Annotated in this window: 54 protein-coding genes (1 of these 54 running past the window's edge); 24 read left to right on the top strand and 30 right to left on the bottom strand. The window is 36.6% G+C overall.

Features of this window, described 5'->3' with window-relative positions; genetic code table 11:
• The 4 genes from OMO38_RS16595 to OMO38_RS16580 all read right to left on the bottom strand — a co-directional run.
• Positions 1–402 carry the beginning of an HlyD family secretion protein gene (locus OMO38_RS16595; RefSeq protein WP_264751305.1) on the bottom strand. Its footprint begins 702 nt before the window's first position, so the window shows 402 of its 1104 coding nt (coding positions 1–402); it begins with the start codon at positions 400–402; the stop codon falls past the left edge of the window.
• Between the two features lie 19 nt (positions 403–421).
• Positions 422–1735, bottom strand: coding sequence for a TolC family protein (locus OMO38_RS16590; protein ID WP_264751304.1), 1314 nt, complete (start codon positions 1733–1735; stop codon positions 422–424).
• Positions 1719–2345, bottom strand: coding sequence for a TetR/AcrR family transcriptional regulator (locus tag OMO38_RS16585; protein ID WP_264751303.1), 627 nt, complete (start codon positions 2343–2345; stop codon positions 1719–1721). The genes OMO38_RS16590 and OMO38_RS16585 overlap by 17 nt, the downstream gene beginning before the upstream one ends.
• Positions 2346–2615: 270 nt before the next feature.
• The gene (locus OMO38_RS16580; protein ID WP_264751302.1) at positions 2616–3734 is read right to left on the bottom strand and encodes a DNA polymerase III subunit; all 1119 of its coding nucleotides are present in this window, start codon (positions 3732–3734) and stop codon (positions 2616–2618) included.
• 220 nt (positions 3735–3954) lie between these two features.
• Here OMO38_RS16580 and OMO38_RS16575 point away from each other — a divergent pair, with 220 nt between their 5' ends.
• Genes OMO38_RS16575 through OMO38_RS16565 form a run of 3 tightly spaced genes read left to right on the top strand, consistent with a single transcriptional unit; the run spans position 3955 to position 6903 of the window.
• Entirely contained in the window at positions 3955–5247 is a 1293-nt protein-coding gene (locus tag OMO38_RS16575) for a hypothetical protein (RefSeq protein WP_264751301.1), read from the top strand.
• Position 5248: 1 nt separating this feature from the next.
• Positions 5249–5845 carry an LPS export ABC transporter periplasmic protein LptC gene (lptC, locus tag OMO38_RS16570; protein ID WP_264751300.1) on the top strand — a complete coding sequence of 199 codons (597 nt, stop codon included), beginning with the start codon at positions 5249–5251 and terminating at the stop codon, positions 5843–5845.
• 11 nt (positions 5846–5856) lie between these two features.
• Positions 5857–6903 (top strand): anhydro-N-acetylmuramic acid kinase, encoded by a 1047-nt coding sequence (locus tag OMO38_RS16565; RefSeq protein ID WP_264751299.1) that lies wholly within the window; start codon positions 5857–5859, stop codon positions 6901–6903.
• 29 nt (positions 6904–6932) lie between these two features.
• On the opposite strand, the gene OMO38_RS16560 is transcribed toward OMO38_RS16565, so the two are convergent.
• On the bottom strand, positions 6933–7322 hold the full coding sequence (locus OMO38_RS16560) for an SRPBCC family protein (protein WP_264751298.1): 390 nt from the start codon (positions 7320–7322) through the stop codon (positions 6933–6935).
• A 30-nt stretch (positions 7323–7352) separates the two neighbouring features.
• Between OMO38_RS16560 and OMO38_RS16555 the strand changes: the two genes are divergently transcribed.
• Positions 7353–7964, top strand: a complete 612-nt coding sequence (locus OMO38_RS16555; RefSeq protein ID WP_264751297.1) for an NUDIX hydrolase — start codon at positions 7353–7355, stop codon at positions 7962–7964.
• Here OMO38_RS16555 and OMO38_RS16550 read toward each other — a convergent pair.
• Entirely contained in the window at positions 7957–9228 is a 1272-nt protein-coding gene (locus OMO38_RS16550; protein ID WP_264751296.1) for a UDP-N-acetylmuramoyl-tripeptide--D-alanyl-D-alanine ligase, read from the bottom strand. The two genes, OMO38_RS16555 and OMO38_RS16550, sit on opposite strands and share 8 nt — an antisense overlap.
• Before the next feature lie 136 nt (positions 9229–9364).
• Positions 9365–10966 carry a gliding motility lipoprotein GldJ gene (gene gldJ / locus OMO38_RS16545; protein WP_264751295.1) on the bottom strand — a complete coding sequence of 534 codons (1602 nt, stop codon included), beginning with the start codon at positions 10964–10966 and terminating at the stop codon, positions 9365–9367.
• 164 nt (positions 10967–11130) lie between these two features.
• Between gldJ and porU the strand changes: the two genes are divergently transcribed.
• The 3 genes from porU (at position 11131) to OMO38_RS16530 (ending at position 18664) form a co-directional block, all read left to right on the top strand.
• Positions 11131–15015, top strand: a complete 3885-nt coding sequence (porU, locus tag OMO38_RS16540; RefSeq protein WP_264751294.1) for a type IX secretion system sortase PorU — start codon at positions 11131–11133, stop codon at positions 15013–15015.
• 56 nt (positions 15016–15071) lie between these two features.
• Positions 15072–16235, top strand: coding sequence for a type IX secretion system outer membrane channel protein PorV (porV, locus tag OMO38_RS16535; protein ID WP_264751293.1), 1164 nt, complete (start codon positions 15072–15074; stop codon positions 16233–16235).
• Positions 16236–16402: 167 nt separating this feature from the next.
• Entirely contained in the window at positions 16403–18664 is a 2262-nt protein-coding gene (locus tag OMO38_RS16530; RefSeq protein WP_264751292.1) for an FUSC family protein, read from the top strand.
• On the opposite strand, the gene OMO38_RS16525 is transcribed toward OMO38_RS16530, so the two are convergent.
• From OMO38_RS16525 to OMO38_RS16510, 4 genes are all read right to left on the bottom strand, one after another.
• Positions 18645–19259, bottom strand: a complete 615-nt coding sequence (locus tag OMO38_RS16525; protein ID WP_264751291.1) for a 4'-phosphopantetheinyl transferase family protein — start codon at positions 19257–19259, stop codon at positions 18645–18647. The two genes, OMO38_RS16530 and OMO38_RS16525, sit on opposite strands and share 20 nt — an antisense overlap.
• 182 nt (positions 19260–19441) lie before the next feature.
• Positions 19442–20494, bottom strand: a complete 1053-nt coding sequence (locus OMO38_RS16520; RefSeq protein ID WP_264751290.1) for an agmatine deiminase family protein — start codon at positions 20492–20494, stop codon at positions 19442–19444.
• The gene (locus OMO38_RS16515; RefSeq protein ID WP_264751289.1) at positions 20494–21369 is read right to left on the bottom strand and encodes a carbon-nitrogen hydrolase; all 876 of its coding nucleotides are present in this window, start codon (positions 21367–21369) and stop codon (positions 20494–20496) included. Before OMO38_RS16515 ends, OMO38_RS16520 begins: the two co-directional genes overlap by 1 nt.
• Before the next feature lie 238 nt (positions 21370–21607).
• The gene (locus tag OMO38_RS16510) at positions 21608–22138 is read right to left on the bottom strand and encodes a HugZ family pyridoxamine 5'-phosphate oxidase (protein WP_264751288.1); all 531 of its coding nucleotides are present in this window, start codon (positions 22136–22138) and stop codon (positions 21608–21610) included.
• A 162-nt stretch (positions 22139–22300) separates the two neighbouring features.
• Between OMO38_RS16510 and ahcY the strand changes: the two genes are divergently transcribed.
• The 5 genes from ahcY to OMO38_RS16485 all read left to right on the top strand — a co-directional run bounded on the left by ahcY (position 22301) and on the right by OMO38_RS16485 (position 27633).
• Positions 22301–23617 (top strand): adenosylhomocysteinase, encoded by a 1317-nt coding sequence (ahcY, locus tag OMO38_RS16505; RefSeq protein ID WP_264751287.1) that lies wholly within the window; start codon positions 22301–22303, stop codon positions 23615–23617.
• A 23-nt stretch (positions 23618–23640) separates the two neighbouring features.
• The gene (locus OMO38_RS16500; protein ID WP_264751286.1) at positions 23641–23766 is read left to right on the top strand and encodes a hypothetical protein; all 126 of its coding nucleotides are present in this window, start codon (positions 23641–23643) and stop codon (positions 23764–23766) included.
• A gap of 82 nt (positions 23767–23848) precedes the next feature.
• Positions 23849–24241: an inner membrane protein YiaA gene (yiaA, locus tag OMO38_RS16495; protein ID WP_264751285.1), complete on the top strand. Its 393-nt coding sequence runs from the start codon at positions 23849–23851 to the stop codon at positions 24239–24241.
• Between the two features lie 241 nt (positions 24242–24482).
• Positions 24483–26036: a BspA family leucine-rich repeat surface protein gene (locus OMO38_RS16490; protein ID WP_264751284.1), complete on the top strand. Its 1554-nt coding sequence runs from the start codon at positions 24483–24485 to the stop codon at positions 26034–26036.
• Positions 26037–26088: 52 nt separating this feature from the next.
• Complete coding sequence (locus tag OMO38_RS16485; RefSeq protein WP_264751283.1) at positions 26089–27633, top strand: BspA family leucine-rich repeat surface protein; 1545 nt, start codon at positions 26089–26091, stop codon at positions 27631–27633.
• Between the two features lie 53 nt (positions 27634–27686).
• Here OMO38_RS16485 and purE read toward each other — a convergent pair whose 3' ends face one another.
• The gene (gene purE / locus OMO38_RS16480) at positions 27687–28190 is read right to left on the bottom strand and encodes a 5-(carboxyamino)imidazole ribonucleotide mutase (protein WP_264751282.1); all 504 of its coding nucleotides are present in this window, start codon (positions 28188–28190) and stop codon (positions 27687–27689) included.
• A 223-nt stretch (positions 28191–28413) separates the two neighbouring features.
• Between purE and OMO38_RS16475 the strand changes: the two genes are divergently transcribed.
• From OMO38_RS16475 to OMO38_RS16450, 6 genes are all read left to right on the top strand, one after another.
• The gene (locus OMO38_RS16475) at positions 28414–29322 is read left to right on the top strand and encodes a DMT family transporter (protein WP_264751281.1); all 909 of its coding nucleotides are present in this window, start codon (positions 28414–28416) and stop codon (positions 29320–29322) included.
• 109 nt (positions 29323–29431) lie between these two features.
• Positions 29432–30001 carry a hypothetical protein gene (locus OMO38_RS16470; RefSeq protein WP_264751280.1) on the top strand — a complete coding sequence of 190 codons (570 nt, stop codon included), beginning with the start codon at positions 29432–29434 and terminating at the stop codon, positions 29999–30001.
• Between the two features lie 6 nt (positions 30002–30007).
• Positions 30008–32128 (top strand): cation:proton antiporter, encoded by a 2121-nt coding sequence (locus OMO38_RS16465; protein WP_264751279.1) that lies wholly within the window; start codon positions 30008–30010, stop codon positions 32126–32128.
• A 5-nt stretch (positions 32129–32133) separates the two neighbouring features.
• Positions 32134–32424 carry a hypothetical protein gene (locus OMO38_RS16460; RefSeq protein WP_264751278.1) on the top strand — a complete coding sequence of 97 codons (291 nt, stop codon included), beginning with the start codon at positions 32134–32136 and terminating at the stop codon, positions 32422–32424.
• 120 nt (positions 32425–32544) lie between these two features.
• Positions 32545–32946 (top strand): hypothetical protein, encoded by a 402-nt coding sequence (locus OMO38_RS16455; protein ID WP_264751277.1) that lies wholly within the window; start codon positions 32545–32547, stop codon positions 32944–32946.
• 27 nt (positions 32947–32973) lie between these two features.
• Positions 32974–33330: a hypothetical protein gene (locus OMO38_RS16450; RefSeq protein ID WP_264751276.1), complete on the top strand. Its 357-nt coding sequence runs from the start codon at positions 32974–32976 to the stop codon at positions 33328–33330.
• Positions 33331–33386: 56 nt separating this feature from the next.
• Here the strand turns inward: OMO38_RS16450 and OMO38_RS16445 are convergent, their stop codons facing one another.
• Together OMO38_RS16445 and OMO38_RS16440 are read right to left on the bottom strand one after the other, a co-directional pair.
• Positions 33387–34496 (bottom strand): 5-(carboxyamino)imidazole ribonucleotide synthase, encoded by a 1110-nt coding sequence (locus tag OMO38_RS16445; protein WP_264751275.1) that lies wholly within the window; start codon positions 34494–34496, stop codon positions 33387–33389.
• Between the two features lie 93 nt (positions 34497–34589).
• Positions 34590–35141 carry a DUF1543 domain-containing protein gene (locus tag OMO38_RS16440; protein WP_264751274.1) on the bottom strand — a complete coding sequence of 184 codons (552 nt, stop codon included), beginning with the start codon at positions 35139–35141 and terminating at the stop codon, positions 34590–34592.
• A gap of 225 nt (positions 35142–35366) precedes the next feature.
• On the opposite strand from OMO38_RS16440, the gene OMO38_RS16435 reads away from it, so the two are divergent.
• From OMO38_RS16435 to OMO38_RS16425, 3 genes are all read left to right on the top strand, one after another.
• Positions 35367–36104, top strand: a complete 738-nt coding sequence (locus OMO38_RS16435; protein WP_264751273.1) for a hypothetical protein — start codon at positions 35367–35369, stop codon at positions 36102–36104.
• A gap of 170 nt (positions 36105–36274) precedes the next feature.
• Positions 36275–37105 carry a sulfite exporter TauE/SafE family protein gene (locus tag OMO38_RS16430; RefSeq protein WP_056031008.1) on the top strand — a complete coding sequence of 277 codons (831 nt, stop codon included), beginning with the start codon at positions 36275–36277 and terminating at the stop codon, positions 37103–37105.
• A complete protein-coding gene (locus OMO38_RS16425; protein ID WP_056078532.1) occupies positions 37102–37485 on the top strand; it encodes a DUF1634 domain-containing protein in 384 nt (127 codons plus the stop codon). The genes OMO38_RS16430 and OMO38_RS16425 overlap by 4 nt, the downstream gene beginning before the upstream one ends.
• A 139-nt stretch (positions 37486–37624) precedes the next feature.
• Here the strand turns inward: OMO38_RS16425 and gloA2 are convergent, their stop codons facing one another.
• Both gloA2 and OMO38_RS16415 read right to left on the bottom strand, forming a co-directional pair.
• Positions 37625–38002 carry an SMU1112c/YaeR family gloxylase I-like metalloprotein gene (gloA2, locus tag OMO38_RS16420; RefSeq protein WP_264751272.1) on the bottom strand — a complete coding sequence of 126 codons (378 nt, stop codon included), beginning with the start codon at positions 38000–38002 and terminating at the stop codon, positions 37625–37627.
• A gap of 6 nt (positions 38003–38008) precedes the next feature.
• A complete protein-coding gene (locus OMO38_RS16415) occupies positions 38009–38446 on the bottom strand; it encodes a nuclear transport factor 2 family protein (RefSeq protein ID WP_264751271.1) in 438 nt (145 codons plus the stop codon).
• A gap of 129 nt (positions 38447–38575) precedes the next feature.
• Here OMO38_RS16415 and OMO38_RS16410 point away from each other — a divergent pair, with 129 nt between their 5' ends.
• Positions 38576–39658 carry an endonuclease/exonuclease/phosphatase family protein gene (locus tag OMO38_RS16410; RefSeq protein WP_264751270.1) on the top strand — a complete coding sequence of 361 codons (1083 nt, stop codon included), beginning with the start codon at positions 38576–38578 and terminating at the stop codon, positions 39656–39658.
• 286 nt (positions 39659–39944) lie between these two features.
• On the opposite strand, the gene OMO38_RS16405 is transcribed toward OMO38_RS16410, so the two are convergent.
• The 12 genes from OMO38_RS16405 to OMO38_RS16350 all read right to left on the bottom strand — a co-directional run bounded on the left by OMO38_RS16405 (position 39945) and on the right by OMO38_RS16350 (position 55641).
• A complete protein-coding gene (locus OMO38_RS16405) occupies positions 39945–41003 on the bottom strand; it encodes a diphosphomevalonate decarboxylase (RefSeq protein ID WP_264751269.1) in 1059 nt (352 codons plus the stop codon).
• 162 nt (positions 41004–41165) lie between these two features.
• Complete coding sequence (locus tag OMO38_RS16400) at positions 41166–42926, bottom strand: AMP-dependent synthetase/ligase (protein WP_264751268.1); 1761 nt, start codon at positions 42924–42926, stop codon at positions 41166–41168.
• Positions 42926–43942: an NAD-dependent epimerase/dehydratase family protein gene (locus OMO38_RS16395; protein WP_264751267.1), complete on the bottom strand. Its 1017-nt coding sequence runs from the start codon at positions 43940–43942 to the stop codon at positions 42926–42928. The genes OMO38_RS16400 and OMO38_RS16395 overlap by 1 nt, the downstream gene beginning before the upstream one ends.
• 71 nt (positions 43943–44013) lie before the next feature.
• A complete protein-coding gene (locus tag OMO38_RS16390; protein WP_406567332.1) occupies positions 44014–45048 on the bottom strand; it encodes a phytase in 1035 nt (344 codons plus the stop codon).
• Between the two features lie 4 nt (positions 45049–45052).
• Positions 45053–47878 carry a TonB-dependent receptor gene (locus tag OMO38_RS16385; RefSeq protein ID WP_264751266.1) on the bottom strand — a complete coding sequence of 942 codons (2826 nt, stop codon included), beginning with the start codon at positions 47876–47878 and terminating at the stop codon, positions 45053–45055.
• Between the two features lie 279 nt (positions 47879–48157).
• Entirely contained in the window at positions 48158–50314 is a 2157-nt protein-coding gene (locus OMO38_RS16380) for a peptidase domain-containing ABC transporter (RefSeq protein ID WP_264751265.1), read from the bottom strand.
• 6 nt (positions 50315–50320) lie between these two features.
• Positions 50321–51328 (bottom strand): MvdC/MvdD family ATP grasp protein, encoded by a 1008-nt coding sequence (locus OMO38_RS16375; RefSeq protein WP_264751264.1) that lies wholly within the window; start codon positions 51326–51328, stop codon positions 50321–50323.
• On the bottom strand, positions 51318–52277 hold the full coding sequence (locus OMO38_RS16370) for an MvdC/MvdD family ATP grasp protein (protein ID WP_264751263.1): 960 nt from the start codon (positions 52275–52277) through the stop codon (positions 51318–51320). The genes OMO38_RS16375 and OMO38_RS16370 overlap by 11 nt, the downstream gene beginning before the upstream one ends.
• A gap of 84 nt (positions 52278–52361) precedes the next feature.
• Positions 52362–52556 carry a microviridin/marinostatin family tricyclic proteinase inhibitor gene (locus OMO38_RS16365; protein ID WP_264751262.1) on the bottom strand — a complete coding sequence of 65 codons (195 nt, stop codon included), beginning with the start codon at positions 52554–52556 and terminating at the stop codon, positions 52362–52364.
• Between the two features lie 116 nt (positions 52557–52672).
• Positions 52673–53458, bottom strand: coding sequence for an alpha/beta fold hydrolase (locus OMO38_RS16360; protein WP_264751261.1), 786 nt, complete (start codon positions 53456–53458; stop codon positions 52673–52675).
• 90 nt (positions 53459–53548) lie between these two features.
• Positions 53549–54268 (bottom strand): pyridoxine 5'-phosphate synthase, encoded by a 720-nt coding sequence (locus tag OMO38_RS16355; protein ID WP_264751260.1) that lies wholly within the window; start codon positions 54266–54268, stop codon positions 53549–53551.
• Positions 54269–54375: 107 nt separating this feature from the next.
• The gene (locus tag OMO38_RS16350) at positions 54376–55641 is read right to left on the bottom strand and encodes a mechanosensitive ion channel family protein (protein WP_264751259.1); all 1266 of its coding nucleotides are present in this window, start codon (positions 55639–55641) and stop codon (positions 54376–54378) included.
• A 130-nt stretch (positions 55642–55771) separates the two neighbouring features.
• Between OMO38_RS16350 and OMO38_RS16345 the strand changes: the two genes are divergently transcribed.
• On the top strand, positions 55772–56266 hold the full coding sequence (locus OMO38_RS16345; RefSeq protein ID WP_264751258.1) for a DUF456 domain-containing protein: 495 nt from the start codon (positions 55772–55774) through the stop codon (positions 56264–56266).
• A gap of 98 nt (positions 56267–56364) precedes the next feature.
• Entirely contained in the window at positions 56365–56760 is a 396-nt protein-coding gene (locus tag OMO38_RS16340) for a hypothetical protein (RefSeq protein WP_264751257.1), read from the top strand.
• Here OMO38_RS16340 and OMO38_RS16335 read toward each other — a convergent pair.
• Both OMO38_RS16335 and OMO38_RS16330 read right to left on the bottom strand, forming a co-directional pair.
• Entirely contained in the window at positions 56747–57388 is a 642-nt protein-coding gene (locus OMO38_RS16335) for a uracil-DNA glycosylase (protein WP_264751256.1), read from the bottom strand. The genes OMO38_RS16340 and OMO38_RS16335 overlap by 14 nt on opposite strands.
• A gap of 23 nt (positions 57389–57411) precedes the next feature.
• Positions 57412–57671: hypothetical protein (locus tag OMO38_RS16330; protein WP_264751255.1), on the bottom strand; the 260-nt coding region annotated here is incomplete at its 5' end.

Raw genomic sequence — 57671 nt, 5'->3', positions numbered from 1 at the left:
CGCTGTTGCTACTGCGGCTTGCGAACTGCTGATATTTTTTGAAGTAGCGTTGGTAGAAGACTGAGCAGAAGAAATATTGCTCTTCGCCGTTGACAAAGCTGCCTGAGCCTGTTCCAAAGCCATTCTCTGATCTTTATTGTCTAAGATCACCAAAGTATCACCCTTTTTTACAAACTGATTGTCTTTCACTTTTACTTCTGCCACGTAACCTGAAATTTTTGAAATTACAGGATTCATGTTTGATGCTATCTGAGCATCATCTGTCTCTTCGTGAACCTGTCCGTAAGAATAGGTTCTGTAACCGTAGATTCCACCTACGACGATGATTACTGCTAAAATGATGGGGAAAACTAAACTTTTTTTCTTTTTCGGTTCAGTTACTTGAGTATTGTTATTTTCCATTTTGGATATCGTTCTGTTTTTATTTGATTGTTAAAGTTCCTGTAGTCTGTAATAGTTTTCTGTATGCCAAGGCTGCATCAGCTTTTGCATTGATCACTCCGACGTTGGCTGCTATTTGCGCTGCATCAGCATCCAGAAGTTCGGTCATCGTTGCCAAACCGTTATCGTATTTATTTTTTGTAATTCTGTAATTTTCATTTGCCTGAACCGCAGCTTTTTCGAATACCGCAATTCTCTTTTTAGAATAATCTGAATTCTGATATTCTCTGTTGACTTCCAGTTTAATGTTGTCATTCATCATTTCATTGGTTGCCGACAGCTGCATTTCTCTCGCTTTAGACTGCTTCAATGCTGAATTTTCTTTCCAGAGATTTGATAAATTGTAAGAAACCCCTACTCCAACATTCACTGCGTTGTAAATCGTTAAAAATTTAGGAATATCCGCCGCCACATAACCACCAGTAAAGGCAATCGATGGAAGATTTTCTGCTTTTGCAGATTTCGTTCCCAGTTCTGCTGCTTTTCTCTGTTGGTCTAAAGCCTGCAGATCTTTACGGTTTTCTCTGGCTTCATTTAAATAAAAATCAACCGTCTTCACATCATCTGCTTCATTAATATACTGCTGATCAACTTCAATTTCGGTATTCTCAGGAAGTCCTAACAACAGATCCATATTGATATTGGCGATATTGTAATTGTTTTGTGCTTCCAAAAGTTGCAGTTCAATATTTGAAGTCTGAAGGTTTGCTTTTAAACGGTCGTTTCTTGCGATCACTCCGTTATTTTCAAGCTTCAGAAAAGTTTCGTCTCTTTTTTGAGATGCTGAAAGGTTTTCTTCTAAAACTTTAATAGACTGATTGGCTTTGAACAAATTATTGTAAGCCTGAGCCACGTTGTAAGCAATCGCAACTTTATCATTTTCAGTGCTTAATTTTGATGCTTCCACCAGATATTTTGCCGACTGAATACCATATTTAATTCTTCCGCCACTGTAAATCGGAACGGTAACATTGGCAGAACCGTAAGCTACCTGATGTACTTCAGGACTTCCTGCAGTTGAAACACCGGGAATTTTCAAATCAATCGTCGGTCTTACCGGAAGATAAAGATAGCTTGCTGAAACTGACAGATCCGGAAGCTGTCGGTTTTTAGCAGCCAGCAGATCGGCGGTTGCTTCTTCTATTTTGGCGGCATCTATTTTTAAACTTTTACTGTTCTGGATTCCCAACTGTACGGCTTCATCAAGGCTGAGCTGTTTTTTCTCCTGAGCGTGTGTGTACATCATTCCTGCGAAAAGGGACAGTACAAGAACTGAGTTATTTATTCTCTTCATAACCTAAAAGGTCTTTTAAAATATGTTTTATATGTTGTGTAAGTTCGTTGAAATAGGTTTCTTCAAAAACCATTTCGTCTTCCTCATTTTTAAGAAAATCTTTGTACATCTGTTTGGCATTGGAAGCGTAAAATAAGGTTCCGCTTACCGTAGAATGCAGCAGATAGATCGGTGGATTTTTAGTAAAAATTCCTTTTTCCAAACCGCTTTCCAGAATTTTTGAATACATTGTGATAAAACTCAGTTTGGTCTCTTTCAGAAATTCAACAATCTGCGGATTGTCACTGTACAGCTGCTCCCGCTGCATGATTCTGAAAAACATTCTGTGATTGCGCACTCTTCCTGCAAACTGATCAACAATCCTTTCAACTTTTTCCCATTCATTGATATCTGTACGCTCTAAAAGTTCTTTTGAAAAAAACTGTCCCTCCTTCATTCTGTATTCCACCAATTTCTCGTACAATTTTTCTTTTGAACCGAAATAATAAGAGATCATCGAAATATTGACGTTCGCAGCTTTGGAGATTTCTCTCGTCGAAGTTCCGGGAAAACCCTTTTCTGCAAAGAGTTTCTCGGCAGCAAACAATATATTTTCTTCTTTTGAAATCATAATATGGTGTTTTTTCGGGTGCAAATGTACATCGAATTTTAACAAAAATCAAACGTTTGATTGATTTTTAATTTAGATTTTAAATATCAGATAAATAGATTCTGATAATCGAAGAAGTAATCTGATATTTTGTGGAAGTAAATAAACTTCAGACAGATTGAGTTGATTTAAGTAAAATCTGCTCAATCTGCAAAATCTGCGAGAATAGTAATATTTTAGCGACACCACTGTAGATTAGATCAAAAAAAATTCAGACCGAAGTCTGAATTTCTATGAGCTTTTATGGATATATCTTGAGAGTTTAATTCCTAAATCTGTCCAGACAATTTTAGGATTTCCGTTCCGGGTTAAATGATGATCCGCGTCGTTGATTTCTTCCAGTATCGAAACGATATTGGCACCGGTGATGTATTTTGAAAAACCAGCCCAGTTAAATCCGTTCGCATCGATCTTTTTGTAAACGAGGTTTTCAGACTGATAATTTTGCAATAAAGCCAATCTGAAAATTTCTGAAGCATAGTTGAGAAAATTTTTCTGTTTTTCTCTGTTCCAGCTGGCAATTTCTCTAGCCCAAAGGATAATATTCTTTAAAAATTCAGGTTTCTTTTTCACCATAAACGCATCACGAACCCATTGCACAAAGAGCTTTTCAAACTCAGGATTTTTAATTTCCGAATGTAAAAGTTTGATGGCCTCATTTAAATTCCCCTGTGCTTCATGCGCTACGGTTTTAGACTGATCCTGCGAAGCAGATAATTTATTCTGTATATAATTGATCAAATCGTCGTCTGCAATTCTGGGAACTTCTACAATCTGTGTACGGGAAAGTATGGTTGGTAAAATATCGTCAGCGCTTTCTGCGGTCAAAAGAATAATCGTTTTTGCAGGGGGTTCTTCCAGAAACTTTAGGAATTTGTTGGAAGCTGCGATATTCATCTTGTCTGCACGCCAAACAATAAGAATTTTGGTTCCGCCTTCAAAACTTTTAAGAGCAAACTTCTGGTTTTGATCGTCAATTTCATCTGCGGAAATAAACAGCTGTTTGTTTTCTGATTCTAAAAAAGCCGTCCAGTCATCATAACTTGCGTAAGGCGATTCGAGAATCATTTCTCTGAACTGATCAAATTTATTTTTGCTTAATGAATTTTTGTTGTCGGTAAATACAGGAAAACAGAAATGCAGATCCAAGTGATTGAGATGTTCCACTTTTGAAGCTGCGTGCGCGTTTTCGCGGCTCAGTATTTCTTTTGCATATGCGAGAACCATTGGCATCGTTCCGTAACCTTCTTTTCCGATAAAAAGCTGGGCGTGGCTCACTCTGTTTTCGGCGATGCTGTCCTGAAGAAGTTTTTTAAGATTTTCCTGTCCGGCGATGTTTTCCCAATTCATGTTTCAAAGATAAAAGATTTTTACGGAAAAGGAAATTCGGTCAGTTATCAATTTAGCTTCGCAAGTGAATTGTGAATTTATAATGTGTGCAAAAAATTGATAGTAAAGCGAATTCACGATGACAATTCACACTAAAATCCCCTTAACAAACTTTAACCTCAGTAAATTTTTACAATTCATTAATATTTAAGATATTTGCGCATTATTTTAAAAATCTAGAATGAAAAAAATTTTTGTACTATCATTCATTTCGGTTGGGTATTTCCTTAACGCGCAGAGTTTGAGCAATTCACCTTATGCAACTTATGGAATTGGTGATGTAAAATATGATAATACGATTGAAACTACCTCAATGGGAGGTATTTCGACTGCCTTTATAAGTGATTTCACGAGTAATTTCAACTTCGGAAACCCTGCTAACAACAGCAACTTTGAACTAACAAGTATAAAACTTGAGGCTACAAACGAAAATAATTACTTCAAAACTGATTACAATAATACAAAGTCTACAAAACATTCTACGTATTTATCTAATATCTCACTCGCATTTCCTATCTCTTCGAAGATAAAAATGGGACTTTTGTATCAGCCTTACAGTTCTAAGAGCTATGATATTATCAATTCAGAAACAAGGAAAGATGAATTAACTGATCAAGAAACCATTTACGGAAACCGATTTACAGGAAGCGGAACCCTGAACACTGCACAGCTTGCACTTTCTTATAAAATAAATTCAGAATTTGCAGTGGGTGCACGCGCCAACCTTTATTTTGGAAATTTATACGATACCAACGAACTTACCACTTCAGCTGCTGAGCTGATTAACGGTTACGAGACGAAAAATAAAATCAAGAATTTAAATTTCACTTTAGGTACAAGTTACCAAAAACTGAATACAAGTACTGACCGTAAGCTTACTTTGGGTGCGACAGCTACTTTTGGTAACACCAGTGATATGTCTACTGAATATCTGAACAGCACCTATTACTACACTGAAGGTGATGTAAAAGCAGGACAGACTACCATCGAATCTAGAAGTACAAGTTCTAAAAACCTTCTGCCATTACAAGCATCTTTTGGAGCAGGATACGGAAGCGAAAATCAATGGTTCTTATCTGCACAGCTGGATTATAAAAAAGGAGAAACTATAAGTTATTTCGGGAATACTTTTGATTTCCAGGATTCTTACAGAGTTTCTGCGGGTGGTTGGTACCTTCCTAACTTTAACAACTTCAGAAATTATTTTTCTAGAGTAGTATACCGTTATGGTGCTTTCTATGAAAAAGGAAATCTACAGATTGCAGGAAATAACATCAACAAGTTTGGTATCTCTGCAGGAGTAATGCTTCCATTCAAAACCAGCAGTATCACAAGAATGAGTGGTCTTGAGATCGGTGTAGAACTAGGAAAGAGAGGAACGGTAAAAGACAACCTGATCAATCAGAACTTTATCAATCTGAGAGTAGGTTTCAACTTTGCTGACAAGTGGTTCAGAAAATCTCTTTACAACTAAAATGATATTAAATATCAACAGATCATATAAATATATAGCATACCTTTTTAGTTGTGCTATATTTTTTATATTCACATCCTGCGAAGAAGATTTGACCAAGCAAAACAAGAATGACAATAAAAATTTCCCTTCTCAGATAATCAATAATGCAAAAATAGTACAGAGAGATTCCGGTTTCGTATCACTCCGTGCGACAGCTCCAATCATCGAGCAATATCAATTGATTGACAGTCCTTACACCATTGCCAGAAGAGGAATGAAGATAGAATTTTTCGACAAGAAAAATCCTAAAAAACCGGGCAACATCACTGCAAAATATGCTAAGATTTACGAATATAAGCAGTTTTACGAAGCTAGAGGTAATGTGAAAATCTTAACGAGCGACGGACAGCGATTTGCAACACAAAGCGTTTTTTGGGATCAGAAAAACAAAAGAATTTTTACAAGGGACACCGTTTATGCGACGATGGAAGATGGTTCCACTCTCGTTCACGCCAATGGTATGACCGCCAAAGATGACTTCTCAGAATATACTTTCTACAACAATTCCGGTGATCTTGATATCAGCAAGACCAAAATTGCCGAGTCTAAAAAATAAATTTTAATATCATGGTTTTTCAGGCAATAGGATTGATGTCGGGAACAAGCTTAGATGGTTTGGACATCTGCCTTGCAAAGTTTGAAAAACAGAATTCCACCTGGAAATTTGAGATCATAAAGGCTGAAACCCTTTCCTATTCTGAACATTGGGAAAACCAACTCAGAAATTCTATTCATTTATCTGCCGAAGAACTTCTTGAACTTCACTCTGAATATGGTTTCTTTTTAGGAAAAGCTGTGAAAAATTTCATCAGCAAATACAATCTTCAGAATATTGATGTCATCGCATCGCATGGCCACACTGTATTTCATCAGCCTCAGAAAAAATTTACGCTGCAAATTGGTGATGGAAGAGCCATTAAATTTGAAACAGGATTGCCTGTCGTGTATGATTTCCGTTCTCAGGATGTCTTAATGGGTGGAAATGGAGCGCCTCTAGTTCCGATTGGGGATGAACTTTTGTTTTCAGAATATGATGCCTGTCTGAACCTTGGAGGATTTTCTAATATCTCATTAAAATTGGAGGACAGAAGAATTGCTTTTGATATTGCTCCGGTCAATATTGTTTTAAATAAATTGGCACTGAACTTTAATCAGAATTATGACGACAAGGGAGATCTGGCAAGAGAAGGAACAATTGACACTGAATTACTTAACAAACTCAATTCTCTGCAATTTTACAGTCAATCTCATCCTAAATCTTTAGGCGTTGAATGGTGTAATACGAATGTATTTTCTCTGATTGAAAATTTAGATTCTAAGGCTTTTTTAGCGACATTTACAGAACATGCTGCCGAACAGATCTCAAAAGTTTTCAACCAATATCAATTGAATAAAGTTCTGTTTACGGGTGGCGGAACATACAATTCTTTTCTTATCGAAAAAATTAAAGAAAAAACAAACTCAGAGATTATTATTCCCGAAAAACAAATCATTGACTTTAAAGAAGCTTTAATCTTTGCATTTATGGGAGTTCTGCGAATTAACAATGAAATCAATGTACTTTCATCGGCAACTGGAAGCTGCAATGATCACAGCTCTGGAGTAATTGCATAAAAAAACCTTCATTTCTGAAGGTTTTGATCTTATTTATAAGCCTCAATCTTATCTGTTAAGGTATTGATGAAATTCTGAAGTGGCTTCTCAACCATCATTTTGATGAAAGGATTGAATTTTCCTTCAAAAAGCATCTGAACTTCAGTTTGATTTTCATTCATCGCTTTTAAAGTTGCCAGCAATGTAAAGTCTAAACTCGAACTTGCAGATTTCAAAACTGCCTTTTCTTCGGTCACCTCGTCAATCTTTAAAGCGATTTCCGGCATACCCTGAAGTCCGAATTTGAACCCATCCTCTCTGCTTTCAAACTTCTGAAGACCGTCTGGCATAAAATCTTTATAATTATCTGATGTTTTTAGCAACTCAGATAACTCTTTAGATGATTTATTGACAACAATTTTTCGTCCTTCTAAATTCATTTTTTTATTTTTGTATTTAAATTCCTACAAATGTATAAAGTTTTTGTGAACGAAAAAAAATTATTACTCTCTAAGCAGTCTGAAGCTTTAGAAAAAACTCTGAAATATGACAGTTTCACAACTTTAGAGATAGCGCTTGATCTACTTCAGAATACTTCGGTAAAGGAACTGAATGTTTACGGAGAACAGATCGACGAAATTTGGGAAGAATTTAAAAAACTTTTCAGAATCATTGAAGCAGCGGGTGGTATTGTCAACAGGCCAAATGGAGATGTCCTTTTCATTAAAAGACTGGGGAAATGGGATCTGCCCAAAGGTAAAATGGAAAAAGGAGAATCAAGGGAAGAATCTGCTGTACGAGAAATTGAAGAAGAAACCAATTTACAAAATGTAGAACTCTTAGATTTCATCAATACAACCTATCACATATACACAGAAAGGAACGGGGATAAAGTTCTGAAGTACACGCACTGGTTTGAAATGAATTTCGACGGGGAAGACACCTCAAAACCACAGCTGGAAGAAGGTATTACAGAAGTTGCATGGAAAAATATCTCACAGATAGAAAGTGAAGTATTTCCAAATACTTTTAAAAATATTCAATTGATTATTAAAGAATTCTGGGATACCAAGATTAAATAAAATCGATCGCTTTTTCTAAAGAAATTCCACGTGAAGCCTTTAACAAAACATTTTCTGACTGAATTTTGTTTGAACGGAGGTATTCGATTAACTCGGCTGTATTTTCAAAAGATCTTGATGAATCATTAACTGCCTTAAAGTGTTTTCCCACGGTGATAATTTCGTTAAAACCTAAATCATGGGCGGTTTTCAGAATGTTCACATGCTCTGCTATACTTTCCTCACCGAGCTCAAGCATATCTCCTATAACGATGGTCTTTGTACCTTCGAAAGTAATGAAATTCTGCAGTGATGCATTCATTGAACTTGGGTTGGCATTGTACGTATCAAGAACGAGAGTTTTCTCATCTTTTTTCACGATCTGAGAGCGCATATTGGTGGGCGTATAACTTTCGATAGCTTCTTTAATCTGATCTTTTGAAACTCCAAAGTGAAGACCCAAAGCAGCAGCTGCACAGAGATTGGTGAAATTATAATCTCCCGTAAGCTGAGACAGTGCTTTTGTATCCTGATAATCCAATCCGACAAAATGTTCAATTGAAAAAATTTCGAAAAAATAATCGGAAGTCCGCTTACCAAAAGTTATTTTCGGCTGATAATCCTGAGTTTTTTCAACCTGAATCTGATCATTTTCGTTGACTATAACAGTTTGATTTTCACCTTTAAGGTAAGCATACAACTCAGATTTTCCCTTGATCACTCCTTCAAAACCCCCAAACCCTTCAAGGTGAGCTTTCCCGAAATTTGTAATGTAACCAAAATTAGGTTTAGCCAAAGAGCACAGCAGTTCAATCTCCTTCTGATGATTGGCTCCCATTTCAATCACAGCCATTTCATGCTCTGCTCTAACTGATAAGATTGTCAGTGGAACACCGATGTGATTGTTTAAATTTCCGTAAGTGTACTGCACATTAAATTTCTGCGACAGAACTGCATGTATAATTTCCTTCGTTGTAGTTTTACCGTTACTTCCTGTAAGACCTATAACTGGAATGTCAAGCTGATCTCTGTGATATACTGACAGATCCTGAAGAAACTGTAAAGTCGACGGAACATAGAAAATATTCTCATCTATGTTTTCAAAATTTTCATCTTCAACGATGACCGCTAATGCTCCGTCGTTAATTGCTTTATGAGCGAAGGTAGCAGCATTGAAATTATCTCCGGAGAACGCGAAAAAAATATCGTTTTTACTGATTTTTCTGCTGTCTATAGTTACCTTTTCAGCATTTAGATATATTGGATAAAACTGTTCTACCGTCATTTTCGGGGATATTCTTTATTAGATGTTTTTTGAAATCTCATTAAGCTTTAATACTAATATTTTTGAGAACTTCATTCCTCAAAAATAAAAAAACCTCCCGAAAATTCGGGAGGTTTTTTATAAGTATTTTGAAATATTATCTTCTTGTTCTAGCTTTGTCGCTAACTCTTGCATCCTGAGCTACACGGAAACCAATCCAACCGTAACCAGAAGCCTGGTTTTTGTATCTTCTCTGTCCCGGATCTAGCCAGTAAGCTGAATCTTGCCAAGAACCACCTTTGATCACTCTGATATCATTCGTCATCGCTGATGTTCTCTCTTTAGCATCTTTCTGCACGATTACTCTTCCGTTCCCGTCTACTACAAATCTTGTTGTAGGAGCATTATACATATTGTAAGAAGCTGAAGAATCACTTGCGTTTCTATAGTCTAGTGAAGACATTCTGTCACCATCTCTATAGTTTCTGTAATCGCCGATTGTTTCTCTTTCAAACTGACCTGGTAAGTTTTTGTAAACTAATCTTCCGTCAGCTAAAGTATCATATTTAATAGTACCTTCATCTACCATTTTGTAAGTTCCGTCACCGTTTCTTACGATAGCCTGAGGCATATTTCCTCTGTAATAATTGAAGTCTGTAAAGTCTTCGTCAATGATTGGTCTGTATACATCAGCCGTCCATTCTGCAACGTTTCCGAACATACCATATACACCGATATCATTTGAAGGGAATTGTCTAACATCTGAAGTCTGAGCAGCACCGTCATTTTTCCAACCTGCAGGACCAGAATAATCTCCTCTACCCTGCTTGAAGTTAGCTAAAATCATCCCTCTGTCTTTACCCTTAGTACCTCTAAGTTTATCGATCTGTGGTTTCTTCTCAGTATAATTATTGTACTCTCTGCTTTTCTCCATACCAAGAGCTGCGTATTCCCATTCTACTTCTGTAGGAAGTCTGAATTTGGTAACCATCGCTGAGCTAGGAGATCTGTTAGCAGCAAGTAATCTTTGATTGGTAGTTTTCATACCAGATTTCTGTGCCAATCTCTGTTCGTTGATGTATCCTTGCATTTCAGGATCATTCGATTTGAATTTATCCATGTTGAATGCAGTACCACCTTGGTTATTAGATTCGTTGATGTACAAATCTTTTGCAATAATACCTGCTTGCATTAACGCTTTTTCGTTCGCTCTGTCTGTCAACCATTCGCAGTATCTGTTGGCTTGCGTCCAAGACACACCTACTACTGGATAATAATCATAGTTCTGATCTCTGAAATAAGTTTCGTTAAGATCATTTCTAGATAATTTATTATCCCATAATAAAGTATCAGGTAATGCACCGTTGTAGATTTCCTTGAAACTTGGGTCACTTGGAGGGAATACATACTTCAACCATGTAAGGTATTCGCGGTATTCGTAGTTAGTAATTTCTGTTTCACCGATAAAGAATGAGCTTACCTGCATTCTGCGAGGAGAGTTATTCCAATCGTGCATAACATCATCTTTCACTAATCCCATGGTAAAAGTTCCACCTTCAACATATACCATTCCTGGCCAACCTTTCTGCTTTTGTTGCTTTCCTGCAAAAAACCAACCTTGTTTTTCGTTTGGTTTCCAACCTGTCTTGCTGACAAATTTTTTAGTACCGCCTCCTTTGCTGGTACTAGACCCTCCACAGCTGGTTAATGCAAGTGTAGAACTTAATGCTATTAATGAAAACAACTTTAGTTTTTTCATAGTCGATATAAATATTATTCAAAGTACAAAGAAAAAATAAATTATTCAATAAATCAAGTAAAGATTTGATTTTTTTTGAAACGTTAACAAATTAATTTTATTGTATGACGGTTTAATTCTAAAATTTTCATTTATTTTGTAATTTAGAAATTTCAAAAACTAACATGAGACTAAAAACGACTCTATTCTTTCTATTTGCTTTCATATCAGCTACTTGGGCTCAACGAATCTCCATAGAATGGAATGGATCAAAAATTGAAGACTTTGGCGATGTGAAAAAGAATTTACCCAACTTTAAAAATGAAGGGTTTTCTTACCACCAAAATAGTGTTTTTATTCTTCACAAACAAAAAGTTGGCGAAAGCCAGGTGAAAGTTTCCAATCTTATCTGGGAAACAGTATCTACCAAAGATCTATTCGACATCAGCAAAAACTTTCTACCAGATTACGATATTGCGGAGGTAAACTATTTCTACTTACAAGGCGAAAGATTTGCAAATGCTAATGTTGGTCTATTTAAAAATGTAAAAGGAAAAATTCTGAGACTTTCATCATTTGAAATAACACCCTCAAATTCACCGGTTAATTTTAGTGCACAGAAAGTTGGCACCACAGTGAACCCACTGTCGTCAGGAAATTTTTACAAAATTAAAGTTGATAAGTCCGGAATTTTTAAAATTACCACTCAGTTTCTTAAAGATAACGGCATTAATACTTCAAATATAAATCCTAAAAATTTCAGGATTTATGGAAATGGAGGAATAATGCTTCCCGAATTTAATCAGGATGTAAAATACAGCGCTTTACAGGAAAATTCAATTCAGGTTATAGGCGAAGAAGACAATGTGTGGAACGATGCAGATTATGCTATTTTCTATGCGCAGGGACCTAATGGGTATAATCTTTATAATACATCCAACGGTAACGGAATTAAAAGACGTGAAACGCGTACCGACCGTCCTGAAAACCTCAAAAACATTTACGAAGACTTTTCTTATTATTATATCAATTTTGATAAAGGTGCAGGAAAAAGAGTTCAAAATGTAGACCTCAATTTGCCTACCACTCCTTTGATAAGCCGATATGATGGCTACCAGGTTATCAATACTGACCAGAGAAACTTACTAAAAGTGGGAAGAATCTGGGTTGAAGATCAGCCAATCAACACAGAAAAAACTTTGACTTTCAATCTGAACTCTCCTATTCAAGGTTTAGATGTGATACGATATAAAACTCAGGTTATCGGGTACAGATCACAGGGCAACAGTATGAGTTTTGCCATTAATAATCAAAATCCTCTCACTGACACTTCATCATCTACCGATTTAGATTTTCGTTCATACAAATATGAAGGAACGATCAGCAGCTTAAGTGGCAATCAGATTAACATTAAATACAATCCTAATATCTCTATTAATCCCAACGGATCTTTTCACCTGGATTATGTAGAAGTACAGTATAAGGAAGATTTGAAATTTAATGGAAGCCAAATGAATTTCAGAGACTTTTCTCTGCAAAGCGGCACAAATACCAACTATGGTTTCAGTATTTCAACGACTGCCAACATGGAACAGGTTTGGGATGTTTCAGATATTACCAATGCCAACAGAAGAGTGAACAAAGCTGGGGGAACCGGAGTCTTCAGTTTCGGATACAATACGTCAAATCCTAATTTTAATAATGAATTTGTTGCTTTCCGGGCAGATGCTGCATTTACTCCGCAGTTTGTAGAGAAAATCAATAATCAGGATCTTTCTGCGCTTCAAAATGTAGACTACCTTATTATTGCACCACCGGAAATGATGGGTCAGGCACAGAGATTAGCCAATTATCATCAGACAAAGAATAATTACAATGTTCAGATTGTAGATCCTTCAAAGATCTATAATGAATTTGGAAGCGGTAGCAGAGATCTTACAGCAATCAGAGATTTTGTGACTAAACTGAATACTCCGCTAGGCAGTCTAAAATATGTCTTCATTTTAGGTGACGCTTCTTATGATTACAAAAACAGAATTCCTAACAACTCAAATATTGTTTCTAGCTATGAAAGTGAGGAGTCTAACGATTTTATTTCATCATTCGTCACCGATGATTATATCGTAATGACAAAAGCTCAGACAGATCCATCTCTAGCCAATAATTTACCTGATGTTCCTGTTGGAAGAATACCGGCAGCAAATCCTACAGAGGCGGCCAATATGATGGATAAAACTCTGGCTTATTACAATTCTTTATCAGGACAGTCTACCCCTTTCGGAGAATGGAGAATGAAACTGGATTTTGTTGTGGATGATGACAATGACGGCGGTGTTCCATTCCATACGGTTATGAATAACACACTGGCTAACACCTTTGAAGTTCCCACAAGCACGCTTCTTAAAGAATATAATGTAAGAAAATTATATCTGGATGCTTTTCAGGCTCAAAGTACTGCGGGCGGACAGAGATATCCACAGGTTAATCAGGCAATTTCAAATGACTTGGGCAACAGCTTATATTTATTCTATCTGGGACATGGTGGAATTAATGGCTGGGCACAGGAAAGAGTATTTACTTTAGATGAAATTCAAAACGCCAATAATTTTTCTAATGTATACAGCAGATTTCCATTTGTTTCAACCATTACCTGCGAGTTTACTCTTTGGGACGAACCGGGAACCTCTTCTGCAGGGGAACAGCTGATGAAATTAAAACAGGGCGGTGCAGCAGCAATGATTACTTCAAGCCGTGCTGTAGGTGTTGGATATGGTTTGGATTTTACAAATCTTTACACACAGGATATTTTCAAATTAGTCGGAGATGATTTTATTCCGGTGGGAGATGCACATTTGAATGCTAAAAAATTAAGACCAGGCGATTCAAACCACCTGAAAGTAAATTTACTGGGAGATCCGGCGATGAAATTAAGCAGACCGAAAAGACTTCTTGTTATTGATGCAATCGAAACTCCGGTTCCGGGATTGATCAGAGGATTGGATTTTGTGAAGATAACAGGCCATATTAACAATGCAAGCGGAACAACCAATACTACATTTAACGGCCGAGTTGTTATTAACATTTTTGATAAAAGATTAAACAAAACAACTTTAAATAATGACGGAGGTTTAACACCTGTTCTAAACTACACAGAAGAAGGAAGTGCCATCGTAAAAGCTTCGGGAACTGCAGTGAATGGAGTCTTCACGGTAGAATTTTATGTTCCTAAAGATATCAACTATGCTGTAGGCGAAGGAAGACTATTAGGATATGCTGACAACAAAGCTACTGATGTATTTAACAATCAGGCAGTACAGGTAGGTGATATCAACCCGAACGGAATCAACGATAACGAGCCGCCGAAAGTGAAACTGTATATGAACAACACCAATTTTGCGAATGGTGGAATTACAGATCAAAACCCAATGCTCCTTGCCTGTGTAACAGATGATACAGGAATAAATTCTACGGGTTCTGGTATTGGTCACGATATTACTGTATATTTGGACGGACAAATTATCAACACAGTTGTTTTGAATGATTTCTATGCTTCTGGTGAAGGAAATGGATGTCTAAGTCCGAGTTTAGCAGATTATCAAAAAGGAAATGTAACCTATCCTTTCAGAAACTTAGCAATAGGACAACATCAGCTGACATTTAAAGTTTGGGATATAAACAATAATTCAACAACTGAAACGTTAAACTTTGAAGTTAAAGATGAAGCCGATCAGCATTTAGTAATCAACAGACCGCTGAACTGGCCAAATCCTTTTACCAATAAAACTTATATTCACTTTGAGCATAACTGTGATGATATCTTAGATGTAAACGTTCAAATCTATACTATTACAGGAAAACTGGTAAGAACTTTAAGTCAGCCAGTGGTTGCAGAACCTTTCCTACAGGGCTTTAGAACGCCACGTCAGGCAATAGAATGGGACGGAAAAGACGATTTTGGTGACACAGTAGCAAAAGGTACGTATATTTTTAAGATATTTGCAAAAAGTCAAAATCAAGAAAAATGCAAAGGAAGTGCTACAGCTGTAGAAAAAATGGTACTTTTGAAGTAAAATAATAAGTAATTAAGAATATCAATAAAAAACTGATAATATATAAAAGACAACATATGAATTTAACTACTAAACTGCTTTTGGGGATTGGTTTTAGTGCTGGGTTTTTAGGCTATGCACAGGATTTGAGTCAGGTAAGACCTGTATTAACCGGAGCTCCATTCTTGAGAATTGCACCAGATGCAAGGTCGGGTGGTATGGGAGATCAGGGGGTCGTTACTTCCCCGGATGCTTTTTCTCAATTTTGGAATGCAGCGAAATATCCTTTTAGCAGAACAAGTTCTTCTGTGGGTATTAACTACACACCATACATGGGGAAACTTACAAATGATGTATTTTTACTATATGGAGCTTTCCATAAATTTTTAGGTCAGGAAGAAAGATCCACAATTTCCGCAAGTATCTATTACTTTAATATGGGGGAAGTAGACCTTACTTCTCTTGTAGGAAATGAGGTAACATCTAACGGTACTTCGAAGCCAAACGAATTCTCGGTAGATATCGCTTACGGTCTGAAACTTTCTGATTCATACTCAATGGCCGTTACAGGTAGATTCATACGTTCAGATTTGGCCGGAGGATTCAACACAGATACTACACTGAAGCCTGCAAACACTTTTGCAGTAGACGTTTCAGGATACTATACTTCTCCTAAATTCTCAAGTTTTGGAGGTTATGACGGTAAATTGAATGCTGGTTTTGCAGTAACCAATTTAGGTCCTAAACTGGACTACACAGGAGATGAAGAATCAAGATCTTACCTTCCAACTATGGCAAGATTAGGTGTTGGTTATGATATGTATTTAGATGATGTCAATAGAGTTGGTTTAAGCGTTGAAGGTTCAAAAATCTTGGTACCGGGATCAGAATTCGTTGGAAATGATCCTAATACAAGACAGCCAATTTATGCAGTTCCAAACGTAGGCGTTATGTCCGGAATCGGAAAATCTTTCAAAAATCCTGAATCAATCATGTACAGTGGTGCTTTAGAATATTCTTATGACAATGCATTTGCTGTGAGAGGAGGTTATTTCCACGAAAGTGATGTGCAGGGAGCAAGACAGTTTGCAACTGCCGGTATCGGTTTGAAATACCGTTCTTTCGGATTGGATATTTCTTATTTGATCAATATGTCTAAAATTAATACTGCTTTAGATAACACACTTCGTTTCGGTCTTACCTGGAACATTGGTGAAGAAACTTCTAATGTAGACAACTAAGAATAATCGAACATAAGATATAGAAGCTCCATTGAATGGAGCTTTTTTTATTGATTTAAATTCACACTCATTTAGAAGAAGACTGGGAATTCAGATATTAATAAAATATGTTCACAAAAGTCCAGCAATTATGGGGCTTTTTGTTTTTCAATAATTATTTTTGTAGCATGAACTATTCTGCGGAACTAAAAAAGATCGTCACCAGCCAATATGTGTATTCTTCGATAAGAATTACCCTGGCAACGGTGCTTCCGTGTTTGGTACTTTCCCACTTTGGGATTTTAAAAGAATACTTCTTATTTCCTTTAGGAACCAGCTTTGTAGCACTTACAGATCAGCCAGGTCCGTTTATCCGAAGAAGAAACTCTTTGACGTTTGCTATTTTCTGCTTCGTCCTCGTTTCTGCTATTGCAAGTTTAGTCAAAGGAATTATTCCACTGGTTATTTTAGAAATTTTCGTCTTCGGTATGTTTTTCTCTCTGATTGGCGTTTACGGTCAGAGACTCGCAGCAGTCGGATCTTTGGCACTGGTAGTTTTGGCAATTTTCATTGACGGACATTTAACAGGAGCCAATATTTTAAAAAGTTTAATGATTTTCGCTGCCGGCTGTATTTGGTTTTTACTGATTTTCTTAATCGTAACCACTATTCAGCCTTATAAACTGGCCAGTCAGATGATTGGTGAAAATTATCTTCAGCTTGCGGAATTTCTGAAAATTAAAGCAAACTTTTACCAGAAAAATCCAGATTTTGACCGTTTAAATATACAGGTTATTGCAAAGCAGATAGAGATCAAAAACCTACAGGAAGAAACCCGCGAGACTGTTTTTAAAACCCGTACGATTGTCAACGAATCTACAACGATAAGCAGACTTCTGATGTTGACGTTTTTGAATTCAATGGATCTTCATGAAAAACTGATGACTTCAGAAAGTGATTATAAAAAACTTCAGCAGAGTTTCGAAGATTCTACTATTTTAGTTAAAATTCATGATTATTTAAATATCCTTTCAGAAGAAATTGCCAACATCGGAATTTCGCTTCAAAGCAGCACAAGGGCAAAACCTGTCTTTAATCTGGAAGTGCGTTCGCAGGATTTGAACGTCCATTATTTTGAACTTAGAAATAAGCAGATGACTCCCGACAATCTCGAAAATTTTATGATTTTGAGACAGATCATGATGCGCATTAATGAGATCACCAAAGAAATCAACGAAATTTATAAAGTATTTGCTCAAAACGTAAAACTGGCCAAAAGTCTTTCGACAGGTTTAGATCTGAAAAAATTTATGCCGAATGAAGAGAAAATTAATTTTAAAGTTTTAAAAAGCAATATTTCTCTCACCTCATCACATTTCCGTCATGCAATTAGAATTACTGTGGCATTATTCTTAGGATATCTTGTTTCTTTTCTTCCATTTTTGGTGATTGGTCATACCTACTGGATTTTAATTACCATCGTTGCTATCCTGAAACCGGCCTACTCTATTACCAAACAACGGAATTTTCTGCGATTCTGCGGGACAGTGGTCGGTGCAGTGATCGCCTATGCAATCTTATACTACGTTCATATTAATGCAGTTCTGTTTGCCATTCTTCTGCTGAGCATGATTTTATGTTTCAGTTTATTGAAAGGCCGATATTTTTGGGCAGTTCTTTTTATGACCATGTATGTTTTTATGAGTTTTAATTTTTTAAACCCCGGAAACGTCAATGTTATTTTTAAAGACCGAATTGTAGACACCGTTATTGCAGGAATTATCGCTTTTTTGGTTTCTTATATGGTGCTTCCGGTTTGGGAACATACGCAGAATCTAGAACTGATGAAAAAATCGGCAGAGTCTAATCTTACCTATTTTCACAGTGTGATGTCTAAATTTCTGAACGAAGATTTTGATATTGAAGATTATAAAGTGAAAAGAAAAAATGCGATCATTTCTCTGGCCAACCTTTCAGATAACTTTCAGCGAATGATTTCTGATCCTAAAAATCAGCAGAAAAAACTGGAGGTCGTTCATCAGTTTGTGGCAACATCACATTTGATTACGGCTTACACCGCTTCACTTTCACAATATTCTAAAAACAATAAAAAATATCCAGAGATCGATTCTGAAAGCTGGACAAAAAAAATTGAAGCCGAAATGAATCAGGTGTCTGTGCTACTGAAAGGTGAAAAAATCACAGAAACTTTGAAAATGGACAGCCGTTTGGAACCTGAAGATTCATCTATTGAAAATTTATTGCTTCAAAGAAAATCTGAACTTCTGGAAAACGAAATATTCGACCGCAGGGATCCGAACAAAATATCTCATTTAACGGAGCTTAAAAATATCCATGATGTTTTGGAGCTGATTTATGATGTCGCAAAAGAACAGCGAAAAGTAATTCAAACCTATAAAGCAGAAACTTCTACTCTTCCACAATCGTAAAACAATAGTCGTCAAAGAACTTCACTCTTGCCTTGAATTCGTCTGAAATCTGATCATCATGCACCCTGCAGCTGATATCAAATAAATATTTAAGTTCGAAAGGTTTCACCTCATAATGCTTTTTAAGCGACCAGTGTTTTGAATGGTGAATTTTGTACATACTTTCCTTCACACTCCAGATAATGGTATAAAATGTAGCTTCATTATCAGCCGGAATAAATCCTCTTTCGTTTTCATACGTAAACTTATCTATGACACGCATAATTTTAGGATTGAATTTCTCAATATCGATTCCTATTTTATTTCTTGAAATAGCAATCGCTGCAAACGGGAAAGAATGTGTAATCGAAATTTCAGCATCTTTGGGCGACAGAAAAGGTTCTCTTTCTTTATAAAGAATTTTGGAATTTGGCTTTAAACTCTTCAGAAGCTTTCTTACCATTAAAACCTCCAGTAATTTTTTGGGGTGATAATCTTTTACTTTTTCAGCATTTTCCGGTTCCAAAAGTTCATCGGGATTCAAATCTTCATCTTCCTCATATTTCCATACGAGAATGGTGGCGTTGTCATCAGAAAAATCGCGGTAAAGAGGCATTGCTTAATTTATTGAGTAAAAGTAATAAAAATTACAGGAAGTTTTTCCGAATAGAAAGTATAGAAGACATTCAGCAAAGAAAAATCCATTATAACAAAAATATTTATTCTGCTATAATGGATCGTATTATTGAATTTTATTAAAAAACTACTGATTATCTTTCAGCAATTCCAAAGATAGTATTAGACTAAAGGTTCCTGCTGACTCAAACAGTGAAAGCTTCCCAATCCCCAGATAATATCTGTAGAATCTATCCCGACCACTTTTCGTTCAGGAAAACATTTTTGAATAATATCCAAAGCAATCTGATCTTTTTCACATCGGTACGTAGGAACAATTACTGATTTGTTTGCAATATAAAAATTGGCATAAGAAGCCGGCAGTCGCTGATCTTCCCAGATTACTGGATCCGGCATCGGCAGTTCTATAATGTTTAAAGGAGTTCCGTCCGGCAAACGCATTTCTTTTAACTGTCTCAGATTGGTCTGAAGAATTTCGTAATTGTCATCTTCAGTGTTATCTTCCACGACGGTAAGAACTGTGTTTTCATTTACAAATCTGATTGTATCATCAACGTGACCATCGGTATCGTCCCCAATGATTCCATCTTCTACCCAAAGAATCTGATCCACACAGTAGAAATCTTTAAGATACTGCTCTACTTCTTCCTGTGACAAGTGCGGATTTCTGTTTTTATTAAGCAGACATGATTTCGAGGTTAAAATTGTTCCTTTTCCGTTAAATTCTACAGACCCTCCTTCCATGATAATTCCCGGGTAAATAACAGGGAGATCAAACTCTGCCCCTATTTTTGTAGGGATCACATCATCCAGTTCGAATGGAGGATATTTTCCACCCCAGGCATTGAAACCCCAGTCTAAAATGATTTTCTGTTCTTCTGCATCTTTATTGATCAGAAATGCGGGACCGTGATCTCTGCACCATGCATCATTAGTTTCGTGAAAATAAAATTCGATATTTTCTAATTTTGCTCCGGCCTGCATAATGCAATCCATCGCAAATTTTCTCATCTCTTCGTCTTTCACATTAATTCTCACAAACTCATCCTGAGAGATAACTTTGATAAATTCGGCATAATTCGGATAAATTTCCTGAAGTTTATCTGGCCACGATTCTTCTTTGTGAGGCCACGACAGCCACGTTGCTTCATGCACTTCCCATTCAGCCGGAAAACGGTAACCTAATTGCTTGGGTGTTTTATTCTGATCTGTCATTAGTCTTCGTCAATAAAACGTTTGGTAATCGGCGAGTAAGTTTCGATTCTTCTATCTCTTAAGAAAGGCCAGTGTTTTCTCATATAATCGGTCTGTGCCAAATCTACCTCGGTAACAGCTACTTCTTCCTGATCATGAGAACCAAGATATAGTAATTTCCCCTGAGCATTGGTCACAAAACTTCCACCCCAGAACTTCATGGCTCCGTCCTGTTCAAACCCTACTCTGTTTACAGAAACTACAGGAAGTCCGTTAGCTACAGAATGAGAACGCTGAATCGTCTGCCAGGCACTGTACTGATCCTGATTGGTTTCTTCATCCTGAGTGGTGTCCCAACCGATTGCAGTTGGATAAAACATAATATCAGCTCCCATCAGTGCAGTAATTCTTGATGCTTCAGGATACCACTGATCCCAGCAGATAAGAACACCCACTTTCCCAAATTTTGTAGGGAAGATTTTATATCCCAAATCTCCAGGTGTGAAATAAAATTTCTCATAATATGCAGGATCATCAGGAATATGCATTTTACGGTACTTTCCTAAATAAGTTCCGTCTGCATCAATAACAGCTGTTGTGTTGTGGTACAGACCCTGAGCACGCTTTTCGAAAAGTGACGCAATAATCACCACGCCCAATTCTTTTGCAACTGGTGAAAGCGCATCGGTAGACGGTCCCGGAATTGGCTCGGCCAATTCAAAATTATCGTAATCTTCTACATCACAGAAATAAAGTGAAGTAAATAATTCCTGTAAACAGACAATTTGTGCACCTTTTGATGCTGCTTCTTTTATTTTTTCAATGGCTTTGTTCAGATTTTCCTGCTTGTCTGCAACACAAGACATCTGAACGGTACCTATTTTTACTTTTGACATATTCTGAATTTTTATAGTACAAAATTAATATTTTTAAAATTCATACTAAACTAGTTTAACGCAGGATGTTCAGCTTTTATAATAATTTAAGAGAAACTTAATGTCTAAGACTGACTTACACAAAACAAAAAACCTCACAGCGTAAAATCTGTGAGGTTTATAATGATTCAGATCATAAAATTTCAGAATCATCACCTTAAAAATAATCTAAGGAGAAATTCGTTAATCAGATCCGAATTTATTTAGACTGATGATTGGTTTCGTTTCTGTGTTGCATAATTTCAAGATTTTCATCAACGAAATAAGCACTTCCGAATCCGTTTACATAAGCACCTTTCACAGGATGTAAAGCAATTAAGATAAAATCTTTCATTTCAGAAATTACGTCTACCACTTTACCGTGAGTTTCTTTTAAAAGGCCTACCACCTGATTCCATGTTTCAGAATCTCTATCGACCTGTGTAGTTGTCGCCTCGATGGTCAAACGTTCACGTGCGTAGATCTGTTTTGTTGCAGATTCGTCTTCGATGAACATCATAGAAGTTTTTCTACCTTCAGAAAGATTTTTTGTATGTTTTGCCATGAAAGAAACCAAGATGTAAAATTTGTTATCAATTTCTACAAACGGTGCGTAACTTGAATTGGGAGTTCCTTCTGCATCTACCGTTGCAAGGATGATACTTTGGGTTCTTGCGATTAATTCTTTTACTTTTGGAGCAAGAGGTTTAGCCTGTCTCTGTGCTTCTTCCTGCGTGTGAGTATGATTCATAAATAGATTTATTTCTGCAAAAATACGTAATTTAGAACAAATAAAAATAGAAATTCAGCATCTTGTGTTTCATGACCGTTATCAGTATCATTGTTTTTTTATCTTAATTATATGTTGTAATTTTGCACTTTAATTATTTGAATTTAAATTTATTCATAAGATATGAGTACTACAACACAATATGTTCCTTACAAAGTAAAGGATATCACCCTTGCAGAATGGGGAAGAAAAGAAATCACTCTTGCTGAAGCAGAAATGCCAGGTTTGATGTCAATCCGTGAAGAATTCGGACCATCTCAACCATTGAAAGGGGCAAGAATCGCAGGATGTCTTCACATGACAATCCAGACTGCAGTTTTGATCGAAACTTTGGTTGCTCTTGGAGCTGAAGTTACGTGGTCATCTTGTAACATTTTCTCTACGCAAGACCACGCTGCTGCTGCTATTGCTGCTGCGGGAATTCCTGTTTACGCATGGAAAGGTCTTAACGAAGAAGAATTTGACTGGTGTATCGAGCAGACTCTTTTCTTCGGAGAAGACAGAAAGCCATTGAACATGATTTTGGATGATGGTGGAGATTTGACCAACATGGTTTTCGACAGATATCCTGAATTCACAAAAGAAATCAAAGGACTTTCTGAAGAAACTACTACAGGAGTTCACAGACTGTATGAAAGAATGAAAAACGGAACTTTGGTAATGCCTGCAATCAACGTAAATGATTCAGTGACTAAATCTAAGTTCGACAACAAATACGGATGTAAAGAATCTGCAGTAGATGCAGTAAGAAGAGCAACTGACATTATGTTGGCTGGTAAAAGGGTGGTAGTTTGCGGATACGGAGACGTTGGTAAAGGTACTGCTGCTTCTTTCAGAGGTGCTGGATCTATCGTAACTGTTACTGAAATCGATCCTATCTGTGCTTTACAGGCTGCAATGGACGGTTTTGAAGTGAAAAGATTAGATTCTGTTGTGGATAACGCAGATATCGTAATCACTACAACCGGTAACTTTAACATCGTAAGAAAAGAACATTTCTTAAAATTAAAAGACAAAGCAATCGTTTGTAACATCGGTCACTTCGATAACGAAATCGATATGGCTTGGTTAAATGAGAACTACGGTCACACAAAATCTGAAGTTAAACCTCAGGTTGACATCTATACTTTGGAAGAAGGTAAAGAAGTGATCATCCTTGCAGAAGGTAGATTGGTAAACCTTGGCTGTGCAACAGGTCACCCATCATTTGTAATGTCTAACTCATTCTCTAATCAGACTTTGGCTCAAATCGAACTTTGGACAAACTCTGAAGCTTACGGAAACGAAGTTTACATGCTTCCTAAGCACCTGGATGAGAAAGTAGCAGCTCTTCACCTTAAGAAATTAAGCGTTGAATTGGAAGTTCTTTCTACTGAACAGGCTGAGTATATCGGTGTAGAAGTACAGGGACCATACAAGCCAGAATACTACAGATACTAATTATTTGTAATTAAATATTGGTGATGGGCAATTCATCAGCAATTCATATATACAGAACGCTTCGGAGATACCGAAGCGTTCTTGTTTTATATTCAATACAGGTTATCCGTCAGTTTCCTGTTCCTAAATTCAATATTTTCAAAGAATAGTGATAAACTTTAAGATTGATAATTCACAATTGTTAAAAAAATAATATATTTGGATGAACTAAACATTAAAAAAACATAAATTATGAAAAAACAGGGAGTTTCAAATGCATTTGTCGCAGCTTCGTGGGTCGCATTGGGCGCAGGAATGGTTGGCTATATCGTCGGTCTCGTAAGAGCAGAAATGCAGCTTAATGAAAAAGGATATTATTTTACTATACTTCTTTACGGATTATTTGCTGTAGTTTCATTACAGAAAGCTGTGAGAGACAGAATGGAAAACATTAAAGTAACCGATATCTATTATGGAATCTGCTGGTTCGCAACATTATCATCTATCGTTTTATTAACTGTTGGACTATTTAATGCGACCATTATGCCTAGTGAAAAAGGGTTTTATGCTTTTGCATTTTTACTGGCATTATTCGGTGCAATCGCCGTTCAGAAGAACACCCGAGACAATATGATGGAAGATTAAGGTAAGAAAAATAAACGGATACCATGCTCACTAAATATAGTGAGCATTTTTATTTTTGAAATAATTATTTCACAAAATAATGACATGTTTAAATTTTTATTATATTTGCTGTTCAGGAGATTATGAAAATCGCAAAACTAATTTAATATCCTTACGAATATAAATAACATTCAGAAATATCAATTATTTTACGATAAAAATTAAGCTCTTTATCATTTTCCTTATCACCAAATTATACATTATGAAAAAATTACTACTCATTTTTTCTTTTATTTTGTTGTTTCAGATGACAAAAGCTCAGAGCGAATTTGTTACCATCTGGAAGCCTGGTCAGTTTATGAATCCGGCAATTTCTGTTGATGCTCCTTATCAGGCAAATGCAAATCAAATATGGTTTCCGGGTAATGGCGACAATTATACCATAGAATGGGAAGAGGTGGGATATCCTGTCCATAATGGGATGATGACTAATGTAACGTCTACCAATCAGGTTTTGATAGATTTCGGAACATCTAACGGAGATGCCTCAAGCGCAACGTACAGAGTAAAAGTTTCTAATGGCAACGGAATTTTCAGACAGATCAAATTCGGAACCGCACAATTATTTCCTGCCGCTGAACAGTTTTTTCCAATATGGCAAATGTTTGGAAGTGCCGACAAACTAATAGAAATAGAACAATGGGGAAACATTGCATGGATTTCGATGAACTCAGCATTTACCAATTGTAAAGCGATGCAGCTTACTGCTACAGACAGCCCAAATCTCAGTAATGTGACAGATTTATCTTTTATGTTTTACGGAACACCACAATTTATAGGAGCCAGCTCAATGCAAAATTGGAATACTTCTCAAATTCAGAATTTTAGATTTATGTTTTCTTGTCTCACCGATACTTCTACAATTCCGCATCAGTTTAATTCGCCTTACATTGGTGCTTGGAATACATCTTCTGCTACAAATATGAGCTATATGTTAGCCGGCAGACCTGTTTTCAATCAAAGTGTAAATAACTGGGATGTTTCAAATGTTACCGACATGAGCTGGATGTTTGCTCAGTGTTTGAGTTTTAATCAGCGACTAGACAGCTGGGACACTTCAAGCCTGCAAGACATGCATTTTATGTTTCATATGATTCCTGTTTTTAATCAGTCATTAAATATGTGGAATACCTCCAACGTCACCGATATGGCCCACGTATTTCATGGATGTGTGGCTTTCAATCAAAATCTGAACTCCTGGGATGTGAGTAATGTGACAAGACTAAATACTTTTTTGACCGGTGCATCAAGTTATAATCAATCTTTAGATGCCTGGAATTTAAATTCTCTTACTGATGCTTCCGGAATGCTTACTTTAACTGCTATCGACTGCAATAACTATAGTAAAACGCTTGCTGGCTGGGCAGATAATCCCAATACACCAAATAATATCAATTTGCAGACAGTAGCACCAGCTCAATATGCTTCAAATGTGGTCAGTAAAAGAAATATTCTGATCAATAATAAAAACTGGAACATCACCGGAGACTCTGTGGGGAGTTGCTTCCTGGCAAATTCAGAAATCAAACCTGTCAGAAATGGATCAATTTATCCAAATCCTGTAAAAGATAATATTCACACCGATCATTTGCATGACGCAGAAAAATACAGAATAATTGATGCAAGCGGAAGATTGATTAAAGAGGGAAAGATATCAAATGAAATGATCAACATCAGTACTTTACCAAAAGGAAATTACATTTTGCAGATCGTTGCAAAAGATCAGATTCAACATTTTAAATTTATTAAAGAATAATAATCACACGACATACTCCTTTTTTGCAAGCACCAAATCTAAAATTTATCCTATGAAAAAATTAATATTTTTTATCATGGTAATGCTGTCAAGTCAGCTTACAAAAGCTCAGAACGAATTCATCACGATTTGGAAACCCAGTGGTATCAATCCAAATTTCATTACTACTGTTGCCGGTCTGAATCCATCCACTTCAAGTCAGATATGGTTTCCCGGAACCGGGCTTAACTACACTATTCAGTGGGAAGAAGTGAATTACCCGCAACATAATGCAATACTGCCTAATGTAACCTCAATAGGTCAGGTTTTGATCAACTTCGGTACGCCTCTCAATCCTAATCCGGCACAGGCTACTTACAGAGTAAAAGTAAGTAACGGAAATGGAGTCTTCACTCAGATTAAATTTGCGACCATGACGACTTCAGTTAACGGTGCTGTCTCGTGGTCTTTTTTAGGTAATTCTGACAAGCTGCTTGAGATCTCACAATGGGGCAACATCCAGTGGCAATCGATGTATAATGCATTTTCCCATTGCAGATATGTACAGATTACAGCGACAGATTCGCCTGATCTTTTGGCAGTGCTGGATGGCTCATACATGTTTTACAATGCCAACTCATTAACCGGAAATCCATCGATGGCAAACTGGAATACTTCCACCATCGAAGATTTCCAAAATATGTTCTCTCACCAGCCTGCGTTTCAAATTCCCGATACTTTTAACGCTCCCATCAGTTCGTGGAATACATCAAAAGCAACCAATTTCAAATCTATGTTTGAAAACAGAATCGTGTTTAATCAGAATCTAAACAGTTGGAATACTTCGTCAGCAACAAATATGGGCTTTATGTTTGCCGGAACTCTGGCATTTAATCAGCCACTCAATAACTGGAACACTTCAAACGTAACCAATATGATGTGGATGTTTCATTTTAACACCAATTTTAATCAACCCCTTAATAGCTGGAATGTTTCAAAAGTTACAGATATCTCTCACATGTTCCATGGCTGCACAGCATTCAATCAACCTTTAGACAGCTGGAATACCAACGTCTTGAGCGACTTCAACACGGTATTTTCTGGAGCTACAAATTTCAATCAAAGCCTTCAGGCATGGAGTTTACCGTCACTTACGATAGGATCACAGGCGCTTTTAGGTTCAGGATTAAACTGTGATAATTACAGCGATACACTTGTAGGCTGGGCAAATAATCCAATTACAGCCAATAACATCAACATCGGATTCGTACCGAATTTCACCTACGCTGTAGACGTGGTTCCACACCGAAATATTCTGCTCAGTAAAGGCTGGTCAATGACCGGTGATACCGTAGGAGAATGCAGAAAATTATCAACCTATGAAAGTCAGTTAAAAAATAAAGGATCTATATACCCAAATCCGGCAGAAAATTTTATTTATTTAAAAAATATTAAAGATGCAAAAAGCTATATTATCAGCGATGTAAGCGGAAGGATGATCACAGAAAATACTCTGTCAAAAGATTTAATCAACATTCAGCATCTTACACCGGGAAATTATATTTTACAGATTATCACAAGAAACGATATTCAGACTTATAAATTCATTAAAAAATAAAAACAAAAATGCCCCGCAAATTTCGGGGCATTTTCTTATATATAAAGGAATTTTTAAAGATCATACAGATTCGGATGCTTAGCTTTGATATCATCCACAGTTCCCAAGACTTTATCTTTCAAAGTATCCTGATAAATCTGAAGTTTTTCAGCTACACTTTCATCACCTGTTCCTAATATTTTCGCAGCTAAAATTCCGGCATTCAAAGCTCCGTTTAAGGCTACCGTTGCTACAGGAATTCCGCCCGGCATCTGAAGAATCGATAGAACAGAATCCCAACCGTCGATCGAATTGCTTGATAAGATAGGAACTCCGATTACGGGTAACGTCGTACAACTGGCCACCATTCCCGGAAGATGGGCCGCTCCGCCAGCTCCAGCGATGATTACTTTCAAACCTCTTTTCTTGGCATGTTTGGCATAATCAAACATTCTTTCGGGCGTTCTGTGCGCCGAAACTACCGTCAGTTCATAAGGAATGTCTAAACTCTTTAAAAAATTCGCTGCCAGTTCCATGATTGGCAAGTCGCTCTGACTTCCCATGATAATTCCTACCATTTTTTCAATTTTATTAGATGTTTCAAAGATAAGGATTTTAAAAAAGGGTGAAAATAAAAAGTGAATTTTGCTTCGCAAGTGAATAATCAATAGTGCATTTTATAACTTAACAAATTAATTGACAGCGTAGCGAATTGACAATTCACTGATTCACTTGTGAAGCAGAATTGACATCTTTTCAGTTCAAAATAAATATCTTTGCCATTCGATTTCCCCTATTCCATTGAAAAATTACAAACTTACTTTCGCCGTTCTCACTGTAGCCATTGTGTGGGGAACCACTTTTCTATCCATTCGTGTGGCGGTAGAAACTATTCCGGCGTGGTTTGTTGCAGGAATCCGTCAGCTTTTGGCGGGAATTATTATGTTAATGATTCTCCTGTACCGAAAGGAGTTTAAATGGATCGGCTGGAATAATTTAAAGTATCAATTAATATTTTCTACGCTAATGCTCATTATCGCCAACGGAATGACCACGGTTGCGGAAGAATCTGTCACGAGTAGTTTGGCATCTTTAATGAGCGCCTGTTCGCCCATCGTCGTTTTTCTTGGTAGCGTAGCGATTGGTTTACAAAAGTTCAGCTTCAGGGCTTTGATAGGAATTATCCTCTGTTTCAGCGGGATTCTTTTTATATTTTGGGATGGTTTGAAAGATTTGGGGAATCCTGATTATCTGATGGGAATTATTTTCCTGTTCATTGCAATTTTAGGCTGGGCATCGGGAACAATTTTCACTAAAAAACTGAATCTTCAGAGCAAAAATATCACGCTTAATCTTTTCTATCAGTTTATGTTTGCAGGAATTATTCAGCTTATTTTTGCTTTTCTATTTTCCGAAAATTACAATTTTGAAAACTGGAGTGGAATAAGTATTTCGGCAATGCTTTATCTGGCTGTTTTCGGTTCCGTAGCTGCATTTTTCGCGTTCCACTATGCACTCACTAAAATTTCTCCGGTACAAGTTTCTATTTTGGCTTATATCAATACCATTATTTCTATTTTCTTAAGTTGGTTAATTTTAGACGAAAAAATTTCGGCCAAATTTATCATTGCAGCTATACTGATTATTTTGGGCGTTTTTATCATTAATTATAATCCGGAACTCTTTAAAAGAAAGAAGATTGAGGGATAATTTATGCTTAAAAAATTAAACCGAAGAAATAAATTTCTTAGTTAAAAGTCTTTTATTTATTTTTTGCTGTCATAATTTTTGCCTATATTTTTAAAATAATTAGTGCGTTATGACAAAAAAATCTCTCATTATACTTCTGGCTTTATTCTTAATTTTTCAAAGCTGCGATGACAAAGAAAAAAGTCAACAGCTTACTGACCGCGAAAATGCCCTTCTGGAAAAAGAAAAATTATTCGCCAAAAAAGAATCTGATTACCAATCTCTTATTAAAATGAGAGACAGTTTATTTAATAAAAAAGACTCTGTAGAAATCTTCAAAGAATGGCCGGCCGAAGTTTACGGAGCCTGGACGGGCAAAGTTATCTGTACAGAATCTTCCTGCAGCGATTACGTAATTGGTGACCAAAGAATTGATACATGGGAATTTGACAGTGACTCTACCCAACTGGTTTCTAAAATTGTGAACAACAATAAGCTGGTCAGATTATATTCCGGGAAATTTGAAAATAATGAGGTAAAACTGAATTACAAAACAGATTCTACTGCAGAAAAAAGCGTGGAAATGAATATTCTGCTCAACGAAATTTCAGCAAATAAAATTCGGGGAACACGTACCGTAAGCGTTGACAACAAATGTACAGCAAAGTTTTCTGTAGAATTGACCCGTCTTTCAAAATAAACACCTATGATTTTAAGTATACACAACCTCAGTCTTCCATTTGAAGATCCTGTTCTCAAATTTTTGTTGGTTCTGATCATTATTTTAGCAGCGCCGCTTCTTTTAAATAAAATTAAAGTTCCCCATCTTTTAGGATTGATTATCGCCGGAGCCGTCATTGGCCCGAACGGTTTTAATGTTCTCGCAAGGGACAGCAGCATTGTGGTTACGGGAACAACAGGCCTGCTCTACATTATGTTTCTCGCCGGACTCGAGATCGACATGGGTGATTTTAAGAAAAACAAATGGAAAAGTCTCACATTCGGTCTTTACACCTTTCTTGTGCCTTTTGTTTTGGGATTTGTGGGCGGATATTATATTTTAGATTTCTCTGTCTTAACCTCTATCCTTTTTGCCAGTTTATTTTCTTCTCATACCCTGATCGCCTATCCTCTAGTCAGTAAATTAGGAATTGCAAAAAACCTGTCTGTTAACATTACGGTCGGCGGAACAATGATTACCGACGTTCTTGCCCTTTTGGTATTAGCCATTATTGTTGGAATGTCGCAGGGTGATGTGGGAACCGCTTTTTGGGTGAAATTATCGGTTTCATTTATAGTTTTTGCACTGATCGTTTTGCTGGTTTTCCCGATTATCGGAAGGTGGTTTTTTAAGAAAGTGGATGACAAAATTTCACAGTACATTTTCGTATTGGTAATGATTTATCTGGCCGCGTTACTAGCTGAATTGGCTGGTGTAGAAGCGATTATTGGGGCATTCTTTGCAGGTCTGGCTTTAAACAGACTGATTCCTCACACATCTTCACTGATGAACCGCGTGGAATTCGTTGGAAACGCGATTTTTATTCCTTTTTTCCTGATCAGCGTAGGAATGCTGATTGATTTTAAAGTATTTTTTAAAAGCTGGGAAACGTTGGAAGTTGCAGCCGTGATGCTGGTCGCATCCATTGTTGGGAAATACGTTTCTGCGGTGGCCACCCAAAAAACATTTAAGCTTACAAAAGAAGAAGGTAAACTTATTTTCGGATTAAGTTCAGCCTCTGCAGCTGCAACTTTGGCAGCGGTGATGGTCGGTTACAACATTATTCTCTCTGAAAGTGAAACCGGGGAACCCGTAAGATTATTGAACGAGCACGTTCTGAACGGAAGTATTTTATTGATTTTAATCTCGTGCACCGTTTCATCTTTCGTCTCCATGTCGAGCGCTCAGAAAATTGCTGAAAGTGACAATGAAGATACTGTTTCAGGAAATAATCACGAGGAGGAAAATATTCTTTTGGCTTTAAATTATGACAACACCGTTGAGAGAATGGTGAATTTGGGGATTTTAATTAAAGCTCATTCCAATACCGAAGACTTTTTTGCTTTAAATGTCATCAATGAAGATAAAAATGAATCTTCTGTAAAAAATGCCGAAAAACTTCTGCATCAGGCAACCGACACTGCAGCTTCGGCGGACGTAAAACTGCAGGCTTTAAAAAGATATGACAACGACGTCATCAATGGCGTCAACAATGTGATCAAAGAACAGAAAATTACTGATCTGATTATCGGGTTGGAGGATGAAAAAGGTTTCTCAACTTCGTTTGCGCATAATCTGTACAACGGATATCTGCAGAATGATGATGTGAATGTTTTCGTGTATCACGCTGCACAGCCGCTTTCAACTATTAAAAAGTATGCTGTAATGATTCCTGAAAATGCACACAAAGAAGCAGGATTTTTCCATGCTCTAGTCCGTGTTTGGAATATCGCGAGAAATTCGGGCGCCACGATTGTATTTTATGCTCCTGAAAACATTCTGGATATTTTACAGAAAATCATTAAAAAAGCAAACATCGAAGCTGAGTTTATCATTATGAATACTTGGAGAGACGGCGAAGAAACAGCAGCCCAAATCAAAGAAGATGAAGGGTTGATAATTTTTATGGCCAAACGAGGAATGCAGTCTTACATCCCAAGAATGCGACTGATTCCTGAGCTTTTAAATGGAAAACTTCATGATAATAATTATTTACTGATCTTCCCATATTCAGAATTTAAACAGGACATTACCGAAAGGCGTTCTGTAGGAAATCATGACGATTTCATCGAGATTGGAAATGTGATTAAGAAGATTTTTAAATAAAAAAAATGGATTATAAAACTCATTTAATAGTGTCTGTCCAAAATTTAATTAAAACTGAACAAATACTATTTACAAGCGCACTAAACCTTTGTATGTTTGGAGAATTAAGAAAATTAGACGAAGCTTTTAATTCAAGTGATGAAGTTGTTTTTAATCTGGAACTTCTAAAATCAGTAGATGACCCGAACGTAAAGCATTTGGTTGAAATTATTGAGTATTTACAAAAGAAAACTCAAGCTTTAATAAATTTAAATCATCTTAACGAAAATGACTTGACTAATGAATACAATTTTTAGTATTGAGATAACAGAAAAAGATTTACAAAATGAAAATTACAATTTTCAACGAACATTGACAGAAAAATTAGGTGAAACTGATTGCGATTTTAATCAAAATATCATCAATGAAATTGTTTTGTGGAAAAAGTCAATAGATATTCTTCTTTAGATAATGAATCATTCAATCTTTTAAATCAAATAAAAAAAGAAGACACCAATATCAATATTGATATAACGAAGGTGATTTTAGCAAAACTTCTTTCAATAAAAGGAATTCAGTTAGCAATGGCTTCAACAATTTTGAGGTTTAAAAATCCAAACATTTATCAAATCATTGATCAAAGAGTTTACAGATTTATTAAAGGGGAAAATTTGCCTATTTATTTCCCAAATATTGAGCGACAGATTGAGCTTTATGTAGATTATTTAGAAACACTAAAATCTGTTTGTATAAATAACAATATTGATTTTAAAATTTCTGATAGAATCATCTATGAACTCGATAAAAAGCACAATAAAGATGAGAAAATTAGATATTAAATTCATAAAATAAAAAAAGCACAGCTCATGAAAAAAACACTCCTCATCTCCATCTCAGTCGTCATTCTCATTATCTTATCAATAGTGGTTTACTGGAATCTCCCAATTGAAGTCACCAGAAAATCGGACATTAAATTTGGAACTGAATTAATTGAAAAAATTGAAAATTACAAAAAAATCAATGGAAAGCTTCCTGAAACCAATGATTGGCAGACTTTAGAAAAATTAGGATTTAAAAAAGATGAATCTGCAAAGCCCACCTACACCGCAGATGTAGATGGAAATTATGAGCTCGTTTACATCGATGGTTTCGATGGCCCGTATTTACTTTGGAATTCACAGGAGAAAAAATGGACAGTTGATTTTCCTAAAATTTTTCAATAATAAAAAAAAAAGACTGCCCAAAAGCAGTCTTTCTCATTATATTTTTAAAAAAAATCTTAAGCAATCACTCTCACCATCGCTTTCACTTCTATTAATTTTTCCATCAGCTCTTCTCTTGAGTCCGCTAAAACATTGATGTGTCCCATTTTTCTGCCGGGTTTGGTTTCTGTTTTTCCGTAAAGATGAACGTAAGTTTCAGGAAGTTTTAAGACTTCTTCCATGCCTTCATAAATTACTTTTCCTGAAAAGCCCTCTGCACCGACCAAATTCAGCATGCCGCTGTAAATAATGGCGTCGGTGTCGGCTAACGGTAAATTTTTCACCACACGGTACATTTGCTCAAACTGCGAATTGGCATTTCCCTCCTGACTTTGATGTCCGGAATTGTGCAGTCTCGGAGCAGTTTCGTTCACCCAGACTTTCCCTTCTTTGTCTAAGAACAATTCAATAGCAAACAATCCCGGTGAATTTACAGCATTTAAAAATTTCTCGGTGATGGAATCTATTTGATTTTCAATTTCTTCACTTAAGAAAACCGGACAGATATTAAAATCAAGCAAATTTAATTTCGGGTCGGCAACCATTTCTGTTACTGGGAAAGTCTGTGTTTCTCCGTTTTCGTTTCTGGCTACAATTACAGAAAGTTCCTTATCAATATCAACCAGTTTTTCCAGAACAGAATCCTGAGTCCAGAGATTTTTCAGGTCTTCGTTGGTGCGGATGACCTGTACACCTTTTCCGTCGTAACCGCCAGTATTCAGCTTTTGTACGAAGGGCAGTGCGATTTTAATTTCATCTTCCGTTCCATCCATAATTTCAAATTCAGGACTTGGAATATTATTTTCTTCATAAAATTTCTTCTGAAGAATTTTCTGTTGAATTGTTTTAATAATAGCAGAATTCGGAACTACCTTCACCCCTTGATTTTCAAGTTCAGCCAAAGCGTCTGCGTTCACGTGTTCGATTTCAATCGTTACCACATCTTTATCTCGTCCAAAATCCAGAACGGTTTCGTAATCATTGAAACTTCCCTGAGTAAAATATGAAATATTGTGACAAGGTGCATCAGCAGCCGGATCTAAAGTGTAAAATTCATCATCATACTTCAGCGCTTCCTGAATCAGCATTCTCCCGAGCTGTCCGCCTCCTAAAATTCCTATTTTCATTTTTATTTGATTTATTTTTTAAAATTTAATTTGATTAAACTGCTTAAAGTTTTAAAATAATCTAAGCCAAAATCAATTCCTTATTTTCAGCTTTTACTTGATTTTATCAAGCATCAGGTAACCCAGAAAAGTGTAATTCTGCTGATCTTCAACCTCTGATTTTCTGATTTTCAGAGAATAATTCTGCTTCATTTCTTCAGGTAAAATTTCATTCACACTGAAAATATCATCAATATCAACCCCGAATTTTTCATCGATGTGACTTCCGGCACCTTTGAATCCCATGGTCTGATAAAATTCTGTCGCTTTTGATTTTTTTACGACTTCACCCAGCGTTTTCCCCACCATCAGATGTTGCTCGTGGAACTCTTTGAAATGGTCTGCCTTGTAACCTCCCATATTGACGAAAAAAAGTTTTTCCTCATTCTCAAAGCTGTTTTTAGGCTCTACCAAAATCTCGTATCCATCAGCAAACTTCACTTCCTGATACGCGTCAATGTGAATCTTTCCCTTAGCTTCTGGCCAGAAATCCTTTATAGCGGGTACCAGATCTTTTAAAGTTTCTGCAATTCCGAAAAACACATCGTGCTGTTCGATATTTCTACCTTTGGGCGTAGCTCCGAGAATGATATAAAATAACTTCATTTTTGAATTTTACTTTTGCAAAAATACGGCAAAAAATAATCCTGAGTGAATGTTTGCATGAAAACGGCAGTACTTTTACCATAATGAAATCTGAGAATCGTAAATCTTTGTAAAAAGGATTGTTTTCATCTTGTCCAGTTGCTTACTTGATTTGGAAACGAAAAGATTTACATTTTAAAATTTAAATACACTTTTTGCGTTAGATGAAAAACTTCTCAATAACACATGAAACTTCTATTAAAAACTGCTTCAATAGCACTGCTCCTTTTGTCGGAAAAATACTATTCCCAATCTGATTACTCTTTGGGAATTACGGTAGGTTCAGGCATGAATATTTTTAAAAATAATCTATCCACTGACAAAATCCAGTTCAGTTCAAACAAACCTTTTTCATTTTATTTTGGAGGAAAACTGGTGAAAAATTTAGACGACAAAAATAAATTGTTCGCGGACCTTCTGATCACAAGAAAGAAAATAGAATATGAGTATAACCTCATTGAGTCGGAAATTCCATTTACAAATAAGGAAATCTTTGGACAGAAATATGACTGCATTTCAATTTACGTCGGATACAGAAGATTATTTCCATGGAGGGAAAGCTTCATTTATGTCGAAGGAAGTGTGGGTGCCGATTATAACAACAATGTAATGAGCTACAACAGGGGAAATGGCCAATCGCAGGATGCCTTTACCGAAACCATTTACTATGAAGGTTCTTACAACAGCAATATTGGTGAGAAAAGCTATACGATCAGTACAAATATAGGATTTGGTTTCAATTTTGGGTTAAGAAATCAATTTGACTTAGGAATATCGATGAATGTACCGTTTCAAAAAATTCAAACCAAAGAATCTGATTTTCAATACACATGGAGTTATAAAGGTAAAGAATATGTACACCAGCTGAAATATTTGGGGAATATTTATTACCCGAGTTTAAGACTTACGTATTATGTTTTTTAGGGATTTTTATTTATTTCATTTGCAAAAAATTCATTCTTTTAAACCGTTAAAATTTAAATTTAAACAGAACCAAAACGGCTTATACCAGCTTTCACGCTTCATCAAAGATGACAAAAAATAATCTTGAGTGAATGTTTGCCTGAAAACCTCAAAGGTTTTATATTTGTAGCATGTCGGAGATCATTATTCTTTTTCTTGGCGCTATCTCAGCAGGTCTTTTAGGTTCACTTACAGGTTTGGGAGGAGGAGTTATCATCATCCCTCTGCTAACGCTGGGTTTTGGCGTTCCGATGCATTACGCAATCGGTGCTTCACTGATTTCCGTTATCGGAACTTCTTCCGGAGCAGCAGTCGCTTTTGTGAAAGAAGGCTTTACCAATATGAGAATAGGAATGTTTCTGGAAATTGCCACCACTGCGGGAGCAATTGCCGGCGCCCTCGTTTCAGGAATGCTGAATCCGAATACCATTGGAATTATTTTCGCAAGCATTCTCCTGCTTACCGTTGTTTTAAATTTAAAAGGAAAACCAGACCATCAGGAACCGCGTATTAAAGGAACTTTAGAAGACAAATTAAAACTCTACGGAACTTTTCCGGATAAAGGTGTTCTGAAAAGTTACTCTGCGAGAAATACAGTTCCGGGATTTTTTATGATGATGTTTGCCGGTGCGATGTCCGGACTTTTAGGAATTGGTTCCGGTGCTTTGAAAGTGTTGGCAATGGATAATATGATGAGGTTGCCGTTTAAGGTTTCTACCACGACGAGTAATTTTATGATTGGCGTAACTGCCGTTGCGAGTTCATTAATTTATTTCCAGAGAGGTGAAATCATACCCGTTATCGTTGCTCCGGTTTTGGTAGGCGTTGTGGTTGGGAGTTTCATCGGTTCAAAAACTTTAATGGTTTCTAAAACGAAAAAGCTGAAAACATTTTTTGCCATCGTGATTACGATTCTTTCAGTGTATATGATGTATAACGGAATTAGAAACAATTTCTCATGAGAAAGAATTTCACTGATGTAGACCTGAACCGTTCCGTTGGAAATCTCCTCCGTTTAGGCGTAATTTTATCGGTTATCACTTCCCTGATTGGTTTTATTAAACTGTTCATGGAAGGTTTTAAAATGCCCCGAAAATACAAGCTTCTCGACATGGGAACATCTTCGGAAAAAGTCTGGAGTCATTTCTGGGAAACATTGTGTAAAGGCGAAGGCATGGCCATCATACAATTGGGAATTCTGATGCTGATTTTCACGCCTTTGATGAGAATTATCTTTGCTCTGATTGGATATTTAAAAGAAAAAGATTACACTTATGTGATTATTTCATCCATCGTGCTGGCGATTATGGCGGTGAGCTTTTTTACGGGTTATGCGCATTAAAATTTGATATTTGAAGTTTAAGATTTGAAATTTGTGTAGGCTCAAAAACTCTTTCTTATTTAAGTGAAACGGCTTTGTGAAACAGATGCAGCATTATTGTAGAAAAACTTGTTGCACTCTGTGTTCAAAATAGTAAACCTCACTCTTCATAAAACTCCAGCGGCAATTGATCAGGATCCTGCGTAAAGAAAAACTCTCTTCCGGTAAATTCATCGATGCGGATTTCTTCGCAGTTCAAACCTTTCTGAATTAATTCTTCACGTTTTACATTCACATTTTTAACGGAGAAAGCCAGGTGTCTTAAGCCACACGATTCCGGTCTTGAAGGTCGTTCAGGAGGATTTGGAAATGAGAATAACTCAATCACATAATGATCTCCAATCCCCAGATCCAGTTTGTAGGACTGTCTTTCTTCACGGTACACTTCACGCAGAATGTTTAAACCTAAAATTTCGGTATAAAAGTTTTTTGAGACTTCATAATCTGAGCAGATGATGGCAATGTGATGTATTTTCATTTTTAATTATTTATTGCAATTTGTCCTTCTGGTATCGATTAAATACTGAATTTTCCAGACCTCATTCTGTTTCACCAGTTGAAAACTGTTCGCGCCACAGTGCGAAAATTTTCCTTTAAAATAAAATGAATAAGGTGTGAAAACGCTTGCCAGATTTCCATCAATATGAATGGCTTCAAACTTGATCTTTTCCTCTGCATCATTCTTTGATAACTTTGAAATTGAGTCTATAAAATCTTTTACTTGATCAGTTTTTAGAGTATTGTTTTTTGTAATGGTCTGCAGAATTGCTTCCTCAGCAAAAACAGATTTCATCATCACAGTATCGGCATTTTTCATTCCGGTAAAAAGCTTTTCGACACTTTCTTTAACAAGATCTTTTTCGGTTGTCTGAGCAAAACAGAAGGAAATGCAGAACAGAAAGATGAAGGAAATTTTATACATAGATTACCGTTTTAAAATTTAAAATTAATAAATAAATGATTGCATTCATAGTTATTAACAAAGTTTAAATAAAAACAGATATGAAGTTGTGCAAATTTATCTTATTTTTATCTGTTTATTTTATGATATATGTGGGAAACTTACCTTGTTTTAAGTGCTTTATTGCTGATTTTAACCGTATTACCTAAAATTCCAAGCCCGCATTGGATTTTCCGCTTTCCCGATTTTGGTAAAATTCAGATTACTTATTTTACGATCATCACTTTTATTTTAGGATTTATTGTTGAAAGAACAGAATATTTCTGGTATTTGCAGGGTTTGCTATTGGCGATGATTATTTTCCATGGTATCACTCTGATCAAATACACACCACTGTATAAAGTCAAAAAGCACCCACGAACTGAAAATTCTTCTAAAAAATACCATTTCATCTCTGCCAATGTGTATCAGTTTAATACAGAATTTGATAAATTCATCAGCCTGATTAACAGAAATAAGCCTGAAATGTTCCTGACTATGGAAAGCAATGGCGATTGGGAAAAAGCACTGCAGGTTGTGGAAAAAGATTATCCCTATCAACATAAAGTGACGCTTGAAAACACGTACGGTATGCATTTTTATTCGAAAATGGAAATTGAAAATGCAAAAACTCATTTTTTTGTCGCTGATGACATCCCGAGTATTGAAGCGCATTTGAAGACTGAAGACGGTTTTGAATTTGTGTTTTTTGGTGTGCATCCGCCACCGCCAAGTCCAACCGAGGAAGAAACTTCAAAAGAACGCGACGGTGACTTACTGAGCGTGGCAAAACGTGTGAAAGACATTCATAAACCTGTAATTGTGGTGGGCGATTTTAATAATGTTGCATGGTCAAAATCATCTATTCTTTTCAGAAAAACAAGTCATCTGATTGATCCCCGTGTAGGTCATGCTTTTGTATCTACGTTTCATGCCAAATCACGCCTACTGAGATTCCCGATTGACCTGATGTTTCACAGTGAAGATATTTTTATTAAAGATTTAAAAACACTTGAAAATTTCGGTTCAGACCACCTTCCAGTTTATTGTGAATTTTTTATCGACCATCATAATGACGATCAGGAAGAACGCGTAGAACAGGCAGATGCTGAAGAAATTGCCGAAGCTGAAGAAATTATTGAGGAAGGAAAAAAAGAAGACGGAGAACGTGATGCGGTGGTGACTGAGGATTGATTTGTTAACGCGTTTTATTACGTTTTAAAAGTTTGTCATTCAATTTAATCTAGGCCGGTCAAAATCATTTAACTATATAATTTTAGAAATTTAAATCAGGACGAATATCTTCTTAAATCACTTCGATTTTTTTTTCAGGAAAAGACATTAAAGCTGTTTAGATTCCTACGGAATGACAAACAAAATATGTATTTAAGCAATAAATTGATTAATAATCCATCACAAAAATATCAAGTTAATGCAAAAAAAAGCAGACCTAAGTCCGCTTTTGTTAATATTGAGATTACTAAAATTTCATCACATCCTTCACTACTCCATTCTTCTGAGTGTGTTGCAGTAATTCACTTTCAATAAAAGATTTTATTTGTTCTTCTGACCCATCATTTGGAAATAAGAGGTGAACGTTTGCTCCTGCATCCAAAGTGAAGAATAATGGCAGTTCTGTTTCTCTTCTGAAATCCCAGATTTTATTGATGACTTCTAAGGTTCCGGTTTTCATTAAAATAAAAGCAGGATCACTCATCATCATCATCGCATGAAGCGTCAACGCCTCGTGTTCCACCAATTTAATAAAGCCCGTGAGATCACCGCTCTTCAAGATTCCTTTCATCGGAACAAAGTTCTCTCTCGCTTCCTGAAATCTTCTTTCAGCGTAAGGATTGGTATTCATCAAACCGTGTCCGACTGTTGAAGAAACACTTTTTACGCCTTCATGAATCAATAAAACCCAGTCATTGAAATCTTTGAATATCGGATGAATTTCGTCATCAGCATATTTTACGGCAAATAAATCTGAACTTCCGTTTACTTCATCAGATTCTCCCCACACAACCAATCCGTTGTAAAGGCTTCTGCATGCGCTTCCACTACCTAATCTTGCTAAAAATGATGCTTTTTGTAGCGATTCTTCTTCAGAATTTTTACCTGAAAATGTTTCATCTAACTTCATCAGACATTTGGCGATCGCACCAAAGCCTGAAGCTGAACTTGCAATTCCTGAACTGTGGGGAAAGGTGTTCTCCGTTTTAATGATATATTTCCCTTTTAAAATCCAAGGGAGATACTGTTCGATATTTTTAAAATATTTTTCTATTTTTTCGGCAAAATTCACTTCTTCATTTCCGGACAGAAAAGTCTGAACAGAAAATGATTCATTGGCAAAAAATTCAATTGTTGTATTGGTTTTACAGTGATTTAAAGTGTAGCTGATGCTTGGATTGGCGGGAATCTGATCTTTGTATTTTCCCCAGTATTTAATCAAGGCAATATTAGAAGGACAGCTTTCTGAAACTGCTGTTGATTGTATATTAAAATTTTCTTTTCCCAAGAATTCTTGTGTTGTCATAATTTAAAATATAAAAATTTTATTTTTTTGTAAGCGACTATTTACGCATCTCACAAAATTGATTTCGCCCTTTCAGGGCTGATTTTATAAAATCTAGTTTATGTAAGCATTGAGCCTCATCCAATGCTGTTGATTACCGCCCTTTCAGGGCTCGCTTAAAACTTAATACATTTTTTCAATTAAATCGGCATATTTTTTCAGAACCACAGCTCTTTTCACTTTCAATGTCGGCGTTATTTCCCCGCTGCTGATTTCAAATTCTGAAGGCATTAAAGTGAACTTTTTCACCTTTTCATAATCCGAAAGTTCGTGCTGCAATTCTTTTATTTTATCTTTATATAAATCAATGATTTCTTTCTTCTGAACGGCGTCTTCCCAATTGGTAAACGGAATATTATTTTTGCTCACATAATCCTTTAAAAACTCAAAATTCGGAACAATCAGTGCTGAAACGAACTGTCTGCCTTCAGCTATCAGAACAATCTGACTGATAAAATTATTATTCGTCAGAACATTTTCGATTTGTTGTGGTGAAATGTATTTTCCGTTGGACGTTTTCATTAAATCCTTAATTCGGTCGGTAATGAAAAGATTTCCGTGGTCATCAAACTTTCCGGCATCGCCGGTTTTAAACCAACCATCCTGCGTGAAAACTTTTTCAGTTTCTTCAGGTTTTTGGTAATAGCCTTTCATCACGCCATTTCCTTTCGCCTGAATTTCGTCGTTTTCACCAATTCTGATTTCAACGCCTGGCAAAGGTTTTCCACAAGATCCATGCTCGAATTTCGTAAATGGAAACGCTGTTAGAGTTGCGGTAGTTTCTGACAATCCGTAACCAACGGTTACATGAATTCCTACCGACTCGAAAAACTGAGTAACTTCCGGTGACAGAGAAGCTCCGCCACAAGGCAGAAACCACAGTCGGCCACCAATTTTCTGTTTGATTTTACCAAAAACCAATGTTTCCGCTAAAGATTCTTTTAATTTTAAACCAAAAGGAATCGCATTATCTTTTCTTCTGAGCTCGGCGGTTTCTTTACCAACTTCCAAAGCCCAATTGAAAATTTTCTTTTTTAATGATGACGATTCTGCCGCCATCTCGTTGACTCCGGCATAGATTTTCTGAAAAAATCTCGGAACTGCACACATCATCGTTGGTTTTACCTCAACCAATGTTTTTGCAATATCTTTCGGATCTTCCAGAAAGTATACTCTTGCGCCACCATACAAACACAGTAAACTCCAGCATCTTTCGAAAACGTGAGTAAGAGGCAGGAAGGCTAATGAAAGTTCCTCCTCGAAATTTTTAAACTTAAAAAATTCAAAATGAGCATCGAAAGCCTTGATGAAATTTCCGTGCGTAAGCATCACACCTTTCGGCGTTCCGGTAGTTCCTGAGGTATAGATAATCGTTGCCAAGTCATCAAACTCTTTTTTGACAATCTCAAGTTTCGGGGAAGATTTGGCAATGAAATCTTCTAAATAAAAAGTGTGTTCTTTTTTTACCCAAACTGCTTTTTTAGAAACGATAATAGTCTGAAGACTGTTTTCTTTCTGAACAATTTCAAAAGAGGCATCATACTGAGCCTGATTTCCAACCAAAATAATTTTCGCCTGAGAATCATTGATGATGTATTCTGCCTGTTCGGCATTATTGGTAGAATAAATGGGAACCGTAATGGCTCCGATAGACATTGCTGCCAAATCAAAAATCAGCCATTCTGCAGAATTATCTGCGTAGATGGCGACTTTGTCGTTGTCTTCTACTCCGTTATTTTTTAATGCGTTTGCGGTTTTGTAAATAATTTCGCTGAATTTTTTCCAACTCAATTCTTTCCATCCTTCTTTCTTTTTAAAACCAACAGCTGATTTATACGGATGTTTTTCAGCATTTTTACTGATAATTGCCTCTGCAAGATTCATTACTTATTAGTCAGCTTTTTGTCGTTAATATAATTGTTGAGATGAAAATCTACGCTTTCCTGAACGGGAATAAATTCAAAATTTAAAACTTCTTTCACTTTTTTATTTGAAATAACGCTTGAAGAAGTCACCGCTTCAATATTGGTTTTGGTTGCCATTTTCAGTTGCGGAATCAACCATCCAAAAAAGATGTTAAGCCATCTTCCCGTATTGAGGATTCCGTTGGAAAGAATGCTCGCATCTTTCAAACCTAATTTTCTTCTGATCTGGTTCCCGATTTCTGTATATTTTTTGTTTTCAGAGATCAAAATAAACCGTTCTCCGAATTTATTTCTCTCCATTAAATCAATGGCGATTTTTGCAACATCCCGAACGTCTACATAGTTTGATCCGCCAGAAAATGTAAAAGCGTTTTTCTCAAAGGTTGGAAATATATCGCCGCTGCTTTTTCCCCAATTTCCGGTTCCGATAATCATTCCGGGATTGATGATAATAGTATTTAAACCTTCGGCAGAAGCTCTCCAAACTTCCATTTCAGAAAGATATTTTGAAATGGCATACGCCGAATGCTCAATTTTAGGATTAAAGTCTGAATCTTCATCCAACTCTCTCTGATCATTAAAACTATCTAAAACCGCAATCGAACTCACATGCATAAATTTCTGAACACCGGAACCCTCGCAGGCGAAAAGTAAATTTTCTGTCCCTTTGATGTTGGTGTGATTCATTTCCTTTTCATCTTTTGGATGAAAACTCACCTTTGCAGCGCAGTGATAGACTTCGGTAACATCTTTCAGGGCAGCTTCGACTGCATGAATATCATCAAAATCAACATCGACCCATTCACATTGCCTGAAAAAAGCTTCGGAATTTTCAGTGTAAAACTGATAAGAATGTCTTACTTCGCTGATGTTGCTAGACGGTCTTTTTGCAGCACGCACTTTTTCACCTTTTTTCAAAAGTTCCAAAACGATTACTCTGCCTAAAATTCCTGTAGCACCTGTTACGAAAATCATGCGACAAATATAATGAAAAATCCTGCTTCATTTCTGAAACAGGACTTAAGATCAAAATTGTGTAAAAAAAATTATTGCGCCTTTTTTATTTGCTCTTCAATTTTGCGCCAATCGTAATAATGAAAAACTTTCCCGTTACTCATCGCTACAAAAACGCCTTTCGGAAAACGGTCTCCTAATGGGATTGCGGTAACATCAGAACCGTCACTTTCACTAGTTGAGAATGGTATTTCTGCAATTTTTCCTTTTGCAGGATTCTCTCTCAGATAAACATTGAAAGTATCTGCCTGCTGATTGGAAATTAAAATATATCCTTTCCCGGGTTCTGTCGGATAAATAGAAATTCCTTCGATATCTCTTTTAAAATCTCCCTTTCCAAACAATAAAATTTCCTCATCACCTTTTGCCGGATCTGCCTGATAAATGTGCACGCCGAACATTTCATCGGAATAATAAATAAAACCTAATTCTGCATCAACAGCAATACTTTCTATTTCCTTCAATCCGCTGAACTGTCCGAATTTTCTCACAACCTCAGCTTTGATTTTACCCTGGTCATCAGAAAGTTTATACTGCCACAGGTATTGACCACTAGGGCCGGTTTTTCTTCCAACAATCACATAAATCTCATTAGATTCAGGAGTTTTGTATAAAGAAATTCCCATTGGTGAACGGAGCTCCTCTCCATCAAAAACTGAAAATTCACCAATTTCCTTTAAATCAGGCACCGAATAAATTCTTACTTTATCCGTATCGCGTTCTGTAACTACTGCAAAATCTATGGATTTTCCATTAAGAGAAAGTCCGTATCCAATGTCCACATTATTGGGACGACCCAATCCTGTTACTTTATTGAGGATTTTTCCTTCCAGATCGAAAGCGTACAATCCGCCGCCGGTTTGTTTGTCTGTTCCTACGATAATGCTTTTCGACGCGTCATCAGGATTGATCCAGATGGCTGGGTCATCGGTATCGAACATTACTTTTTCTGTAACAATGTCAGGCTTTAAAGCATTTTTATTATTTTTAAATACTGAACAGGAAGTTAGCATAGCCAACATTCCAAGCACAGCAAAACTATTTTTGATAGATATTCTTTTATTCATTTTATTAAAAATCAAATTTTAATCCCACCGTATATCTCGGCATATAATATTCCATCTGCATGGTTCTGTTTTTCTCACCCTGATAATAACGCAACGGCTGATTGGTTAAGTTATTGGCTTCCGCAAAAACTCTCATAAAACCTGTAATCGCGTAGGAAACATTAGCATCTAAGAACGTTTGTTTATCATAATAACGGTCTTCAAAATCTGTAGAACCAAACTCATCAAGATAAGCTGCCGCATGATTCAGTGACAGTCTCGCTGTGAATTTTTTGTTCTCCCAAGATAACGATGAATTAAACATATGAGGTGCCGTTCCCGGTAACATCACGTTCGTTCTTAAATCTCCATCCGCATTGTAAACGCCTTTTGCCTTGGATTTGGTGTAAGTATAATTTAAATAAACTCCAAAATGTGAAAGAAAGCCCGGAAGGAAATCAAGCTGTCTCTGTACCGCAGCTTCAAAACCATACACCTGAACCGACTCACCGTTGCGTGGCAATACCAAGGTGTAATTCTGTCCGTCTTCTAAAGTATTCGAGATATCCGGAAACATCTGTGCAAATTTCTCTCTATTGAAACTCTGATCTCTGTAATCGTAAATAAAATTGTTTATTTTCTTATAGAAACCGCCCAAAGACAAGATTCCGACCGATTTAAAATAATATTCTCCCATTACATCGTAATTGTGAGCATAAGAAGCTTTCAAATCAGGATTACCAGCAGAAACCACTCTGTCATTCGGTAAAATATTGACGTACGGAGAAATTTTATAATAACTTGGTCTTGCCAAAGCTGTGGAATAAGCAGCTCTCAAAACTACATCCTTGTTGGGAGCGTATTTGAATGCGATGCTCGGCAACCAGTTGGTGTACTGACTTTCGATATTTCTGCTTCCCGTCAGATTTTCCTCGTCTTCCACCACGTTTCCGGTATAATCGATCTGTGTGTTTTCAACTCTGACTCCGACAATCATTGATAGCTGATCGGTAAAATTTTGGTCCCATCTCAGATATCCCGCGTAGATCTTTTCATTTGCAGAATAATTTTCTGAAAGGAATTCTGAAGGCTCACTTGACTGCTCGTATGCTGAAGAGTTTAAGTTTAGATTCCCCAAATAGGTATTGCTGGCAAAAAATCCCGGAGCGTAAGCTGAGTTGGGATTAAATCTACCATTCCAATTAACAAGATCAGCCTGTCCTAAATGATCCATAAAATTTCCGGCAGGTTCATAAGAGAAGAAATCATTTTCACGCTTTTTGAATTTTAATCTGGCTTTTCCACCAAATCTCAAACGGCCTTTCTGATCTTCAATAATAGAAAACGGTACTCTGAAATTCAATCTTCCTGTGATTTCCTCTTCATAAGTTAAGCCGTTTTGCTGGCTTAATCCATCAAAAGCATATTGATCGAGCCCTACTTGATTCTGAATCATAAACATCGGCTTTTTTGTAGAAAAATTACTTCCTAAGCTAATGCTTTCTCCGTTATCAGCATTTTCAGCTTCGTATGAAATATATCTTTCTTCCGGTCTCTGCTCTTCTGCTTTTGAGTAAGAGGCACCCCAATCCATTTCCAGTTTGCTGCCGATGACGTGATTTCCGACAATCGAATAATTCTGCATAATCTGTCTTTCGAGACGTCTTGCATCATTTAATTTATTATTGATTCCACCTTTGGTTTCACGGTTCAGTACCGCATTAAAGCCTGAAATGTTTGTTTCTGCTGCATCAGAATAAATCGGTTCGATATCTTTAAATCTTAATCGACACCTGTTTTCCCAATCGTCTCTCCAGTTATACAAAGCTGAAATTCTGATGTTGTTTTTATCATTAAATTTAAAATCAAGATCTGTTCCTACGCTTTTTCTTTCACGCTTTACATCATACTTTCGGATATCCATTTCTTCCATGTAGATATTTCCCGCGTCATCTTTTGCCCAGACGCCTTCCACATTATCAGAACCGTAATCATTGTTATTGTAAGAACCATTTAAAACCAATCCTAATTTTCCGCCGGCAAACCTGTTGCTGTAAACAAAACTGTCAGCAAACAGAGCTTTTGAACGAATGGGATTGTAACCTGAAGCCGTAGAAATTGAAATTCTCTCCTTAGCCGCTGCGGTTCTGGTGATCAAGTCTACAGAGCCACCAATAGCATCGCCGTCCATATCGGAAGTCAGCGTTTTATTCACTTCAACAATCTGAATCATGTCCGATGGAATCAAATCCATCTGCACATTTCTGTTATCACCTTCTGCTGACGGAATTCTGTTTCCGTTTAAGGTTACGGAATTCAGTTCAGGTGCCAAACCTCTGATGATAATATTTCTCGCTTCGCCCTGATCATTCTGCATGGTGATTCCGGGCACCCTTTTCAGAGCGTCACCAATATTGGCATCGGGAAATTTTCCCATTTGATCCGCTGAAATGACGTTCGTAATGTTCGCGTTGCTTTTCTGTTTATTCAGAGCACGGGCTTGGTTCTGCAGGGCAATTCCTTTTATTTTCACCTCAGAAATCAACTGTTCTTTTCTGCCAAAAACAATATTCTGTTTTGTATTCTTTTCTGAATCTACAGCTATGGGAATTTCCTTCTTACCATATCCTATATAATCAACCTGTAATGTGTAATTTCCGGATGGCACATCCAAAAACACGAAGTTACCGTGCTCATCTGAAACCGTAAAAATATTACCCGGACTTAAAGTAATTTTCGCACCCGGCAGTGCAATCTGAGAATTATCGTTGATATTTCCTGAGACTGTTCCTTTCTGCGCGAAAACAATCATGGAAGCACAAAGCAAAACAGTGCATAAAACTTTCTTCATAGTTAAAATTTTGATAGCACAAAACTAGAAGAATCACGACTGTTACCGTTTAATACAACCTTATGATTAGATGAACAAACCTTTACGAAAAGCCTGTAAATTAGACCATTTGTAAACAGTATGTTATTGTTTGATTAAAAAAAACTTAATGATTAATAAGATTTGAAGAATTTCAGGCGAATAACAAACTAACAATAAGAAAGTTACATCAAATAACATAGAAAATTTTGAATATATCAATGACTAAGTTCTTTTCTTCAATAAGAACGCAGTAGAACATCAGATTCCGAGCTGATTGCTGACCAGATTATAATAGTAGCTTTTCTTTTCAAGCAATTCCTGATGATTTCCACTTTCTACAAAAGTTCCGTCATGAAGTACCAATATCTGATCTGCATTTTTTACAGTGCTGAGTCTGTGCGCAATTATCAAAACTGTTTTTCCCTGAAAAAATTCAAAAAGGTTTTCCATGATTTCCTTTTCATTCTGAGTATCCAGTGCACTTGTGGCCTCATCAAGAAGAAAAATATCCGGATTTCTGTATACTGACCGGGCGATTAAAATACGCTGCTTCTGCCCTGTGCTCAAGTTTATTCCGTCGTTTCCCACCAAAGTATCCAGACCCTGAGGATGCTTCTGTACAAATTTCTCCAGATTCGCAATTTTCACTGCGTAAGTCAACAGATTTTCATCAATATTATCACTTTTCAACGTTATGTTTTTGCGGATCGTGTCTGAGAAAATAAAGCCTTCCTGCATTACTGTTCCGGTGGTTTCACGCCAGTCAGCAAGAGGAATTTCAGATAGATTTTGGTTACCGTAAGTGATCGATCCCTGATCAGGCTCGTAAAACCTCAACAAAAGTTTGAATAATGTTGTTTTTCCGCTACCGCTTTCGCCGACAATTGCCGTGATTTTGCCTTTCGGAATTTTTACGTTTAAATTTTTTAAAATCTGAAAATCACCAAATCCAAAATCGACATTTTCGAGAACGAGGTCTTCATTGTTAATCGTTTGGCGACTTTCTTCAAGGGTATTTTCTACAGGTTTGGTGTGTACTTCGGCTATCCTTTCCAGACTTAATTTGGCATCCTGCGTAATTTGAATAACGTATAAAAGCTGATCAAAAGGCGAATTCATCTGACCCACAATAAAACTGATTGCAAGCATCATCCCGAGCGTCAGATCTCCGTCGATCACGGCGTAGGCAGAAAATCCGGTGATCAGAATATTTTTAAGCTGAGAAATAAAACCCGATCCGATCATCTGATACTGTGAAAGTTTCAGTGCTTTTTTGTTCCGCTCAAAGAGTTCTTGCTGTACATTTTCCCATTTTGCCTGCTGAAAGTTTTCAGACTGATTGATTTTAATCTCAGCCATTCCCAAAACCATTTCATTTAAAATATTCTGATTCTGGCTGTTGAGAATAAATTCTTTCTGGTCTAAAACTTTTCTTTTATTTAAAAAAATGAAAATCCAGACAACCGATAAAAAACTGAATGTGAAAAACAAAATCAGGATAATGAGATTGTACGTTCCGAGCACAACCGAGAAAACCAAAAGATTGATAAATGAAAAAAGAATTGCCAAAGTGTTGGTTGACAGAAACGAACTTATTCTCTGATGATCAAGTATACGCTGCTGAATGTCTCCTACTCTTTTCGATTCAAAATACGCCACCGGCAGATGGATCAGTTTGCCAATAAAATCGCTGATGAGTCTGATGTTGACTTTTGTATTGACTTTAAGCATAATCCAGCTCCGGATCAGATCCATAAAACTGTTTCCCAGAAAGAGCACAATCTGGGCGCCGACAATCATTAAAACAAGATTTTTATCTTTAAATTTAATGGCTTTATCAACCAAATTCTGCGTGAGAAACGGAAAAATAAGTGTGATCACACTCGTAATCAGCAAAGTAAAAAGAAGAAAAATAAGAGCTTTGCGGTGAGGCTTTAAATATTTAAAAAGAAACTTAAATCCGTTGACAGATTGATCTTCCTTTTTCTGAAAAAAAGCTTCGGTCGTTTCAAACAGAAGCGCTTTTCCCGTACTGTTTTCCTGAAGCCAGTTTTCTTTAAATTCTTCTTCACTAAGGTCAAGTCTGCCATATTCTGGATCGGCTACCGTAATTTTTCCTGATTTTTGCTGAGGAACAAGAACAACAAAATGATCGTTCTTCCAGTGAAGAATGCAGGGTTTGGGTGCTTCAGACATCAGTTTTCCGAAGCTTATTTCGACTGCCAAAGTTTCCAGACGCAATTCCTGTGATGCGGCAATCAGATCATGAAAACTCACACCCGTTCTCGACTGAAACGTGATCAGCCGGAGGTATTCGGAGGAAAACTTTTTACCGAAATATTGAGTAATTATCCTGAGACAGGTTGGTCCGCAGTCCATCGAATCCAACTGTCTGTAGTAGGTAATTTTTGCCACGTCAATTTAGATTAGAACTGTATTGTCTCGTCTTTGCGCTTTGTGACACAGCAAATCGGCAATGCTTTTTGAGATCAGATTGTCTTCGGTTAAATTATCTAGCCAGAAAAATTCACCGGCAGCATTGATTTCTATGAAATAATATTCATCTTCGGGCGACAGAATAATATCAATGGCTCCGTAATCAACATTGTACACATCGAGCAATCTGATGATTTTATTCTCGATTTCGGACGGAAGATCAGTCTTAACCCATTTCTGTAAAAGATTGACACCATCTTTACGCCAGTCCACTTTCGCATCTTCAGACTGTTGAGAATCTATTTCAAAAGCGTAAATATCCTGTCCTACAACGGTCACACGCAGTTCTTTTTTCTTGTCTATCTTCTTCTGAAACTGCATCGGACAGTATATCAGTCCATCCAGTTCCTCTAAATTATCTTCATTAATAAGATTGGTAAAAACCACGTTTTCCACACCATCTTCGTAGATCGCGAAACCAGTTTGCATCTTGGTGATCACATCTTTGTTTTCGGCAATAAATGCTCTGGCTTCGTCAGGATTATTCGTGATGCAGGTTTCAGGTATTTTAAAACCAATTTTAGAAGCTATTTTCAACTGTTCTTCTTTGCTGTCCAGTCTTCTGTAAACACTCGGTTTCCCGAGAGAATAGCAATCCAGAGATTCCAGAAATCCGAAAAGTGTATTTCTGATTTCGCCCATGGCAGCGCCGAAAAACTTATCTTCAAGTTCCTCTTTCAGTCCATTTCCGATATTGTAGGCACGTCTGTACCAAACGGTGGCGATGTCATCAAGACGGAATTTTCCATCAGCATTTTCCAGAAAGCTTTCCCAGTTTCCATTTTGGTAGCCTGTGCTCAGTTTATTGTGTAAAGGATAAAGGTCAACATCAAAACGGATCACCTCGAAACCGTTTGCTTCGATATATTCTGTGACTTTATCGATTGAGAAATTATCTTCAGTATGGGTTATAATTAAAATTTTATTCTTCATGGTCTTCTATTCTTTTTAAAAGATGATCGGCGATTCTTTCTGCAACAGGAAATCCGAGCTCTTTTTGCAGCATTCCCCACTCTCCCTGTGGATTGACTTCAAGAAAATAATACGCTCCATCTGTACTTTTAATCATATCGATGGCTCCAAAATACAGTTCCATCTCTTTCATCATAGATGTCAGATTCATTTCGATATCCTGAGGAAGATGATCAACAGACCAGAAATAATTTTCCTGAGTAACACGCCAGTCGGTATTTTCACTGTTGTTGATTTTCCCAGCAAAAAACTCACCATCAAGATACACAATTCTGAGTTCATACTCTTTTTCAATATACGGTTGAAAAATCATCGGACTGTAAATGACATCCGAAAGATTTTCAATATTCGACTGACCGATGATCATTGTGGAAACCATATTTTCTCCACTCATGTTTTTAGACAAAACGCCATGCAGCTTGGCAACAGCTTTACCGTTGCATTTTTCATTCAAAAAATTTCGAATTTGAACTTCATCGTTCGAGAAAAGAGTTTCAGGAATCTTTAACCCATTTTTTTCTGCTATACTAAGCTGAAGCATTTTGTTGGCATCAATCTTTTTTTCGTTTTCTAAAGGATTGATCCACGGAAGATGTTCCAAAAGACTGAAAAGGTTGGTTTTGAGTGTTTCATATTCACTGATAAAAATATCGCTGAAACTTTCATCAAGATATTCTGGCGGCTTCACCCTCCATGCTTTGCGGTGCCAGACTGCTTTTATGTCTTTTGAATATATAGTATTCCCGTTAAGATCAGTAATGGTAAAAGAATTCGGACTGACATTTATCTTCTGACTGTGATTAAGCTGATCAGAATTGAGCCTGTAAAAAGAAATATTCTTCGAAGACAGATACTCAAAGAACAGATCAACCGTATAAAAATCCTGAGAATGGGTAATGCAGAGAATCATGATAGTCCTTTATAAAAAGAGGAAACTTAGCGGTAAGTTTCCTCAAATATCAATTTGTTAATATGAATAATATTGAACCGGCTTTTATACCGTAGATTCGTCACCGTCAGACGGATATTTCATCGTTTGCTGACTGTCGAGACTAGGTTTTGTAATGCCGTCGCGCAGAGGATTTGTCGCTCCAACGCTGCTGCTTCCACCTTTCACCTCTTTGGGATCTTTAATCTGATTTTCTAAAAATGAAGCAAAGAATGGTTTTTTTAACTTTTTCTTTTCCATAACACATTTTTTTTATTGATTTGATAGAACTAAGTTACAAAAAATTTATATCAGGAAATAAAAAATATTGGGTTTATGAAAAATTTAACCTTTAAAGTGAAAACATTTAACAGTAATTAAATTCCAAGAAATTCTTTAACTACCTCACTGAATTCTACAGGATTATCCGCCTGAACCCAATGTGCAGCGTTGCTCACCTTTACGATTTCGGCTTTCGGAAACTGCTGTCTGATAGCAAAGCTATCCTGAGGTAAAATATAATTCGACTTTTCGCCTGCTATAAACAATGTTTCACCCTCGAAAACTCCGTATTTAATTGCGTTTGATACAAACTGATTGTACTTTTCTGAGAGTGTTTTAAGATTAAATCTCCAGTTGAGCTTTTTAGTGTCTCCGTTTTCTTCCCAATAAAGATTTTTAGCCAAAAACTGAATTGTTGATTTTTCAGGAATATATTCTGTTAAGACTTTTTCAACCTCTACTCTAGATTTCATTTCATCAAAATTCACCGTTTCCAGGGCTTTAATGATGCCTTGGTGATGCGGCGGATAGGCTTTTGGAGCAATATCTACGACGATGAGTTTTTCAACTTTTTCAGGATAATTCAATGCAAACTGCATTACGGCTTTTCCACCTAAAGAATGTCCTAAAACGTGGGCTTTTTCTATCCCGTGATGACTCATGTAATTGGCAATGTCGTTTGCTAAGTCATCATGTGACATCTCATCGGAATGAAAACTCCGGCCGTGATTTCTGAGGTCAATTAAATGAACCGGCAAAAATTCGCCCAGTTCTTTCCCGAAGCTTCCCCAGTTATCGAGCATTCCAAACAAACCGTGAAATACTAAAAGTGGTGTTGACGAAAGGTTTTCGCCGAATATTTTTGAATGAAGAATTTCCATATACATTTTTTTAAAGGATGAAAGCTGGATGCTGGATGTTAGTAACTACATTGTTTAAATGCTGGTTTCTACCACTTAGCTTCCGACATATTACCACTTCGCCAATCTTTTCAGATAAGCCTGAACCGTATTTTCCATGCCCATGTACAAGGCTTCTGAAACCAAAGCATGTCCAATGGAAACTTCCAGTAAATTCGGAATGTTGTCTGCGAAATATTTTAAATTGTCTAAGCTTAGATCGTGGCCGGCATTGATTCCCAAACCGAATTCATTGGCAACAACCGCGGTATCATAATAAGATTTGATCGCCGCTTCTTTATTTTTTACATAATCTTTAGCGTAAGCTTCGGTGTACAGCTCGATTCTGTCAGCTCCCGATTTGAAAGCATATTCTACCAATTCAGGTGTTGGATCCAGAAAAACAGAAGTTCTGATTCCAGCATTCTTAAATTCACCAATAATTTCAGTCAGAAAATCAAGATGCTTTTTCGTATCCCAGCCTGCATTGGATGTGATGGCGTCATCAGCGTCAGGAACCAAAGTAACCTGTTCAGGCTTCACTTCCAAAACCATATCGATAAAATCTCTGTGCGGATTTCCTTCAATATTAAATTCGGTATGAACCAATGGTTTCAGGTCATAGACATCTTTTCTGGTAATGTGTCTCTCATCCGGTCTTGGATGAATGGTAATTCCGTGAGCACCAAATTCCTGAATTTTCACTGCAGCTTCTGTTACGCTTGGTGTTTCTCCACCTCTTGCGTTTCTGATGGTTGCAATTTTATTAATGTTTACACTTAGTTTTGTCATATTGTTGTTGGATGATGACTGTTGGAAGCTGACTGCTTCTGAAATTCATCGGATTTTTTAAATTTAATTACTTAAAATTTATATTTTAATTGATCTAATATTTCACTTTATTTAGGCAATCCAATCTGCATAATCTGAAGATCAAATTCTTTAGATGCCACCAAAAGATGATCGAAAATATCTGCCTGAATCTGTTCAAATTTTACCCATTTTGAATCATTCGCGAAGCAGTAGACTTCCATTGGTAGGCCTTGGGTAGTAATCTCCAGCTGGCGAACCATGATTGGACTTTCTTTGTCTATCTCCGGATCATTTTCCAGATATTTCTGAGCATAGTATCTGAATACCCCAATGTTGGTTAACTGTCGTCCGTTGATGACTTTGTCTTTATGATCTATTGATGCTTTTTCAATATTAATTTCTGAGGTTTTTTCATTTAAATAATCTGAAATAAGATTTATATCTTTTAAACGCTCAATATCTTCATTATTTAGAAATTTAAAAGAATTAATATTAAAAACGATCGATTTTTTAATTCTTCTCGTATTCGATTCAGACATGACCTGAAGATTTTTAATCTCTGTAGTCAGTAAGTCGTACGTAGGAATCGAGGAAATTGTTTTATCAAAATTCGTGATTTTTGTAGTCAGCAAATTGATTTCTAGAATATTTCCTTCAATACTGTATTTTGGGATCCCGATCCAGTCGCCAACCTTCAGACTTCGGGAAGTAGCAACGTGAATTCCGGTGATAAAACCTAAAATAGTATCTCTGAAAACCAAAACCAGAACTGCCGTAATCGCTCCTAAACTTCCTACAATTGTAGTTCCTTTAATCCCGAAAACCACACAGATACTTACAATTGAAAATACAAAAATACCCAGAATTTTTACTGTTTCAGAAATAGCGTTGATGGCCATTACTTTATAATAATCCTGTTTTATTGTAAAGAAATATCTAAAACCTGTTAATGACCGGTAAAGCATACCTGCCAGAATAAGAACCAATCCTAAATTAACTGATCTATGAATGAAGATAGTCGTCTGTTTCAGAGCTCCGACAAATATGGACTCATGCACGGAGCCTACGATTGCCAAAGCAACAAAATGCGCGACTGAATTGGTAATACGCGACTGATAGATTGATTTTATAACAGGAAATTTTTCCTCATTGTGAAAAAAGCGGAAGACATAGTTGATAATGATTTTAAAAAGCAGATCTAAAACCATGAAAATACCAACCAGCAACGCCATCTTTACAGCTATATGAAGAATCCAGTCAAATCCCGTCGGTGAAATTTTCGTGATATAAATGTATAGCTGCTCGCTAAGTTCCTGAAAAAAACTTTTGGTATCTTTTATTTCGTCTTTCATTATCGCAAATTTAGGAAATTAGGAATGATTTTGGTTGATGAATCCGAATATTATCAGCAATTATCATCCCAAATTTGAATTGAATTTAATAACTTTCTTTTTTCTTAACTTGCATTGAACTGAAAAAAAAATGGACACAACTTTAATAAGCATTATCAGCATCATCCTCCTTGTTCTGGGGATTTTAGGAACTTTTTTACCGGTTTTACCGGGATTGGTTTTAAGCCTTGGTGGACTTTTAATTTATAAATACGGAACAGATTCAGACATGTCCATGATCTACATCTGGGCATTTGTTATTCTTACTTTAGCTTCTGCCGTCCTGAATTATGTAATTCCCGCAAAAACCAACAAGAAATATGGCGGAACAAATTGGGGAAGTATCGGCTCGATCATAGGAACCATTGTGGGGCTTTTCATTCCAATACCACTAGGTTTTTTAATCGGAATGTTTGCCGGAGTTTTCATTGGAGAATTGTTGCACGACAGTAAAGATATGAATAAAGCACTGCGCTCAACGAAAGGAGCTTTTATAGGATTTATCTACGGAACAGGATTTAGTCTTGTCGTTGGTTTGGCAATGTTATTTGTTGTAGTTTTGGATATCACAACTGATTATATTTAAAAGATATGTTTTACAAATTTATACTATCAAGTTTCGCATTAGTGTTTTTAACAAACTGCAATGCGCAGAAAGAAAGCAAAAGCTCTGAAAAAGTGACCATGAAAGAATCCAGAAACAAGAAAATTGAAGGTAAGGTCATTTATTTCGCCGAGGGAGAAAATAAATTCCTGCCTGAATATCAGATGAATGTTACGTTCAAAAACATTTCTGAAGACAGCCGTTGTCCGGAAGGCGTGACCTGCGTTTGGCAGGGTGCTGCTGTTGCCAACGTTGAGTTTATGGGAACCACGACAAGACCTATGACCATTCCTTTAGCAACCACAGAAAATACAGGAAGGAATTACCACAAGTCAACCGTTTTCAACGGTTATACGATTTCTTTGGTAGAAGTTACTCCCGCTGCCACTTCAGGTGAAGGAGCAAAATCACTTGCAGGAAAATACAGAATCGGAATTATTGTTGCCAAAGGCGGAGAAAACCCTACCACGAAATAGGTTTTTTCCCTTTTGAAACTAAATATTCGTTGATTTTCGAGAAAGGTTTACTTCCAAAAAAACCTTTAAAAACCGAAAATGGTGACGGATGCGCCGATTTTAAAATAAAATGCTTAGCCGGATCGATGAGTTCGGCTTTTTTCTGTGCAAAAGCTCCCCACAAAACAAAGACTACATTTTCTTTTTTATCTGAAATTTCTTTGATGATATAATTGGTAAATGTTTCCCAACCGAGATCTTTGTGAGAATTCGGAGAATGTGCGCGAACCGTCAAAGTTGCATTGAGCATTAGAACGCCCTGTTTTCCCCAGTCATCCAGTTCTTTTGAAGTTCTTTCAACTCCAAGGTCGCTTTTTAATTCTATAAAAATATTCTTCAGGGATGGTGGCGCAGTAACCTGTTCGGAAACAGAGAAACACAGACCATTAGCCTGAAAATCATTATGATAAGGATCCTGCCCTATGATTACCACTTCAACATCCTCAAAAGGCGTAATTTCCAATGCTCTAAAAATCTGATTTTTTGGAGGGAAAACTTTCGTGGTAGCGTATTCCTGTTTTACTTTCTCCCAAAGATTGGTAAAGTAAGGCGTGCTTTTTATTGGGGCTAAAATTTCGGTCCAGGTCATAAGATTAATTTAAATTTTTAAAATTAATGTTTTTCTATTTTTTTTACATAATCATATCCTAAAACACCTTTCGACAAAGTGAGTTCTACATTTTGATTAATATTAGAAATCTCATCGTAGAATCTTCGGGATATTTCCAGTCTTTCATTCGTGTCAAATCTGGTTTTAATAAAAATTTCATACGATTTGCCGCCTTTTGAACCATTATTAATATATTTCTCAGTAATCTCAACTATCTCTTTTCTGTCAGGAGAAATTGAAAATCTATAATTAATATATATAC

Source organism: Chryseobacterium kimseyorum (assembly GCF_025971945.1).
Classification (GTDB): domain Bacteria; phylum Bacteroidota; class Bacteroidia; order Flavobacteriales; family Weeksellaceae; genus Chryseobacterium; species Chryseobacterium kimseyorum.
The sequence above is the reverse complement of the archived record's forward strand: the minus strand, read 5'-3'. Positions and strand labels throughout refer to the sequence as shown.

What these genes read in the sequence shown, in the direction of transcription:
- OMO38_RS16590 (WP_264751304.1), bottom strand. Translation starts at nt 1,735, where the DNA reads ATGAAGAGAATAAATAACTCAGTTCTTGTACTGTCCCTTTTCGCAGGA.
- OMO38_RS16585 (WP_264751303.1), bottom strand. Translation starts at nt 2,345, where the DNA reads ATGATTTCAAAAGAAGAAAATATATTGTTTGCTGCCGAGAAACTCTTT.
- OMO38_RS16580 (WP_264751302.1), bottom strand. Translation starts at nt 3,734, where the DNA reads ATGAATTGGGAAAACATCGCCGGACAGGAAAATCTTAAAAAACTTCTT.
- OMO38_RS16575 (WP_264751301.1), top strand. Translation starts at nt 3,955, where the DNA reads ATGAAAAAAATTTTTGTACTATCATTCATTTCGGTTGGGTATTTCCTT.
- lptC (WP_264751300.1), top strand. Translation starts at nt 5,249, where the DNA reads ATGATATTAAATATCAACAGATCATATAAATATATAGCATACCTTTTT.
- OMO38_RS16565 (WP_264751299.1), top strand. Translation starts at nt 5,857, where the DNA reads ATGGTTTTTCAGGCAATAGGATTGATGTCGGGAACAAGCTTAGATGGT.
- OMO38_RS16560 (WP_264751298.1), bottom strand. Translation starts at nt 7,322, where the DNA reads ATGAATTTAGAAGGACGAAAAATTGTTGTCAATAAATCATCTAAAGAG.
- OMO38_RS16555 (WP_264751297.1), top strand. Translation starts at nt 7,353, where the DNA reads ATGTATAAAGTTTTTGTGAACGAAAAAAAATTATTACTCTCTAAGCAG.
- OMO38_RS16550 (WP_264751296.1), bottom strand. Translation starts at nt 9,228, where the DNA reads ATGACGGTAGAACAGTTTTATCCAATATATCTAAATGCTGAAAAGGTA.
- gldJ (WP_264751295.1), bottom strand. Translation starts at nt 10,966, where the DNA reads ATGAAAAAACTAAAGTTGTTTTCATTAATAGCATTAAGTTCTACACTT.
- porU (WP_264751294.1), top strand. Translation starts at nt 11,131, where the DNA reads ATGAGACTAAAAACGACTCTATTCTTTCTATTTGCTTTCATATCAGCT.
- porV (WP_264751293.1), top strand. Translation starts at nt 15,072, where the DNA reads ATGAATTTAACTACTAAACTGCTTTTGGGGATTGGTTTTAGTGCTGGG.
- OMO38_RS16530 (WP_264751292.1), top strand. Translation starts at nt 16,403, where the DNA reads ATGAACTATTCTGCGGAACTAAAAAAGATCGTCACCAGCCAATATGTG.
- OMO38_RS16525 (WP_264751291.1), bottom strand. Translation starts at nt 19,259, where the DNA reads ATGCCTCTTTACCGCGATTTTTCTGATGACAACGCCACCATTCTCGTA.
- OMO38_RS16520 (WP_264751290.1), bottom strand. Translation starts at nt 20,494, where the DNA reads ATGACAGATCAGAATAAAACACCCAAGCAATTAGGTTACCGTTTTCCG.
- OMO38_RS16515 (WP_264751289.1), bottom strand. Translation starts at nt 21,369, where the DNA reads ATGTCAAAAGTAAAAATAGGTACCGTTCAGATGTCTTGTGTTGCAGAC.
- OMO38_RS16510 (WP_264751288.1), bottom strand. Translation starts at nt 22,138, where the DNA reads ATGAATCATACTCACACGCAGGAAGAAGCACAGAGACAGGCTAAACCT.
- ahcY (WP_264751287.1), top strand. Translation starts at nt 22,301, where the DNA reads ATGAGTACTACAACACAATATGTTCCTTACAAAGTAAAGGATATCACC.
- OMO38_RS16500 (WP_264751286.1), top strand. Translation starts at nt 23,641, where the DNA reads ATGGGCAATTCATCAGCAATTCATATATACAGAACGCTTCGGAGATAC.
- yiaA (WP_264751285.1), top strand. Translation starts at nt 23,849, where the DNA reads ATGAAAAAACAGGGAGTTTCAAATGCATTTGTCGCAGCTTCGTGGGTC.
- OMO38_RS16490 (WP_264751284.1), top strand. Translation starts at nt 24,483, where the DNA reads ATGAAAAAATTACTACTCATTTTTTCTTTTATTTTGTTGTTTCAGATG.
- OMO38_RS16485 (WP_264751283.1), top strand. Translation starts at nt 26,089, where the DNA reads ATGAAAAAATTAATATTTTTTATCATGGTAATGCTGTCAAGTCAGCTT.
- purE (WP_264751282.1), bottom strand. Translation starts at nt 28,190, where the DNA reads ATGGTAGGAATTATCATGGGAAGTCAGAGCGACTTGCCAATCATGGAA.
- OMO38_RS16470 (WP_264751280.1), top strand. Translation starts at nt 29,432, where the DNA reads ATGACAAAAAAATCTCTCATTATACTTCTGGCTTTATTCTTAATTTTT.
- OMO38_RS16465 (WP_264751279.1), top strand. Translation starts at nt 30,008, where the DNA reads ATGATTTTAAGTATACACAACCTCAGTCTTCCATTTGAAGATCCTGTT.
- OMO38_RS16460 (WP_264751278.1), top strand. Translation starts at nt 32,134, where the DNA reads ATGGATTATAAAACTCATTTAATAGTGTCTGTCCAAAATTTAATTAAA.
- OMO38_RS16450 (WP_264751276.1), top strand. Translation starts at nt 32,974, where the DNA reads ATGAAAAAAACACTCCTCATCTCCATCTCAGTCGTCATTCTCATTATC.
- OMO38_RS16445 (WP_264751275.1), bottom strand. Translation starts at nt 34,496, where the DNA reads ATGAAAATAGGAATTTTAGGAGGCGGACAGCTCGGGAGAATGCTGATT.
- OMO38_RS16440 (WP_264751274.1), bottom strand. Translation starts at nt 35,141, where the DNA reads ATGAAGTTATTTTATATCATTCTCGGAGCTACGCCCAAAGGTAGAAAT.
- OMO38_RS16435 (WP_264751273.1), top strand. Translation starts at nt 35,367, where the DNA reads ATGAAACTTCTATTAAAAACTGCTTCAATAGCACTGCTCCTTTTGTCG.
- OMO38_RS16430 (WP_056031008.1), top strand. Translation starts at nt 36,275, where the DNA reads ATGTCGGAGATCATTATTCTTTTTCTTGGCGCTATCTCAGCAGGTCTT.
- OMO38_RS16425 (WP_056078532.1), top strand. Translation starts at nt 37,102, where the DNA reads ATGAGAAAGAATTTCACTGATGTAGACCTGAACCGTTCCGTTGGAAAT.
- gloA2 (WP_264751272.1), bottom strand. Translation starts at nt 38,002, where the DNA reads ATGAAAATACATCACATTGCCATCATCTGCTCAGATTATGAAGTCTCA.
- OMO38_RS16415 (WP_264751271.1), bottom strand. Translation starts at nt 38,446, where the DNA reads ATGTATAAAATTTCCTTCATCTTTCTGTTCTGCATTTCCTTCTGTTTT.
- OMO38_RS16410 (WP_264751270.1), top strand. Translation starts at nt 38,576, where the DNA reads ATGTGGGAAACTTACCTTGTTTTAAGTGCTTTATTGCTGATTTTAACC.
- OMO38_RS16405 (WP_264751269.1), bottom strand. Translation starts at nt 41,003, where the DNA reads ATGACAACACAAGAATTCTTGGGAAAAGAAAATTTTAATATACAATCA.
- OMO38_RS16400 (WP_264751268.1), bottom strand. Translation starts at nt 42,926, where the DNA reads ATGAATCTTGCAGAGGCAATTATCAGTAAAAATGCTGAAAAACATCCG.
- OMO38_RS16395 (WP_264751267.1), bottom strand. Translation starts at nt 43,942, where the DNA reads ATGATTTTCGTAACAGGTGCTACAGGAATTTTAGGCAGAGTAATCGTT.
- OMO38_RS16390 (WP_406567332.1), bottom strand. Translation starts at nt 45,048, where the DNA reads ATGAATAAAAGAATATCTATCAAAAATAGTTTTGCTGTGCTTGGAATG.
- OMO38_RS16385 (WP_264751266.1), bottom strand. Translation starts at nt 47,878, where the DNA reads ATGAAGAAAGTTTTATGCACTGTTTTGCTTTGTGCTTCCATGATTGTT.
- OMO38_RS16375 (WP_264751264.1), bottom strand. Translation starts at nt 51,328, where the DNA reads ATGAAGAATAAAATTTTAATTATAACCCATACTGAAGATAATTTCTCA.
- OMO38_RS16370 (WP_264751263.1), bottom strand. Translation starts at nt 52,277, where the DNA reads ATGATTCTCTGCATTACCCATTCTCAGGATTTTTATACGGTTGATCTG.
- OMO38_RS16365 (WP_264751262.1), bottom strand. Translation starts at nt 52,556, where the DNA reads ATGGAAAAGAAAAAGTTAAAAAAACCATTCTTTGCTTCATTTTTAGAA.
- OMO38_RS16360 (WP_264751261.1), bottom strand. Translation starts at nt 53,458, where the DNA reads ATGGAAATTCTTCATTCAAAAATATTCGGCGAAAACCTTTCGTCAACA.
- OMO38_RS16355 (WP_264751260.1), bottom strand. Translation starts at nt 54,268, where the DNA reads ATGACAAAACTAAGTGTAAACATTAATAAAATTGCAACCATCAGAAAC.
- OMO38_RS16350 (WP_264751259.1), bottom strand. Translation starts at nt 55,641, where the DNA reads ATGAAAGACGAAATAAAAGATACCAAAAGTTTTTTTCAGGAACTTAGC.
- OMO38_RS16345 (WP_264751258.1), top strand. Translation starts at nt 55,772, where the DNA reads ATGGACACAACTTTAATAAGCATTATCAGCATCATCCTCCTTGTTCTG.
- OMO38_RS16340 (WP_264751257.1), top strand. Translation starts at nt 56,365, where the DNA reads ATGAAAGAATCCAGAAACAAGAAAATTGAAGGTAAGGTCATTTATTTC.
- OMO38_RS16335 (WP_264751256.1), bottom strand. Translation starts at nt 57,388, where the DNA reads ATGACCTGGACCGAAATTTTAGCCCCAATAAAAAGCACGCCTTACTTT.